The 57,671-nt window shown below is 62.2% G+C and carries 44 protein-coding genes, 1 pseudogene and 1 riboswitch (1 of these 46 running past the window's edge); of the genes and pseudogenes, 12 read left to right on the top strand and 33 right to left on the bottom strand.

Features of this window, described 5'->3' with window-relative positions; all coding sequences use genetic code 11:
• Window positions 1-278: 278 nt before the first annotated feature.
• The 8 genes from BFQ00_RS22695 to BFQ00_RS22730 form a co-directional block, all read right to left on the bottom strand.
• Window positions 279-989 carry a PqiC family protein gene (locus BFQ00_RS22695; protein WP_065894482.1) on the bottom strand — a complete coding sequence of 237 codons (711 nt, stop codon included), beginning with the start codon at window positions 987-989 and terminating at the stop codon, window positions 279-281.
• A gap of 173 nt (window positions 990-1,162) precedes the next feature.
• Entirely contained in the window at window positions 1,163-3,427 is a 2,265-nt protein-coding gene (gene parC / locus BFQ00_RS22700; RefSeq protein WP_065886541.1) for a DNA topoisomerase IV subunit A, read from the bottom strand.
• A gap of 70 nt (window positions 3,428-3,497) precedes the next feature.
• Window positions 3,498-4,493, bottom strand: a complete 996-nt coding sequence (locus BFQ00_RS22705) for an esterase-like activity of phytase family protein (RefSeq protein ID WP_065934817.1) — start codon at window positions 4,491-4,493, stop codon at window positions 3,498-3,500.
• Window positions 4,493-6,397: a DNA topoisomerase IV subunit B gene (gene parE, locus BFQ00_RS22710; RefSeq protein ID WP_065934818.1), complete on the bottom strand. Its 1,905-nt coding sequence runs from the start codon at window positions 6,395-6,397 to the stop codon at window positions 4,493-4,495. Before parE ends, BFQ00_RS22705 begins: the two co-directional genes overlap by 1 nt.
• A gap of 45 nt (window positions 6,398-6,442) precedes the next feature.
• Window positions 6,443-7,051 (bottom strand): YqiA/YcfP family alpha/beta fold hydrolase, encoded by a 609-nt coding sequence (locus tag BFQ00_RS22715; protein ID WP_065934819.1) that lies wholly within the window; start codon window positions 7,049-7,051, stop codon window positions 6,443-6,445.
• Between the two features lie 180 nt (window positions 7,052-7,231).
• Window positions 7,232-8,044, bottom strand: coding sequence for a 3',5'-cyclic-AMP phosphodiesterase (cpdA, locus tag BFQ00_RS22720; protein WP_065934820.1), 813 nt, complete (start codon window positions 8,042-8,044; stop codon window positions 7,232-7,234).
• Between the two features lie 97 nt (window positions 8,045-8,141).
• Window positions 8,142-8,591, bottom strand: coding sequence for a DUF1249 domain-containing protein (locus tag BFQ00_RS22725; protein WP_065886546.1), 450 nt, complete (start codon window positions 8,589-8,591; stop codon window positions 8,142-8,144).
• Window positions 8,582-9,199 carry an NUDIX domain-containing protein gene (locus tag BFQ00_RS22730; RefSeq protein ID WP_065886547.1) on the bottom strand — a complete coding sequence of 206 codons (618 nt, stop codon included), beginning with the start codon at window positions 9,197-9,199 and terminating at the stop codon, window positions 8,582-8,584. Before BFQ00_RS22730 ends, BFQ00_RS22725 begins: the two co-directional genes overlap by 10 nt.
• A 194-nt stretch (window positions 9,200-9,393) precedes the next feature.
• Here BFQ00_RS22730 and BFQ00_RS22735 point away from each other — a divergent pair, with 194 nt between their 5' ends.
• Window positions 9,394-10,140: an RsiV family protein gene (locus BFQ00_RS22735; RefSeq protein ID WP_065934821.1), complete on the top strand. Its 747-nt coding sequence runs from the start codon at window positions 9,394-9,396 to the stop codon at window positions 10,138-10,140.
• On the opposite strand, the gene cytX is transcribed toward BFQ00_RS22735, so the two are convergent.
• Window positions 10,109-11,398 carry a putative hydroxymethylpyrimidine transporter CytX gene (gene cytX, locus BFQ00_RS22740; RefSeq protein ID WP_065934822.1) on the bottom strand — a complete coding sequence of 430 codons (1,290 nt, stop codon included), beginning with the start codon at window positions 11,396-11,398 and terminating at the stop codon, window positions 10,109-10,111. The genes BFQ00_RS22735 and cytX overlap by 32 nt on opposite strands.
• Before the next feature lie 128 nt (window positions 11,399-11,526).
• The gene (thiC, locus tag BFQ00_RS22745) at window positions 11,527-13,431 is read right to left on the bottom strand and encodes a phosphomethylpyrimidine synthase ThiC (protein ID WP_065886550.1); all 1,905 of its coding nucleotides are present in this window, start codon (window positions 13,429-13,431) and stop codon (window positions 11,527-11,529) included.
• 147 nt (window positions 13,432-13,578) lie between these two features.
• Window positions 13,579-13,684, bottom strand: a riboswitch (TPP riboswitch).
• A gap of 195 nt (window positions 13,685-13,879) precedes the next feature.
• On the opposite strand from thiC, the gene BFQ00_RS22750 reads away from it, so the two are divergent.
• Complete coding sequence (locus BFQ00_RS22750; RefSeq protein WP_065934823.1) at window positions 13,880-15,319, top strand: TolC family outer membrane protein; 1,440 nt, start codon at window positions 13,880-13,882, stop codon at window positions 15,317-15,319.
• Between the two features lie 122 nt (window positions 15,320-15,441).
• Here BFQ00_RS22750 and waaA read toward each other — a convergent pair whose 3' ends face one another.
• Entirely contained in the window at window positions 15,442-16,719 is a 1,278-nt protein-coding gene (waaA, locus tag BFQ00_RS22755) for a lipid IV(A) 3-deoxy-D-manno-octulosonic acid transferase (RefSeq protein WP_065934824.1), read from the bottom strand.
• Window positions 16,720-16,742: 23 nt separating this feature from the next.
• Complete coding sequence (locus tag BFQ00_RS22760; RefSeq protein ID WP_065886553.1) at window positions 16,743-17,633, bottom strand: LysR family transcriptional regulator; 891 nt, start codon at window positions 17,631-17,633, stop codon at window positions 16,743-16,745.
• Window positions 17,634-17,736: 103 nt separating this feature from the next.
• Here BFQ00_RS22760 and BFQ00_RS22765 point away from each other — a divergent pair, with 103 nt between their 5' ends.
• The 4 genes from BFQ00_RS22765 to BFQ00_RS22780 are packed head-to-tail and all read left to right on the top strand — an operon-like array spanning window position 17,737 to window position 21,122.
• The gene (locus BFQ00_RS22765) at window positions 17,737-18,072 is read left to right on the top strand and encodes a DMT family transporter (RefSeq protein WP_057724331.1); all 336 of its coding nucleotides are present in this window, start codon (window positions 17,737-17,739) and stop codon (window positions 18,070-18,072) included.
• A 55-nt stretch (window positions 18,073-18,127) separates the two neighbouring features.
• Window positions 18,128-19,303, top strand: a complete 1,176-nt coding sequence (locus BFQ00_RS22770) for an NAD(P)/FAD-dependent oxidoreductase (protein WP_065934825.1) — start codon at window positions 18,128-18,130, stop codon at window positions 19,301-19,303.
• On the top strand, window positions 19,300-20,112 hold the full coding sequence (locus BFQ00_RS22775; protein WP_065934826.1) for an aldo/keto reductase: 813 nt from the start codon (window positions 19,300-19,302) through the stop codon (window positions 20,110-20,112). The genes BFQ00_RS22770 and BFQ00_RS22775 overlap by 4 nt, the downstream gene beginning before the upstream one ends.
• Window positions 20,113-20,153: 41 nt before the next feature.
• Window positions 20,154-21,122, top strand: a complete 969-nt coding sequence (locus BFQ00_RS22780; RefSeq protein ID WP_065886556.1) for a metal ABC transporter ATPase — start codon at window positions 20,154-20,156, stop codon at window positions 21,120-21,122.
• 31 nt (window positions 21,123-21,153) lie between these two features.
• Here the strand turns inward: BFQ00_RS22780 and BFQ00_RS22785 are convergent, their stop codons facing one another.
• From BFQ00_RS22785 to msbA, 3 genes are all read right to left on the bottom strand, one after another.
• A complete protein-coding gene (locus BFQ00_RS22785; RefSeq protein WP_065934827.1) occupies window positions 21,154-22,089 on the bottom strand; it encodes an NAD-dependent epimerase/dehydratase family protein in 936 nt (311 codons plus the stop codon).
• On the bottom strand, window positions 22,082-23,506 hold the full coding sequence (hldE, locus tag BFQ00_RS22790; protein ID WP_065886558.1) for a bifunctional D-glycero-beta-D-manno-heptose-7-phosphate kinase/D-glycero-beta-D-manno-heptose 1-phosphate adenylyltransferase HldE: 1,425 nt from the start codon (window positions 23,504-23,506) through the stop codon (window positions 22,082-22,084). The genes BFQ00_RS22785 and hldE overlap by 8 nt, the downstream gene beginning before the upstream one ends.
• 728 nt (window positions 23,507-24,234) lie before the next feature.
• Complete coding sequence (gene msbA, locus BFQ00_RS22795) at window positions 24,235-26,040, bottom strand: lipid A export permease/ATP-binding protein MsbA (RefSeq protein WP_065886559.1); 1,806 nt, start codon at window positions 26,038-26,040, stop codon at window positions 24,235-24,237.
• A gap of 158 nt (window positions 26,041-26,198) precedes the next feature.
• Here msbA and BFQ00_RS22800 point away from each other — a divergent pair, with 158 nt between their 5' ends.
• On the top strand, window positions 26,199-28,055 hold the full coding sequence (locus BFQ00_RS22800) for a bifunctional O-antigen ligase/aminoglycoside phosphotransferase family protein (protein ID WP_065934828.1): 1,857 nt from the start codon (window positions 26,199-26,201) through the stop codon (window positions 28,053-28,055).
• 54 nt (window positions 28,056-28,109) lie between these two features.
• Here the strand turns inward: BFQ00_RS22800 and BFQ00_RS22805 are convergent, their stop codons facing one another.
• From BFQ00_RS22805 to BFQ00_RS22830, 6 genes are all read right to left on the bottom strand, one after another.
• Window positions 28,110-28,991, bottom strand: a complete 882-nt coding sequence (locus BFQ00_RS22805; protein ID WP_065934829.1) for a glycosyltransferase — start codon at window positions 28,989-28,991, stop codon at window positions 28,110-28,112.
• On the bottom strand, window positions 28,988-30,136 hold the full coding sequence (locus tag BFQ00_RS22810; RefSeq protein ID WP_065896712.1) for a glycosyltransferase family 4 protein: 1,149 nt from the start codon (window positions 30,134-30,136) through the stop codon (window positions 28,988-28,990). Before BFQ00_RS22810 ends, BFQ00_RS22805 begins: the two co-directional genes overlap by 4 nt.
• Before the next feature lie 54 nt (window positions 30,137-30,190).
• A complete protein-coding gene (locus BFQ00_RS22815; RefSeq protein WP_065934830.1) occupies window positions 30,191-31,591 on the bottom strand; it encodes a PIG-L deacetylase family protein in 1,401 nt (466 codons plus the stop codon).
• Window positions 31,588-32,484, bottom strand: coding sequence for an antimicrobial resistance protein Mig-14 (locus BFQ00_RS22820; protein WP_065934831.1), 897 nt, complete (start codon window positions 32,482-32,484; stop codon window positions 31,588-31,590). Before BFQ00_RS22820 ends, BFQ00_RS22815 begins: the two co-directional genes overlap by 4 nt.
• Window positions 32,485-34,242 carry a carbamoyltransferase family protein gene (locus BFQ00_RS22825; protein ID WP_065886565.1) on the bottom strand — a complete coding sequence of 586 codons (1,758 nt, stop codon included), beginning with the start codon at window positions 34,240-34,242 and terminating at the stop codon, window positions 32,485-32,487. It abuts the gene before it with no gap.
• A 133-nt stretch (window positions 34,243-34,375) separates the two neighbouring features.
• Complete coding sequence (locus BFQ00_RS22830) at window positions 34,376-34,711, bottom strand: YceK/YidQ family lipoprotein (RefSeq protein ID WP_083208087.1); 336 nt, start codon at window positions 34,709-34,711, stop codon at window positions 34,376-34,378.
• A gap of 205 nt (window positions 34,712-34,916) precedes the next feature.
• Here BFQ00_RS22830 and BFQ00_RS22835 point away from each other — a divergent pair, with 205 nt between their 5' ends.
• Window positions 34,917-36,998: a TonB-dependent receptor family protein gene (locus tag BFQ00_RS22835; protein WP_065934832.1), complete on the top strand. Its 2,082-nt coding sequence runs from the start codon at window positions 34,917-34,919 to the stop codon at window positions 36,996-36,998.
• A gap of 170 nt (window positions 36,999-37,168) precedes the next feature.
• Here BFQ00_RS22835 and BFQ00_RS22840 read toward each other — a convergent pair whose 3' ends face one another.
• The 8 genes from BFQ00_RS22840 to glnE are packed head-to-tail and all read right to left on the bottom strand — an operon-like array spanning window position 37,169 to window position 47,121.
• Window positions 37,169-38,620: a lipopolysaccharide kinase InaA family protein gene (locus BFQ00_RS22840; RefSeq protein WP_065934833.1), complete on the bottom strand. Its 1,452-nt coding sequence runs from the start codon at window positions 38,618-38,620 to the stop codon at window positions 37,169-37,171.
• Window positions 38,620-39,372: a lipopolysaccharide kinase InaA family protein gene (locus BFQ00_RS22845; protein WP_065886569.1), complete on the bottom strand. Its 753-nt coding sequence runs from the start codon at window positions 39,370-39,372 to the stop codon at window positions 38,620-38,622. The genes BFQ00_RS22840 and BFQ00_RS22845 overlap by 1 nt, the downstream gene beginning before the upstream one ends.
• A complete protein-coding gene (locus BFQ00_RS22850) occupies window positions 39,369-40,103 on the bottom strand; it encodes a lipopolysaccharide kinase InaA family protein (RefSeq protein ID WP_065886570.1) in 735 nt (244 codons plus the stop codon). The genes BFQ00_RS22845 and BFQ00_RS22850 overlap by 4 nt, the downstream gene beginning before the upstream one ends.
• Window positions 40,103-40,909 (bottom strand): lipopolysaccharide core heptose(I) kinase RfaP, encoded by an 807-nt coding sequence (rfaP, locus tag BFQ00_RS22855; RefSeq protein WP_065886571.1) that lies wholly within the window; start codon window positions 40,907-40,909, stop codon window positions 40,103-40,105. Before rfaP ends, BFQ00_RS22850 begins: the two co-directional genes overlap by 1 nt.
• Entirely contained in the window at window positions 40,906-42,030 is a 1,125-nt protein-coding gene (locus BFQ00_RS22860) for a glycosyltransferase family 4 protein (RefSeq protein WP_065934834.1), read from the bottom strand. Before BFQ00_RS22860 ends, rfaP begins: the two co-directional genes overlap by 4 nt.
• Window positions 42,030-43,091, bottom strand: a complete 1,062-nt coding sequence (gene waaC, locus BFQ00_RS22865; RefSeq protein WP_065934835.1) for a lipopolysaccharide heptosyltransferase I — start codon at window positions 43,089-43,091, stop codon at window positions 42,030-42,032. The genes BFQ00_RS22860 and waaC overlap by 1 nt, the downstream gene beginning before the upstream one ends.
• Before the next feature lies 1 nt (window position 43,092).
• Window positions 43,093-44,127: a lipopolysaccharide heptosyltransferase II gene (waaF, locus tag BFQ00_RS22870; RefSeq protein ID WP_065934836.1), complete on the bottom strand. Its 1,035-nt coding sequence runs from the start codon at window positions 44,125-44,127 to the stop codon at window positions 43,093-43,095.
• Window positions 44,128-44,181: 54 nt separating this feature from the next.
• Window positions 44,182-47,121 carry a bifunctional [glutamate--ammonia ligase]-adenylyl-L-tyrosine phosphorylase/[glutamate--ammonia-ligase] adenylyltransferase gene (gene glnE / locus BFQ00_RS22875; RefSeq protein ID WP_065934837.1) on the bottom strand — a complete coding sequence of 980 codons (2,940 nt, stop codon included), beginning with the start codon at window positions 47,119-47,121 and terminating at the stop codon, window positions 44,182-44,184.
• Between the two features lie 383 nt (window positions 47,122-47,504).
• On the opposite strand from glnE, the gene aceE reads away from it, so the two are divergent.
• The 4 genes from aceE to msrA all read left to right on the top strand — a co-directional run bounded on the left by aceE (window position 47,505) and on the right by msrA (window position 55,538).
• Window positions 47,505-50,150 (top strand): pyruvate dehydrogenase (acetyl-transferring), homodimeric type, encoded by a 2,646-nt coding sequence (gene aceE, locus BFQ00_RS22880; RefSeq protein ID WP_065934838.1) that lies wholly within the window; start codon window positions 47,505-47,507, stop codon window positions 50,148-50,150.
• An 11-nt stretch (window positions 50,151-50,161) separates the two neighbouring features.
• Window positions 50,162-51,823: a dihydrolipoyllysine-residue acetyltransferase gene (aceF, locus tag BFQ00_RS22885; protein WP_065934839.1), complete on the top strand. Its 1,662-nt coding sequence runs from the start codon at window positions 50,162-50,164 to the stop codon at window positions 51,821-51,823.
• Between the two features lie 301 nt (window positions 51,824-52,124).
• Window positions 52,125-54,818 carry a putative bifunctional diguanylate cyclase/phosphodiesterase gene (locus tag BFQ00_RS22890; RefSeq protein ID WP_065934840.1) on the top strand — a complete coding sequence of 898 codons (2,694 nt, stop codon included), beginning with the start codon at window positions 52,125-52,127 and terminating at the stop codon, window positions 54,816-54,818.
• Window positions 54,819-54,890: 72 nt separating this feature from the next.
• The gene (gene msrA, locus BFQ00_RS22895; protein ID WP_065886579.1) at window positions 54,891-55,538 is read left to right on the top strand and encodes a peptide-methionine (S)-S-oxide reductase MsrA; all 648 of its coding nucleotides are present in this window, start codon (window positions 54,891-54,893) and stop codon (window positions 55,536-55,538) included.
• On the opposite strand, the pseudogene BFQ00_RS30525 reads toward msrA, so the two are convergent.
• The 4 genes and pseudogenes from BFQ00_RS30525 to BFQ00_RS22910 form a co-directional block, all read right to left on the bottom strand.
• Window positions 55,528-55,635: pseudogene (locus tag BFQ00_RS30525) on the bottom strand (outer membrane lipoprotein carrier protein LolA); the annotation flags it as partial. The gene msrA and the pseudogene BFQ00_RS30525 overlap by 11 nt on opposite strands.
• An 18-nt stretch (window positions 55,636-55,653) precedes the next feature.
• Window positions 55,654-56,490, bottom strand: coding sequence for a 23S rRNA (adenine(2030)-N(6))-methyltransferase RlmJ (locus BFQ00_RS22900; protein WP_065934841.1), 837 nt, complete (start codon window positions 56,488-56,490; stop codon window positions 55,654-55,656).
• An 80-nt stretch (window positions 56,491-56,570) separates the two neighbouring features.
• Complete coding sequence (locus BFQ00_RS22905; RefSeq protein WP_065934842.1) at window positions 56,571-57,296, bottom strand: DUF4123 domain-containing protein; 726 nt, start codon at window positions 57,294-57,296, stop codon at window positions 56,571-56,573.
• Window positions 57,296-57,671: the 3' end of a type VI secretion system Vgr family protein gene (locus tag BFQ00_RS22910; protein WP_065934843.1), read on the bottom strand. Its footprint extends 1,643 nt past the window's final position; 376 of the gene's 2,019 nt are visible here — the last part of the coding sequence; its start codon lies off the right edge, out of view — the gene reads right to left on this strand; the stop codon is at window positions 57,296-57,298. Before BFQ00_RS22910 ends, BFQ00_RS22905 begins: the two co-directional genes overlap by 1 nt.

Here is a 57,671-nt window from a genome sequence, read left to right on the forward strand (position 1 = left end):
CAAGCCTGCGTTCGGCCAGCGTGGTTTAACGGGGCGCCTGAGATCAAAAGCAGATCAAGATCAAGAGCGGCTCGCTTCGCATCGTGGTTACGGTGGGGGATACAGAGTTGTGTAGATACGTATGCCCCGATAGCGCTAGTCCAGTCAGAGATGCATTAACTGACCCACCGCCATCGGGGGCAAGCCCCCTCCCACAGTTAATTGGGGGGCAGCTTAAATTGCAGCCCAAACAAAAGGCCCGCTTACTCAGCGGGCCTTTTATTTGCCTGGCATTCAGATCAAAACCTGAACACTTCCAGATCCGTACGAATCGGTGTTGCCATCGGCATCTTCGGTTTTTCCGGCGTCGCGGGCTTGGCCTGTGCCGGTGCCTGCTTGCGCGGTGCCTCGGCAATCGGCGGCTGGTTGGCCAGCGGCTTGAGCGCCACCGACAACTGCTGCGCAAGGTGCTGCAACAATACGCCCTGGGCCTGGACCTGGGACGCGGTGGTACCGGCATGTTCTTCCTGCAGGTGCACGATACGGTTGTCCCGTACTTGCCCGCGACGGTCGATCAAGCGCCACTGTGCATCGAGGATCGCCGGTTGCGACTTGCCGGAGTCAAGCCGCGTGATAGTCAGCAACACCTGCACATCCGGGGAAAACCCGGATGGGCCAGGCGCCAGGACCACGCGCTGGCTGTCCAACTGACCGGCCACCTGACGCAACATCAATTGATTGATATCGGAAGAAAGGCTACCCGCCCAACGACCATCCGTGGAACCTTGCAGGCTTCCGTCGTTCTGACGTTGGAGCAGGGTCTCGCGTTGCAGGTAATCAGCAACGATGACCGGACCCAGCAGGACCGCCATGCCGGCGGTTTGTGCTGGCTGAGCCGGACTTCCGCTGTCCAGCTGGTACAGCGACACCGGCTGGTGGGTGCTGCAACCCGCCAGCCCTAACAGGCCAGCGAGCATCAAAAATAGAGGAAGGCGTGGAGCAGTCATCATCCCATCCAGGTGGCTGCCACAAGGCGAACCACAATGTAATACTAAAAATAACCTAAACACGCTCGGCCACGCCGGCGCTGGAAAGGCCATATCATCCGTGAATATGCGCCATGACTCCAGCGCCAAAGCGTCGATCTACGCGTTAAATCGTAGATCGAGGCCTCTAGTACGCCTTAAGCAGGCGTTTCTACCAACAAAGCATCCACTCGCTGGAAGCCTCGAGGCAGTTTGTTGCCGCGTCGACCGCGCTCGCCCTTGTAGTGCTCAAGGTCGTCAGGGCGCAGCGACAGCGTGCGCTTGCCGGCCTGAAGCACCAGCGTAGCGCCTTCGGGGATCACGGCGATGTCGGTCACGTACTCTTCGCGACTGGCCACACGCTCTCCCGGGATACCAATGATCTTGTTGCCCTTGCCCTTGCCCAGCTGCGGCAGGTCGCTGATCTTGAAGACCAGCAGACGCCCTTCGGTGGTCACCGAGGCCAGCCAGTTGTGCTCACGATCCTCCACCGGTCGCGGCAGGATCACCTTGGCATTGTTCGGCAGGCTCAGCAGCGCCTTGCCCGCCTTGTTCTTGGCCTGCAGGTCTTCACCCTTGACCACGAATCCGTAACCGGCGTCGGAGGCGATGACATACAACGAATCATCGTCCGGCAGCAGCACGCACTCGAAATTCGCCCCCGGTGGCGGTGTAAGGCGCCCGGTCAGCGGCTCGCCCTGCCCCCGTGCGGAAGGCAGCGTGTGGGCCGGCACCGAATAACTGCGCCCGGTCGAGTCGATAAACACCGCAAACTGGTTGGAACGCCCGGCGGCAGCGGTCTTGAAGCCATCACCGGCCTTGTACGAAAGCCCGGTGGCGTCAATATCATGCCCTTTGGCGGAGCGAACCCAACCCTTTTCCGACAGAACGACGGTAATTTTCTCATTAGGCAGCAGCTCGGTTTCTGTCAGAGCTTTCGCTTCCGCACGCTCGACAATCGGCGACCGGCGGTCATCGCCGTAGGTTTCGGCGTCCTTGATCAGCTCGCTGCGCACCAGCTTCTTGAGCTTGGCTTCACTGCCCAGCAGCGCTTGCAGCTTGGCTTGTTCCTTGAGCAATGCGTCCTGCTCGTCGCGCAGCTTCATTTCTTCCAGTCGCGCCAACTGGCGCAAGCGGGTGTCGAGGATGTAGTCAGCCTGGATCTCGCTCAATTCGAAACGCGCGATCAGCTCGGCTTTCGGGTGCTCGGCGGTACGGATGATATGGATCACTTCATCCAGGTTGAGGTAGGCGATCAACAAGCCGTCCAACAGGTGCAGGCGGCGCTCGACCTTATCCAGGCGAAATTGCAGGCGCCGGCGCACGGTCTGTACGCGAAACTCCAGCCATTCCACCAGCAGGTTGCGCAGGTTCTTGAGCTGCGGCTTGCCGTCCAGGCCGATGATGTTGACGTTGACCCGATAGCTGGACTCCAGGTCGGTGCTGGCAAACAGATGCTGCATCAGCACTGCATGATCCACCCGGCTGTTGGTCGGGATGATCACGATGCGGCAAGGGTTCTCGTGGTCGGACTCGTCGCGCAAGTCGGCAACCTGCGGCAGTTTCGACGGCTTGGCCTGCATCAGCGCGGCGATCTGCTCCAGCACCTTGGCGCCGGACACCTGATGCGGCAACGCGGTCACGATAATGTCGCCGTCTTCGACGTGATACACCGCGCGCATGCGCACCGATCCCTTGCCGGTTTCGTACATTTTCAGCAGGTCGGCGCGCGGGGTGATGATTTCCGCTTCGGTCGGGTAATCCGGGCCCTGGATATGCTCGCAGAGCTGCTCGACCGTGGCTTTTGGCTCATCCAGCAGGCGAACGCAGGCGGCGGCGACTTCGCGCAGGTTGTGCGGCGGCACATCGGTGGCCATGCCGACCGCGATGCCGGTGGTGCCATTGAGCAGGATATTCGGCAAACGTGCCGGCAACACCAGGGGTTCGTCGAGGGTGCCGTCAAAGTTGGGCCCCCAGTTCGCGGTGCCCTGGCCCAGCTCGCTGAGCAATACTTCCGAATAACGCGACAGACGCGCCTCGGTGTAACGCATGGCGGCGAAGGACTTGGGATCATCCGGCGCCCCCCAGTTACCCTGGCCGTCGACCAGGGTGTAGCGGTAGCTGAACGGCTGGGCCATCAGCACCATGGCTTCGTAGCAGGCCGAATCGCCGTGAGGGTGGAACTTGCCGAGCACGTCACCGACGGTACGCGCCGACTTCTTGTGCTTGGAATCGGCGTCCAGGCCCAACTCACTCATGGCGTAGATAATGCGCCGTTGTACCGGCTTCAAGCCGTCGCCGATATGCGGCAGGGCACGGTCCATGATCACGTACATGGAGTAGTTGAGGTAGGCATTTTCGGTGAAGTCAGCCAGCGATCGGCGTTCTACGCCATCTAAGCTGTCTGCGAGGATGTCACTCATGCGGGCCTCATCATTGGGTAAGGCGCAGCGGAACTGCCGCTGCGCTGATTCAATTCAAAAAAGTCGCGGCTCATGGCTGGGCACTCCAGCCGCCGGCCGGGGCGGCAAACCGATAGACCACCGGGCGCTTTTCACCGTCGGCACGCGCGCCAAAATTATTGTCGATACCGATCCAGGCGCCATCGGCGTCCACCACCAGGGCTTCGGCCAGGCCATAGGGTTGGGGGTAACGCCGTTCGGGCGTCAGGGTTTCGTCGGCAAACGACCAGCACAGCTCAACCCTGGCCGTCACCGTATCGCGTCGGCAAATCTGGAATGCATTGCGCTCCAGGGTGAACAGCTTGTCGTTGAACAGCGCCAGGTCGGCAAAATCCTTGGACACGGCCTTGGCGTTGGTGAACTGCGCCGGCTGCACTTCCAGCCCGGCCTCGCTCAACAATACGCAAGCCCCCTCGCAATCCCACACGCTCTGCCCGCGCTTGATCGAGATCAGTCCACGGCGCTCACGCTCGGCGGCCAGCCAGATCTGATTGCCTTGCGGGCTCACCGTCAGGCCTTCGAACAACGCATTGAAGTGCAGCAACATGCCGCTGGCCCGCGCCTCGCGCACCATGCCCGGGGCGATCTTCAACCATTCGGGGGCGCCGGCTGCCGGTACCTGCAACACCGCCGCATGGGCTTCGCTGACGATGTAGCGGTTGCCTGCCGCATCACAGCTGATGCCTTCGAAATCCAGGTCTCCACCGCGAATGAACGAAGCCGCCTTGGTGCGCGAGCGCAACCCCCACGGCAGGCCGGATTCGGGCACGGGGGGTACGTCGATCGTCAATGCCTCGGCGTTCCAGGTCGGCTCGCGGGTGTCCAGACGATAAATCCGGTCATCATCGCGGTCCGATACCGTCCACAGTTCCTTGCCGCACAGCGCCAGGCCCGACAGGTTGCCGCCGCGCATGCCGTCTACCGGATGTTCCGACACCAGCTTGAGCTCAGCCACGGGCGCGGCCACCCCATCGGTGGCTGCCAACCCGCACACCATCAGGATCGCCAGGGCGACGCCTGTGCGCATCAGCCCATTACCTCGGCCAGGTTGCCTTTGGATTCGAGCCAGGCCTTGCGATCCGGCGCACGCTTTTTCGCCAGCAGCATGTCCATCATTTCCGAAGTGCCGGCGAAGTCTTCCAGGGTTAACTGCACCAGACGCCGGGTGTTCGGGTCCATGGTGGTTTCGCGCAGTTGCGGCGGGTTCATTTCACCCAGGCCCTTGAATCGCGTGACCTGTGGCTTGCCGCGCTTCTTCTCGGCCACCAGGCGATCGAGAATGCCATCGCGCTCGGCTTCGTCCAGGGCGTAGAAAATCTCCTTGCCCAGGTCGATGCGGTACAGCGGCGGCATGGCGACATAGACGTGACCGGCATCCACCAACGGGCGGAAGTGCTGCACGAACAACGCGCACAGCAAGGTGGCAATGTGCAGGCCGTCGGAGTCGGCATCGGCGAGGATGCAGATCTTGCCGTAGCGCAGCTGGCTCATGTCCGCTGCGCCAGGGTCGACCCCAATGGCCACGGCGATGTTGTGCACTTCCTGGCTGGCCAGCACTTCGCTGCCATCGACTTCCCAGGTGTTGAGGATCTTGCCGCGCAACGGCAGGATCGCCTGGAATTCCTTGTCCCGCGCTTGCTTGGCGGAACCGCCGGCGGAATCACCTTCCACCAGGAACAGCTCGGAGCGCATCGGGTCCTGCCCGGCGCAATCGGCCAGCTTGCCGGGCAATGCCGGCCCCTGGGTGATGCGCTTGCGCTCGACTTTCTTGCTGGCCTTGAGGCGACGACCGGCGTTGTTGATCGCCAGCTCCGCCAGGGCCAGGCCCAGTTCCGGGTGCTCGTTGAGCCACAGGCTGAAGGCATCCTTGACCACACCGGAGACAAACGCCGCCGCCTCGCGGGAGGACAGGCGCTCCTTGGTCTGGCCGGAGAACTGCGGCTCCTGCATTTTCATCGACAGCACGAACGCAATGCGCTCCCACACGTCTTCCGGCGCCAGCTTCACGCCGCGCGGCAGCAGGCTGCGGTATTCGCAGAATTCGCGCATGGCGTCCAGCAAGCCCTGGCGCAAGCCGTTGACGTGGGTGCCGCCCTGGGCGGTGGGAATCAGGTTGACGTAGCTTTCCTGCACGCTGTCGCCGCCTTCGGGCAACCACAACAGCGCCCAGTCGACGGCTTCCTTGTTACCGGCCAGGCTGCCGCAGAACGGCGCGTTGGGCAGGCGTTCGAAGTCGCTGACCGAATCTTCCAGGTAGGAGCGCAGGCCGTCTTCGTAGTGCCACTCGACCTTTTCGCCGGTGCCTTTGTCTTCAAAGCTCACCAACAGGCCCGGGCACAGCACGGCCTTGGCCTTGAGCACATGCTTGAGACGGCTGATGGAGAATTTCGGCGAATCGAAGTATTTCGGGTCCGGCGCGAAGTACACGCTGGTCCCGGTGTTGCGCTTGCCGACGGTGCCGACCACTTCCAGCTCGGTGGCTTTGTAGCCATCGGCGAAGGTCATCTGGTATTCGTTGCCGTCACGCTTGACCTTGACCCTGACCTGCGTGGACAAGGCGTTGACCACGGAAATCCCCACACCGTGCAAGCCGCCGGAGAACTGGTAGTTCTTGTTGGAGAACTTGCCACCGGCATGCAGTTTGGTGAGGATCAGTTCGACGCCCGATACACCCTCTTCCGGGTGAATGTCCACCGGCATGCCGCGACCGTCGTCGGACACTTCCAGGGAGTGGTCGGCGTGGAGAATGACCTGCACCGACTTGGCGTGCCCGGCCAAGGCTTCGTCGACACTGTTGTCGATGACTTCCTGGGCAAGGTGGTTCGGCCGACTGGTGTCGGTGTACATGCCGGGGCGTTTGCGCACCGGGTCGAGGCCCGAGAGGACTTCGATGGCGTCGGCGTTATAAGAGCTAGCGCTGGGAGTGGCCATGGGGTCTCGTCGTGAGTCGTTCGATTAAAAAGTGACCTGCGATTTTTACAGTGACGAAAAATCGAAGGATTGATACTGATCAGCGCCAATGCCGGCAAAGCTCAACAATGCCGGCAATTGCTGGGCGAACCCTTGGTAACCGTGGTCGCCACCGGCCTGGATGCGCAAGGCACAGGCGCGGTAATACTGCTGGGCCAGGCGATAATCCAGGGTTTCGTCCCCGGTCTGCAACCACACCTGATAACGCGCGGCGCCCTGAGGAGCCGGTACTTCCAGCTCGGCCAACGCCGTGACGTGGTCGAGGGTCAACTCCCAGCTTTCGTCGGTGTAGAGGTTCTTCTGGGTTCCCAGGTAGCCGTCAAACATCCGATGGGGGCTGACCGCCGGGTTGACCAGCAGCGCCTTGAGGCCATGGCGTTCGGCAAGATGGGTTGCATAGTAGCCGCCCAATGAACTGCCGACCAGCAGCGGCCTGCCCAGTTCTGCGATGGCCTCCTCCAATTGAGGAATCGCCTGACGCGGATGGTGATGCAGCGCCGGAACACGCAGCTGCCCGGACAGGCCAAGCTTGCCCATTACGGTGATCAACTGGCTGGCCTTGTTGGAGGCCGGCGCACTGTTGAAACCGTGAATATAGAGGATCGAAGCGGACATGCCGGGCTCTCCGTGACTCAGCCAAAGAGGCGCAGTTTACAGGGATAAGGGGCCTGTGTGAGAACCCATGTGGGAGGGGGCTTGCCCCCGATGGCTGAGTGTCAGTCAGCACATGTGGCAGCTGACACACCGCAATCGGGGGCAAGCCCCCTCCCACCTTTTGATCAGCGTTTACAGCTATTAATAGCCGTTGCTGCCGTAGTCGACGGTGAAAGCGAAATCCCTGACCCGCTCCACCCCGGTCTCCAACCGCCCGTCGGCATGCAAACGCAGCCAGCGATAGCCTGGAGCCTGGTCGCTGACCTGGAAGTCCTCACTCCCGGGCGCGAACTGGATGCAGGTGGACGGCGACGCCAGCAGGCGCACGCCGTTGCGCTCGCCGTCGATTTCCTGGTGCACATGGCCCCACAAAACCGCTTTCACTTGGGGGAAGCGGTCAAGCACGGCAAACAGCGCATCCGGATTGCGCAGGCCGATAGGCTCCATCCAGGCGCAGCCGATCGACACCGGATGATGATGCAGGCACACCAGGTGATGCCGGTTCGGCGCTTCGCTCAAGGCCTGGACGAGCAGTTGCAGTTGCTGGTCCTGCAGGTAGCCGGGCACGGAACCGGGCACGGCGGAGTCCAGCAGGGTCACGCGCCAGTTGCCGACGTCAACCACCGGCTCCAGCAGGTCGCTGTGCACGGCAGCGTGGGCCATGATCTGCGGCTCATCGTGGTTGCCGGGCAGCCAGCGCGCGGGAGCGCCCATCGGCGCGGTCATGTCGCGAAATTGCTGGTATGACGCCAATGTGCCGTCCTGGGACAGATCCCCCGTGGCCAGCACCAGATCGATGTGCGACTGCTGTTCGCGCACCAGGTCGATCACCCGCCGCAGGCTGTCGCGGGTATTCATGCCCAGCAGCTTGACGTCTGCATCGGCAAACAAATGGCTGTCGGACAGTTGCACCAACAGCACAGCGTCAGGGTTCATGGCGGATACGCTCGGCAAGGCGCTCTCCCTAGCGGTCACAGGAATAGACAGGTGGGGCAATTATGCTGGGGCAGGACACAAAGAGGAAACCCAGGGAAACAAACGCAGTTCACATCTACCGCACGACTTCGAACTCATGGCCCAGGGCCAGGCAGTGGCTCAGCCATTCGCCGAGGAACACATTGAGCTGGGCTTTCTCATCGGGCTGGTGCATGAACACATTCGGGTAAGGATAGATGCTGCGAAAGCGTCGCGCATGTTCGGCACTGATCACTTCGGCCATGCGTGCATCGTGGTACACCTGCACTTCCAGCTGCGGCACCGGCAGCCAGGGCAGGCTGTGTTCCTGGCGCACGCGCAGGGTGGTGGTGTACGGGCAATTGACGATGACTTCCAGGGTCAGCACGCCCAGCATCTGGTCGCCGTGGGTTACGGCAATGCGCCGCGCCTGGGGCGTGTGGCGCATGTCGGGGAGCAGGCGCATCAGCCGCGCGTAGTTGGCCTCGCACGCGGCTTGCAGCCCGATCAGGTCAACCCGGTAACGTTCCCGTGCCTTTACTGCCATAGCCCCCTCACTTCCGCGCGATTAAGCGCAAGCCATTGCAGGGCGATGATGCTGGCTGCATTGGAAATCCTGCCGTCGCGCACAGCCTGGAAGGCATCTTCGAATGCCCAGGTGGTCACGCGGATATCTTCGGCCTCTTCTTCCAATCCATGGATACCACCGGCCTGTGAGCTGTCGCAACGGCCCAGGTACAGGTGGACGAACTCGGTACTGCCGCCAGGCGACGGGAAATACTTGGTGATCGGCCACAGCGCGGAGAACGTCAGCCCAGCTTCCTCCTCGGCTTCGCGGTGTGCAACCTCCTCGGGTTGCTCGTCCTTGTCGATCAGACCGGCGACCATTTCCACCAGCCACGGGTTGTCGGCACGCCCCATGGCGCCGACGCGGAACTGCTCGATCAGTACCACTTCATCGCGCTGCGGATCGTAGGGCAGTACGCACACCGCATCATGGCGTACAAACACTTCACGATTGATCACGCGGCTCATGCCGCCGTCGAACTTCTCGTGGCGCAGTTGCACTCGATCGAGCTGATAGAAGCCCTTGTAGGCAGAGTCGCGCTGAACAATCTCGATATTCTTCGGCGTCGACTTCGTAAAGTCCGTCATATTCTTCCTCGTCATAAGCCGTGCAGTGGGCGCCATCCTAACGCGCCCAAGTGGCTCGGCGCAGCCCCTTTCCGGTTGCCGGGATAGACGGCGGGCGTCAAACTCACACTAATCAGTCTAGTGGCGAACTGGCGGCCCTGTTGGCAGTCCAAGCGCTACTCTTTTCGCTTTCCATCGATTTACGAAGGACACACATGTCGCTTTTAAAAATCGCCTCCATGGCTTGTATTGCCTTGACCCTGGGTGCCTGCCAGAGCCTGTTCCAGTCCGGCCAGCTCAAACCGCTGGACGTCACCACCGACAAGTCGGAGCAGATCAAGCCCGGCTGCGGCAGCCCTGATTGTCCGCTGGTGAACATCGACACCGTGCATTTCCCCGCCGACCCGCAACTGGACAAACTGGTCGAGCAGCGCCTGCTGCAGATGACCCGCACCACGCCCGGCGCCAGCATCCCTGCGACCCTGAATGCCTACCGGGACACATTCCTGCGCGAATCCCCCGACCGCCACAGCATGTACTTGCAGGCCAAGGTACGTGAGCAGCATGACGGACTGGTGATCGTTGAAGTGTCCAGCTACCTGGACACCGGCGTGGCCCACGGTGAACCTGGCCGCGGTTTCATCAACTATTCACGGGTGCTGCACAAGGAATTGGGCCTGGCCGACATGCTGTTGCCCGGCCAGGAGCAGGCCTTCTGGAATACCGCAAAAGTTGCCCACAACAGCTGGTTGATCAACACCAAGATGGACCGCGACCCGGAGTTCGTGAAGAACTGGCCGTTCCAGAAAACCCCGAACGTGGCCTTGACCAGCGGCGGCGTGGTGCTCAAGTACAACGTCACCACCATCGCCCCCTACGCCCAGGGGCTGATCGAAATCACCATCCCCTATGCGCGCCTGACCGGTGTGATCAAGCCTGAGCTGATGCCTGCGCGCCACTGACCGCCCGCCCCAGGATGAACTGCAGCAACCCTGCCAGCAGCAATGCCGGCAGGGTTGCGCCGATATCCGGATACAGGTGCGCCAGCAGGTGGTAGGTGCCGATGCCGCCCAGCCACGCCAGCAGCGCCGGCCAATGCAGCTGGGTCACCGCGCCCTGGCGCCGACGGCGCAGGATGAAGTGATCCACCAATACCACGCCGAACAGTGGCGCAAACACTGAGCCGATCAGCAACAGGAAGTTCTGGTATTGCGCCAGGGGCGCCAGGCAGGCAATCACGGTGCAAATCACACCGATGGCCAACGCCAGGTGCTCGACTTTCAAACGCAGCAGCACCCCGCTCGACACCGCCGCCGAATGAATGTCGGCAAAGGCGTTTTCCGACTCGTCCAGCAGGATCAGCAACAGCGGAATCCCCAGGCCGGCGCCGGCCAGGGCCAATAGCAGCGCATTGACTTCACCGCTGGGCGCAAAGGCCAGGGTGTAGGCCACCCCCAGGCTCATCAGCCAGAAATTACCGATAAAGAACCCCAGCGCGGTGCCGCCGAACACGCTTTTCGCGCGTTTGCCAAAGCGTGAGTAGTCGGCGATCAGCGGCAGCCACGACAGCGGCATGGCGATGGCAATGTCAAAGCCCACCGCAAACGGCATCGAGCCGTCACCGGCCTGGGCCCACAGCGCGACGAGATCGGCCTTGGCAAACAGGTTCCAGGTCAGCCACAGACAGGCCGCGAGCAGCAGCCAGATGCCCCATTTGCGCAGGATTTGCCGCACGAAGGTCAACGGGCCACTCACCGCCAGCATGGTGGCAAGGCCGCCAAACAACACGGTCCACAACAAGGGGCTCGCCAACAGGCTGCCCTCGCTGAACGCACGCGCACCCAACAAGCTGGCGGCATCGCGCATGACGATGATTTCGAACGAACCCCAGCCAATCAATTGCAGCAGGTTCAACAGCGCCGGCAGGCTCGCACCGCGGCTACCGAGGCTGAGCTTGAGCGCGGCCATGGCGGACAGCCCGGTGTCGCTGCCGATCACGCCGACGGCGGCCAGCAACAGCACGCCGACCAGGGTGCCGAGCAAGATGGCCAGCAATGAACCCGACAGCCCCAGGCCCGGCGCCAGCAAGGCGCCGGTTTGCAGGACCATCAGGCCGATGCCGAGGGAGAACCACAGGGAGAACAGGTCGCGGGCGCCGAAGACGCGCTTGTCCTGGGGGACTGCAATGTCCGGCGAATAGGTGCTCGGTTGAATGCTCAAGGGTGGAATCTCTGAGGGGCATTTGTTGTTTGAAATACGGCTATCGGGGGCAAGCCCCCTCCCACACATTCAAGTGTGGGAGGGGGCTTGCCCCCGATGAGGCCGGTACAGGCGCCTGCAATCCCGGATCAGACTTTCTTGTAGAGCTGACTGCCTTCCTGCCTGAACCGCTCCGCCTGCTCGGCCAAGCCCTTGGCCACGTCCACATCCACCGCTTCAATGCGCTGGTTGGCCGCGTACTCACGCACTTCGTGGGTGACTTTCATCGAGCAGAACTTCGGCCCGCACATCGAACAGAAATGCGCGACCTTGGCGGACTCTTTCGGCAGGGTCTCGTCGTGAAACGCCCGGGCGGTGTCCGGGTCCAGGCCCAGGTTGAACTGGTCTTCCCAGCGGAATTCGAAGCGCGCCTTGCTCAGCGCGTTGTCGCGAATCTGCGCGCCCGGATGGCCTTTGGCGAGGTCGGCGGCGTGGGCGGCGATCTTGTAAGTGATGATCCCGGTCTTCACGTCATCCTTGTTCGGCAACCCCAGGTGTTCCTTGGGCGTGACGTAGCAGAGCATGGCGCAACCGAACCAGCCGATCATCGCCGCGCCGATGCCGGAGGTGATGTGGTCATAGCCCGGCGCGATGTCGGTAGTCAGCGGGCCGAGGGTGTAGAACGGCGCCTCGTCGCAGCATTCGAGCTGCTTGTCCATGTTCTCCTTGATCAACTGCATCGGCACGTGGCCGGGGCCTTCGATCATGGTTTGCACGTCGTGCTTCCAGGCGATCTTGGTCAGCTCGCCAAGGGTTTCCAGCTCACCGAATTGCGCGGCGTCGTTGGCGTCGGCCACCGAGCCCGGACGCAAGCCGTCACCCAGCGAAAAGCTGACGTCATAGGCTTTCATGATTTCGCAGATTTCTTCGAAATGCGTGTAGGCGAAGTTTTCCTTGTGGTGCGCCAGGCACCATTTGGCCATGATCGCGCCGCCACGGCTGACGATGCCGGTGACGCGGTTGGCGGTCAGCGGCACATAGCGCAGCAATACACCGGCATGGATTGTGAAGTAGTCGACGCCCTGTTCGGCTTGCTCGATCAGGGTGTCGCGAAACAGTTCCCAGGTCAGGTCTTCCGCCACACCGTCGACTTTCTCCAGTGCCTGGTAGATGGGTACGGTGCCGATCGGCACCGGCGAGTTGCGGATGATCCACTCGCGGGTTTCGTGGATGTGCTTGCCGGTGGACAGGTCCATGATGTTATCGGAGCCCCAGCGAATGCCCCAGGTCATCTTCGCCACTTCTTCTTCGATGGACGAGCCCAGCGCACTGTTACCGATATTGCCGTTGATCTTCACCAGGAAGTTACGGCCGATAATCATCGGTTCCAGTTCAGTGTGATTGATGTTGGCCGGGATGATGGCGCGGCCACGGGCGATTTCTTCACGGACAAATTCGGGCGTGATGATCTTTGGAATGCTGGCGCCAAAGCTGTGTCCCGCATGCTGCTGCTTGAGCAGGCCGGCGGCGCGGGCTTCCTCAAGCTTCATGTTTTCGCGGATGGCTACATATTCCATTTCGGGCGTGATGATGCCTTTGCGCGCGTAGTGCATCTGGCTGACGTTGGCGCCGGCCTTGGCCCGTCGTGGGTTCTGCAGGTGGGCAAAGCGCAGGTAGGCCAGGTCCGGGTTATCCAGGCGTTCCTGGCCGTAGCGTGAGCTCAGGCAAGCCAGTCGCTCGGTATCGCCGCGCTCTTCGATCCAGGGCGAGCGCACGTCGGCCAGGCCTTTGCGCACGTCGATGATCACGTTGGGATCGGTATACGGACCCGATGTGTCGTAGACCACCACCGGTGCATTGATTTCACCGCCGAACTCGGTGGGCGTCACATCCAGGCTGATTTCGCGCATGGGCACGCGAATATCGGGACGCGAGCCCTGTACATAGATCTTCTGTGAGCGGGTAAACGGCTGCACGGAACCGGAGTCGACCTTGGCCGATTCACTCAAGTGCACGGTGTTTTTTGATTTTTGGCTTTTTAATTCGGTGCTCATCAGGGCTCTCCAACTTATCCGGGCGGTGGATTGTTGTCGGAGCGAACCTGTGACGGACGGACGCACTGAAACCAGTGCTGTGCTTGCGCACGAGGGCTGTTCGATTGTCGAACAACTTCCCGGACGAAGCACAAGAGGACTCGCCGGGTGACGAGAAATCTTGTTCCCTACGCAGGCGTTAACCTGATCAGGTTCAACGGGATCCGGTATTTACCGATCTCAGCCTTCCAACAAGGCACCCCGACAAGAACCCGGCCAGTCTAGACCATGGCGTGGGCAAATTGCCAATGACACTGTCGTCAGGATGATAAATGGCGTAATTACAGGATTGTTGTGCCGAGGCCCGGCCACTACACTCCTGAGCTGCCTCAAGGCTTGACGCTCCCTCTTTGCCACCGTAGCCTTGGGCAATAAATTATCATCGTAATATTTACTCAGGGATCGCCTCATGCTGCGCAAACTTTCACTGGCAATTGCCGTGTCTTGTGCGACCAATGGAATGGTCTGGGCAGCTGAAGCGCCCTTGTCCGCCAACACCGACCTGGTCAGCGTCTACCAGGAAGCGGCGAGCAACAACGCCGACCTGGCCGCTGCCCGCGCTCAATATGGCGCGCAGAAAGAAGTGGTGCCCCAGGCGCGCGCAGGCTTGCTGCCGAACCTGTCGGCCGGTGCCGACAGTAACAACGTGCGCACCCAGATCGACCAGCCCGCCGCCACTGCCAGCCGCGACGCGCACTCCTGGCGCGCCACCCTGAGCCAGCCGCTGTTTCGCGCCGATCGCTGGTTCCAGCTGCAAGCCGCCGAAGCCGTCAGCGAGCAAGCCTCGCTGCAACTGTCGGCCAGTGAACAGAACCTGATTTTGCAAAGTGCCGAGAGCTACTTTGCAGTCCTGCGCGCGCAAGACAACCTGGCCTCGACCAAGGCCGAAGAAAATGCCTTCAAACGCCAGCTCGACCAGTCCAATGAGCGCTTCGATGTGGGCCTGTCGGACAAGACCGATGTGCTGCAATCCCAGGCCAGCTACGACACCGCTCGCGCCAACCGCATCGTGGCCCAGCGCCAGGTGGACGACGCCTTCGAGGCGCTGATCACCCTGACCAACCGCCAGTACAACTCGATCCAGGGCATCGTCCATACGCTGCCGGTGCTGCCGCCGGCGCCGAACGACGCCAAGGCCTGGGTCGAAACCGCCGGGCGCCAGAACCTCAACCTGCTGGCCAGCAATTACGCAGTGACTGCCGCCGAGGAAACCCTCAGGCAGCGCAAGGCCGGCCACTTGCCGACGCTCGATGCGGTTGCGCAATACGAAAAAGGCGACAACGATGCCCTGGGGTTCAGCAACCCGAATCAGTTGCCCATCCCGTACGGTGGCGATGTGTCGCAACGCACCATCGGCTTGCGGTTGAACATCCCGATCTACCGCGGCGGCCTCACCAGCTCGCAAGTGCGTGAATCCTATTCGCGTCTCGATCAGTCCGAGCAGCAACGCGAAGGCCTGCGCCGCCAGGTGGTGGAAAACACCCGCAACCTGCACCGCGCCGTGAACACCGATGTGGAACAGGTGCAGGCACGCCGCCAGTCGATCATCTCCAACCAGAGCGCGGTGGAAGCCACGGAAATCGGCTATCAGGTGGGCACGCGCAATATCGTCGACGTGCTGGACGCACAGCGCCAGCTCTACTCGTCGGTGCGCAACTACAACAACAGCCGCTACGACTACATCCTCGACAACCTGCGCTTGAAGCAGGCTGCGGGCACCTTGAACCCGGGGGACTTACAGGACTTGACGCGCTATTTGAAAGCCGACTACAACCCGGATAAAGACTTCCTGCCACCGGACCTGGCCAAGGCCGCCGCCGAGCAGCTCAAGGCCCGCCCGGGTTCCTGAAAACACCATAAACCAATGTGGGAGGGGGCTTGCCCCCGATGGCAGTGGGTCAGCCAACCTGTTGGGTGACTGACACACCGCTATCGGGGGCAAGCCCCCTCCCACATTTGAATTGTGTTGAATCAGTGAGTCATCAGCCTGTCCAGTCCGTCCAGCAAACGCTTCAGCGCTCCCTGATTGGCCTGCATCACTTTCAATCCCGCCTCTGCCATCCTGCGCGCATCCCGCGGCAGTTCGAACAATTGGCGCACCGCTTCGGCCAAACCTTCTGCGTCATCCACCTCGCGCAACGCCCCGGCCTCGCGCATCATCGCGCTGATTTCCAGGAAGTTGAACAGGTGCGGCCCCATGATCACCGGCTTGCCCAGCGCCGCCGGTTCCAGCGGGTTGTGCCCGCCGGTCGGTACCAGGCTGCCGCCGACAAAGGCGCTGTCGGCCAACGCGTAGAGAAACAGCAACTCGCCCATGGTGTCGCCCAGCAGCACTGAGGTATCAGCATTGATCGCTTCGCCAGTGGAGCGCCGCACCGTGGCAAAGCCTTGCTGCACGCACCGATCGAAGGTCGGGCCGAAGCGCTCCTGATGACGCGGCACCAGAATCAGCAGCGCATTGGGATAGCTGGCCAGCAACTGACGATGGGCGTCGAGCACGACTTCGTCTTCGCCTTCGTGGGTGCTGGCGGCGATCCACACCGGGCGTTCGCCGGCGCCCCATTGTTCGCGCAAGGCGGCGGCGCGTTCCGGCAGTTGGGGGTCGATGGTCAGGTCAAACTTGATCGAGCCGGTGACTTCAACGGTTTCAGGTCGCGCGCCCAGACTGCGGAAACGCTCGGCCTCGGTTTCGGTCTGCACGGCGAACCAGCTCATTTCGGCCAGCATCGGCGCGGTCAGTCTGGCGAACCGCGCATAGCCCCGGGCCGAGCGCGCCGACAATCGCGCGTTGGCCAGGGCCACCGGAATACCGCGTTGGGCGCAGGCGTGAATATGGTTAGGCCACAATTCGGTTTCCATGATCACCGCGAGCCTTGGCTGTACTCGGTCAAGAAAACGCCTGGCGGCGCAGGGCAAGTCGTACGGCAGATAACAATGCTGGACGCGCGGTTCATCGGCAAACAGCGCCTGGATTCGCTCGGAACCGGTGGGCGTCATGCAGGTGACGGTCATCGGCAACTGCGGGTAACGCGCCAGGAGGGCCCGGATCATCGGCGCGGCGGCAATGCTTTCGCCCACCGACACCGCATGCACCCAGATCCCACCCGGCTGCATCACAGGCAAGCCATAGGAAAATCGCTCGCCCACGCGCCTGGCATAGGCCGGCGCCTTGCGCGCGCGCAGCCACAGACGTAAAGCCACCAACGGCAGCGCCAGGTAAAACAGACAGGTGTAGAGAGTTCTATTCATGGCGGCGGAGTTTATCGGCTTTTTCAGTCGATCGCCTGCAAGCACTCGGCAAAACGTTCAGCCACAAAGCGTGCCGCAGGCCCGAGGTGCTCATCGCGACGCCACACCAACTCCACCACCAGCGCCGGCGGGGTCCATTCGCTGCGCAGTTCAACCATCTGCTGTTGATAGGTGGGGTATTGCACGATGTGCCGTGGCAGCCAGGCCCAACCCAGGCCGCTCATCACCCATTCGGCCAATACATAGAAGCTGTCGGCCCGCCATACCTGCGGGCTGGCGGCTTCACTGCCGGGGTAGACGCTGGTCTGGGTCGACATCAGCAACTGGCGATACTGCGCCAACCGTTGGCAGTCCACGTACTGCTCCCTGGCCATGGGATGATTGACACCGCACACCGTGACCATCTCCACACTGCCCACCACCCGCCGCTCAAGGGCTTCGGGAATCTGGTCGTGATAGAACAACAGACCCAGGTCGGCCTGACGTTCCACCAGCTTGCGCGCCACATCGCCTTGCGCTGCGCTGGACAATTGCACTTCCAGCAATGGATAGCGCACCGCCAGCGCCGCAAGGCTGTCGAGCACCGGTTGGAACAACATCGCCTCGTCCTGAGCCAGGCGCAGACATGCTTCCTCGCCACGGGTCAGCGACAGCGCCCGCCCCGTCAGGCGCTCGCACTGACGCAGCACTTCACGCGCTTCCTCCAGCAACACACTGCCGGCTTCGGTCAGGCGCGGCTGACGGCCACTGCTACGCTCGAACAGGCTGACGCCCAGGTCCGCCTCCAACATCGCGATCGCGGTGCTGACGGCCGACTGCGCCTTGCGCTGCCCACGCGCCACGGCGGAAAACGAGCGCTGTTCGGCAACGCTGACAAACAGGCGCATCTGTTCCAGATCCCACTGCACGCTCATGGCTTAACCTATCTTCAATTCGGATAGGTAATGACTTTACCCCATCTGTTGAACCTCTAGAATGCCGACCTTATCAAACCCGCTTCACCTTGAGGATTGCACCATGAACGCCGCCTACTGTTACCTGGCCATCGCCATCTGCTCGGAGGTGATCGCGACCGTTTCCATGAAAGCCATCAAGGGGTGGAGCACACCGATTCCGCTGTTGCTGGTGATCGTCGGTTACGGCATCGCGTTCTGGATGCTGACCCTGGTCGTGCGCACCGTGCCGGTCGGCGTGGCGTATGCCGTCTGGGCCGGCATGGGCATCGTGATGGTCAGCATTGCCGCGCTGTTCATCTACGGGCAGAAGCTGGATATCCCGGCCATGCTGGGGATGGGGCTGATCGTGCTGGGCGTGGTGGTGATTCAGTTGTTCTCGAAAACCGCGGGTCACTGACCGCCCCTCAACAGCCTGTATACTGCGCCCCTTGTCTTGAACATTGAGGTCGCCGATGCCATCCGTTATTTCCACCGACGTTCTGATTGTCGGCGCCGGGGTTGCCGGCCTCTGGCTCAATGCGCGCCTGCGCCGCCAGGGGTTTTCCACGGTGCTGGTGGAAAGCGCGACCCTGGGTGGCGGGCAAAGCGTAAAGTCCCAGGGAATCATTCACGGCGGTGCGAAATACGCCCTGCACGGCGCCCTCACCGGCGCCTCCGAAGCGATTGCCGACATGCCGCGTCGCTGGCGTGAAGCCCTGGCCGGCAATGGCGAGTTGGACCTGTCCGGCGTGCGCCTGCTCTCTGAAGCCCACTACCTGTGGTCCCCCGGCACCCTCGCCGGCAATCTCACCAGTTTTTTTGCCAGCAAGGCCGTGCGCGGCCGTGTCGATCAGGTCAAGGGCGACGAACTGCCGGTCGCGCTGCAGGATCGTCGCTTCAAGGGCAAGGTCTACCGCCTGGCAGAATTGGTGGTGGATGTGCCCAGCCTGATTGAACGCCTGGCGCACCTGGCCGGTGACGGTCTGCTCGCGGGCCAGCACATCGAACCGCTGCGCGAAGGCGACACGCTGGTGGGCTTGACGGTCGATGGCCGCGAAATCCGCGCCCAGCGCATCGTATTGAGTGCCGGCGCAGGCACCGCCGATCTGCTGGCGGCCCTGGGCTTGAGCCAGCCGGCGATGCAAACCCGCCCGTTGCATATGATCCTCGCCAAAGGCCCGGGCCTGAAGCCGTTGTATGCCCATTGCCTGGGCGGCGGCACCAAGCCGCGCCTGACCGTGACCACGCACCCGGCCGCAGACGGCAATTGGGTGTGGTACATCGGCGGCGATATCGCCGAGGCCGATGGCGTAGCCCGCACGCCGCAAGAGCAAATTGCCACCGCGCAGAAAGAACTCGCTCAGCTGTTGCCATGGATCGACATGAGCCAAACCCAGTGGGCCACCTTGCGCGTCGAACGCGCCGAGCCACTGCAATCAGGCCTGAGCCGTCCCGACAATGCCTTCCTGGCCGAACAGGGCCGCCTGTTGGTGGGCTGGCCGACCAAGCTGGCCCTGGCGCCGGACTTTGCCGACCGGGTCATCGACAGCCTGGAACGCGCCGGCATCCGCCCAAGCGCCGGCGCCCCCCTGCCCGACCTGCCCAAGCCTGCGATCGGCCAACCCGCCTGGGAGCACCTGTTGCCATGAGCCTGCCAACCCTGCACGAACTGTATCGCCCCCTCGGCAGCACCGGCCTGCTGGTGTCGCCCCTGGGCCTGGGCACCGTCAAGCTGGGTCGCGACCAAGGGGTCAAATACCCCAGCGGTTTCCAGATTCCAAATGACGACGAGGCGCGAATGTTGCTGCGCCAGGCGCGCCAGCTGGGCATCAACCTGATCGACACCGCGCCCGCGTACGGGCGCAGCGAAGAGCGACTGGGGCCACTGCTGCGTGACCAGCGCAAGGAGTGGGTGATCGTCAGCAAGGTCGGCGAAGAATTCGAAGACGGCGTGTCCCGCCACGATTTCAGCGCCGCCCATACGCGGATGTCGATCGAGCGCAGTCTGAAACGACTTGAAACGGATTTTATCGACCTGGTGCTGGTGCACTCCGATGGCAACGACCTGCACATTCTCAATGACTGCGAGGTTTACCACACCCTCGCGGAGCTGAAAAAAGAGGGCAAGATCCGCGGTTTCGGCTTCTCCGGCAAGACCGTTGAAGGCGGCGTGAAGGCGCTGGAGCAGGGTGATTGCGCCATGGTGACTTACAATCTGAACGAACAGGCCGAAAAAGCCGTCATTGATTACGCGGCGGCCCATGGCAAGGGCATCCTGGTGAAAAAAGCCCTGGCCAGCGGCCACGTATGCCTGGCGCCTGGAATGGATCCAATTCAGGCGAGTTTCACGTTGTTGTTTGCGCAAACGGGCGTCGCCAGTGCTATTGTCGGGACCATCAATCCGCTGCACCTGGCCCATAACGTGGCAACCGCTGCCCGGGTCATCCGTCAACTCTGATGCCGCCCACGCGGCCGACCCCGTCGCACAAAGGAGCCGACATGCCGCGTACGCTCATAAGAAAGAACCCCAGCAACTTCAAGACACTGCCGCTGCATGTGGAAGCCACCCCCGAAGGCCTGAGCTACCAGAGCGTCGGCATGCCGCTCAACTTCGCCCAGACCCTGCAACGGCGCAAGCCGGTCGAGGTGCCGGACGCCGAACGCTTTGCCCTGGAACTGGCTAATCTCGGCGTCTCGGTGCGCCTGACTCTGCACTGGCAAAACAAGGATTACTGGGTGCTGGTACGCCAGCGTCGCCAGGATCGCGGCGATGTGGTGCTCAAGCTGATCTCCGGCTACGTCCCCGCCCATGAACTGAACCTGCCGCTGCACACGGCCATTCAGGAAATTGCCGAGGAATGCCTGCTGGAAACCCCTGAGGGCTGGCTCGGCGGGCGCTTCAACGATACCTGGCTGCCGGCGCCCTACTCCGCCGCGCTGCATTACCGTGAAGCCCTGCCGTTTCGCCTGAGCCCGCTGTCCGGCGCCGCGCGTCCGGTGCGCTGCGCCACCACCCAGTTGATCGAGCGTCCACGGGCCTATGTGCACCTGCCGACGGCGTCACTGCAGCTGATTTACGACCTGCGCCTGGAAGTGCCCAAGGAAGCCAAGTCCCTGAGCCTGTTCCATGTGGATGAGCGCCTGGAAGGTGACCAACTGGTCGCGCGCCTGGATCGCAAGCGTCCGGACCTGTACCTGATGCCGCTCAAGGACGGCGAGCCCCTTGCCGAGCTGTACACCGTCAAGAAGGACCAACTGTATCCGGCGAGTACACGGGGTTTGTACCTGGCCGAAAGCTTCGCCCGGCAGGACGGCTGGCTGGTGCGTGATGAGCGGATTCGCTGGAAGGATTGGCTCAGGCAGCAAGGCCTGGCACAGCCGGAAAAAGAGTCAAAGCTCAAGCGCTTGACCGGCAAGGCGCAGCAGATGCTGCGCAAGATCGTGCCGAAGAAAAAAGCCAGGGGCTGACGCACACCCGATATCGCTATCGGCCTGCGGCTCAGCCTTTGAGCAAGCGCTCCAAGCCGACCTTCAACGGGGTAGGTTCAGGCAGGGTGAAGCTTGCCAGCAGGCGCCGATTGTCGGCCCGCGAATGGCGAATATCCCCCAGGCGCGCCGATCCGTAGGTAATGACCGGCAACGTGCCCACCACTTGCTCCAGTGCCTGCAGCACCTGCTTGAGCGTAGTGGCGTGGTTCCAACCGACGTTGATTGCCCCTGCGGGAATGGTCGGCAACTCGATGGCCTGCACCAGCACATCCACCAGGTCTTCCACATACATGAAGTCACGGGTTTGCTCGCCATCGCCAAACACGGCAATGGGCAGGCCCTGCTGCACACGCTCGCTGAAAATGCTGATCACACCGGAATACGGCGATGACGGGTCCTGGCGCGGACCGAAGATATTGAAGAAGCGGAAAACCACCGGCTCCAGGCCATGCTCACGACGGTAGAAGTCGAAGTAGTGCTCGCTGGCCAATTTGTCCGAGGCATAGGGTGTCAGCGGCGCCTTGGTCGTCTCTTCGTCGATGGAGGCACCCTCGCCGTTGTTGCCGTAGACCGCTGCGCTGGAAGCGTACACCACACGCTTCACGCCGGCCTTGCGCATGGCTTCGCAGATATTCAAGGTGCCGATGAAATTGCTCTGGTGCGTGCTGACCGGATCGTCCACAGAGGCCTGGACCGACGCCACAGCCGCCAGGTGAACCACCGCCGACGCGCCAACGACCACTTGAGCCAAAAGCTCGGCGTCTGCCACATCACCTTCCACCAGTTGCACGCGCGCGTCATCCAGGGGCAGGTTGCTGCGCTTGCCGGTAGACAGGTTATCCAGCACCCGCACCGAATAGCCCTTGGCGAGCAACGCGTCAACCAAATGCGAACCGATGAAGCCTGCGCCTCCGGTGATCAACACCCATTTATCAGCGTTATTCATTGTTACGTATTTTCTCGACGATGGCCGTGGTCGAACTGTTTTCCACCAACCCCAGCACTTTGACGGTGCCGCCGTAGGCGCTGACGATGTCCGCACCGACCACTTGGTCGACGGAATAGTCACCGCCCTTGACCAGCACATCAGGCTTGACCTGGGCCAACAGGTTTTCCGGGGTGCCTTCAGAGAAGCTGATCACCCAGTCCACCGCACCCAATCCAGCCAGGACCGCCATGCGCCGGTCGACGCTGTTGATCGGTCGGCCCGGGCCTTTCAAGCGGCTGACGGAAGCATCATCGTTGACCGCGACGATCAGGCGATCGCCCTGGGCGCTCGCCTGCTCAAGGTAGGTCACGTGACCGGCGTGCAGGATATCGAAGCAACCGTTGGTAAACACGATACTTTCGTTGTGGGCGCGTGCGTCGTCAATCGCCAGCAGCAATTGCTCGAGCCCCAGCACACCGCGCTCCGAACCTTCGGAACGCTGGATGGCGCGACGCAACTCGGGGGCGCTGATGGCGGCAGTACCCAGTTTGCCGACCACAATGCCCGCCGCCAGATTGGCCAGGGCCACGGCATGGGGCAGTTCCTCGCCGGCGGCGATGGACGCGGCCAGGGTGGAAATCACCGTATCACCGGCGCCGGTGACGTCGAACACTTCCCGCGCACGCGCCGGCAGGTGCATCGCCGGGTGGCCGGGACGCAGCAGCGTCATGCCATGTTCGCCACGGGTCACCAACAGGGCACCGAGTTCAAGATCGGCCATCAGCGCCGCGCCCTTGCTGACCAGTTCGTGCTCATCGGCGCAACCACCGACGACCGCTTCGAACTCACTGAGGTTGGGCGTGATCAGGCTGGCGCCCCGATAAATCGAGAAGTCCTTGCCCTTGGGATCGGCCAGCACCGGAATGTTGCGGGCCTTGGCGGCCTGGATCAGCACCTGGTGATTCTTCAGGGCGCCTTTGCCGTAGTCGGACAACACCAGCACCTTGATGCCTTCGAGCAACGCGTTGACCTGGTCACCGAGGGCCAAGGCGTCGGTGGCGAAGGGTTCTTCGAAATCGATACGCAGCAATTGCTGGTGACGGCTCATGACCCGCAGCTTGACGATGGTCGGCTGATGGGCGATGCGCTGGAACAACGCGCGCACGCCGGCACCGCGCAGGCTATTGGCCAGGCTGTCGGCCGCTTCGTCGTCACCGGTCACACCCACCAGGGAAGCCGGGGCGCCGAGCGCGGCAATATTGAGGGCAACGTTGGCAGCGCCACCCGGGCGGTCTTCGATTTGCTCGACCTTGACCACCGGTACCGGCGCCTCAGGGGAAATCCGTGAGGTACCACCATGCCAGTAACGGTCGAGCATGACATCGCCGACCACCAAGACAGGGGCTTGATTGAATCGCGGCATGGACAACTTCATGGAGCAACCCACATACAAAATGAACAGGGGCGCGATATTAGCACAGGGTTTGCGATGGCTTGCGCCCACCGCAGGGCAAATGTGGGAGGGGGCAAGTCCCCGATGGCATAGGTATCTACACAACTCTATGACGCCCAACGCTAACCACGATGCGCAGCGAGTCGCTCTTGATCTTAGGCGCCCCTTGAAACCACGCGGCCGAGCGCAAGCTTGAATCCGAGGATAACCCGCAGAACGCCGGGTTAGCCGCACCGGGCCAGGGATGACCCATTGCGGCGGCCCAGAGGCCGCCATCGGGGGCAAGCCCCGTCCCACATTTGGACCGGGGTCGACCAAAATACCGGTCGGCTCTAAGGCCGCCGTGCTTTTGATCTTGATCTTAGGCGCCCCGTTAGACCACGCTGGCCGAACGCAGGCTTGAATTCGTGGATAACCCGGCAGGACGCCGGGTTAGCCGCCCCGCGCCATGGATGGCGCGTGGCGGCGGCCCACGGATTCAAGCCGGAGTGAGGGCACACCGAGCCCAAGCGAGGTGCCGAGTGGTGGGGCAAGAGCCCTTTGGTTACTTTGGGGCTTTTTCCAAAGTGACCCGCCGTCAGGGCGGAACCAATAGCAGCCGTTACCGCAGAAACGGATATGTACCCGGTCCGACCCAACATCCTGGTCGGCCCAGAGGCCGCCATCGGGGGCAAGCCCCCTCCCACATTCGAGCCGTGGCGCCTGTTGGATCAGGTGATGTCGGCCGCCACCGGTGCATCCAGGCCCATGGCATGCAGGCGGGCGTAATAGCCGTTCTGCGCCAGCAGTTCGCCGTGGGTACCGCGTTCGACGATGCGCCCGTCGTCCATCACCAGGATCAGGTCGGCCTTCTCGATGGTGGACAAACGGTGTGCGATCACCAGTGTGGTGCGGCCCTGCATGACCTTGTCCAGCGCGGCCTGGATATGCCGCTCGGACTCGGTGTCTAGGGCCGAGGTGGCCTCGTCGAGAATCAACACCGGTGCGTTCTTGAGCAGCGCACGGGCAATCGCCAGGCGCTGACGCTGGCCACCGGAGAGCAGCACGCCGTTCTCGCCGACCTGGGTATCGAAGCCCTTGGGCAACTGGTCGATGAAGTCCTTGGCGTTGGCATCCGTCGCCGCCGCTTCAACGTCTTCGCGTGGCGCGCCGGCCAGGTCGCCATAGGCGATATTGTTGGTCACGGTGTCGCTGAACAGGGTCACATGCTGGGTGACCTGGGCAATGTGCTTGCGCAGGTTGAGCAGCTTGTAGTCTTCGATCTCGATGCCATCAAGCAGGATTTCACCGCTCTCATGGTGATAGAACCGCGGGATCAGGCTGGCCAGGGTCGACTTGCCACTGCCCGAGCGCCCCACCAGGGCGATCATCTGCCCGGGTTCGGCGGTAAAGCAGATGTCCTTGAGCACATGGCGTTCGGTGCCGGGGTAGGTGAAGTTCAGGTTGCGCACTTCCAGGCGACCGCTGACCTTGTCGCGTTCGAGGGTGCCGTGGTCGACCTCCACCTCTTCGTCCAGCTGTTCGAAAATGCTTTCGGCACCGGCCACACCCTTCTGAATGGTCGAACTGACTTCCGACAGTTGGCGGATCGGCTTGGGCAACAGACCGGCCAGGGTGATGTAGGCCACCATGTCACCGGCCGACGCATCGCCGCGCAGATACAGCACCAGGAACATCAGCACCGCCATCGCGGAGTAGATCACCAGTTGCAGCGCCGGGGTGTAGATCGCCCCGGTGCGGGTCATGCGCAGTTGCTTGTTGGTATTGCTCTGGCTGGCCTTGAGGAAACGCTTCTCTTCATAGACCTCGCCACCGAAGCTGCGCACCACGCGGTAACCCTGGATGGTTTCCGAGGCGACGTGGGTCACGTCACCCATGGCCACCTGGATCTTCTTGCTCTGCTTGCGGAATTTCTTGCTGGCCGTGCTGACCATCACGGCAATCAACGGCAGGATGGCAATCATGACCAGCGTCAGGCGCCAGTTCATGAACAGCAGCGAGGCAAACAGGAAGATCACCGTCATGCCTTCGCGGATCACCACCTTGATCGCATCGGTCGCCGCCCCCGTGACCATGGTCACGTTGAAGGTGATGCGAGAAATCAGGTGCCCGGAATTGTGGTTGTCAAAGTAACGGTTAGGCAGCGTCAGCAGGTTGTTGAACAACTGCACACGCAAATCGTGGACCAGGCCCAGGGAGACCTTGGCCAACAGGTAGTTGCCCAGGAATGAGCCCAGGCCCTGCCAGGCCGCGATCAGAATGATCAGCAGCGGCACCGCCTGCAGCAACTGCAGGTCGCGCAGGAACGGCACGGTCGGAAACAGCACGGCTTCGGGATTGGAAAGGCCGTCGACGAAGTATTTGAGGATGTAACCCAGCATCGGTTGGGTCGACGCGAAAATCAGAAATCCAAGGATACTCAGCGCGAACAAGCCCATATAAGGCTTAACGTAACTGAGCAGGCGGAAGTATATTTTCAAGCTCGAAGGGCTTGCGCTCGGACTGGAGTCGGTCATATCACGCGGCGTTTTGAAAAAGGAGGCTGACTTTAGCACAGCTTCTCTGTTGTACTTGCACCCGGCGTACGCCACGACCCGGCAGGATCACGCGGGCGACATTACATGGCCACCCCCTCGGGAGGGTCGGCTTTCTCTTTCCGGAATGGCTCTATCGTATGCACTCCAAGCGCCTTATCTATGGCTCGAATCGCGTTTTTGACTTCCTGGTCCTGTGGATTTTGCCTGTTGGCTTGCTGTTGCTCTTGAGTGCACTGTTCTTCGTCGGCAACCGCAATGTACTGCACCGGATCGTCTACCTCCTGTTCAGCGTGCCCACCCTGTTCCTGTTGTGCATGCGCCCCAGGGAACTCAAGGACCTGTTGCGCGAGCCGATCGCCCTGGCGTTCCTGGCTTTCTCCGCCTGGGCGCTGATCAGTCTGCTCTGGAGCCCCGAGCCCAGCGCCGACACCGACCTGTTCAAACGCCCGCTGAACACCTTTATGCTGTTTGGCGGCTGTGGGCTGCTGTTGCACTACCGCAACGAGTTGTTCAAGCCGATCTTCTTCGGTGCCGCAGTGATTGCGCTGGTGGTGTGCCTGGGCAACCTGGTGGCCTTCGCGAAGGCGTACGAACCTGGCATGCGCATGATCGGCGGCCTCGGCGCCCTCGATAATCCGTTGCTCAGCTCCCATCTGTTCGGTTTTTTCACGGTGTACTGGCTGTTTATCTGCCTGACGACCCAGCGCCTGAACGTGTTGTGGTTCAGCGTACCGGCACTGGCGATCATGGGTCTCACAGTGTTGGCGACGGGCTCTCGCACGCCTCTGGTGGCACTGATGATGGTGATCGTGTGGATGGCCCTGGTCAGTCGCAACCGCCGCTCGGCGCTGCTGCTCGGTGCAATGGTGCTGGCCAGCGCCGGGCTGCTGCTTTTGTACCCGGAACTGATCACGGACCGTGGCAATTCGTTGCGTGTCGAGCTGTGGAAAATGTCGTTGAAACTCATCGCCGACCACCCCTGGATCGGCCATAGCTACGACTCCGAGCTATACCTGACATTCGACAACGGCTACCAGCTGCGCGAGCCCCATAGCTTTGCCCTTGGCGTGCTCTATTACGTCGGCATCATCGGCTTCATCCCCTGGATCTTCATGCTCGGCTATGCCCTGTACAAGGGCATGCAACGACGCGCACAACCGCTGTTCATCCTGGCATCGTCCCTGCTGGTCTACGGCATCGGTGCGGGCCTGACCGAAGGCGGCGGCATCCTGTCGCGACCCAAGGAGCATTGGTTCCTGCTGTGGATCCCGTTGGCGATCATTACCGGCCTGAGCATCGCCCAGCGCCACCGCAGCCTGCTGCGCATGTCGGTGCAATCGATCAAGCGCCCGGCATTTGACCAGCTGTGCAGCAATGCCCAGGTGATTGAAGCCGATGGCCTGGGGCCAAAAGTCCTGCGCCTGGAAGACGGCAGCTTTCTCAAGCTGTTCCGCCCGCGCCGTTGGTACACCTCCGGCAGCTTCAACCCGTATTCCGAGCGTTTCGCCAGCAACAGCGAACAGTTGCGCAGCCTGGGCATTCCCACCCCGCACATCCTTGGCCTCTACCACTTGCCCGACGCCAGCGGTGCCGTGGCCTATACCCCGCTGCCCGGCCTGACCCTGCGCCAGGCCATGCAAAGCCTGGACAGCAGCCTGCGCGAATCGCTGGTCGAGCGTTTCGGCCGGTTCATGGCGCAATTGCACGAACGCGGTGTGTACTTCCGCTCGCTGCACCTGGGCAACGTGCTGCTGATGGACGACGGCGAGTTCGGCCTGATTGACGTCGCTGACCTGCGCATCTACCCCTCGCCCCTGCGCTACGCCTTGCGCCAGCGTAACCTGCGTCACATGCAGCGCTATCCGCAGGACCGCAACTGGCTGTTCGAAACGCATTTCGAACACCTGGTAAAAGGCTATGCGACGGTTGCCAGCCCGACGGCCACGGCGAAACTCCGCGAACAGGTACATAGCCTGGCCAGCCCGGCCAGCTGATAAAAAAGGCGACTATCACTGCCGTGATAGTCGCCTTTTTTACATCCCTCGTCTTCAGCTCCTCAGCGGCGTCAGATACAACCGCACCAAGCCACGCAAGGTCTTGCGCCCCCAGAATTTCAGCGGGATCTGCTTGAGAATCTCCCGTGCCAACGGCCGGTCACGGTCGGCGGTCTTGAGGAACATCGAGTTCAGGAAGTTGTAGCGCACCGCATCGTAGGCCGGGTGATCGCTGAACTTGGCGTAGGTCTTGAGGATGTTCTGGATCATGTAGCGGTGGTTTTTGTAGGTATTGCTGGCGTGCTGTCGGTACTGCGCCATGACTACGTCAAGCGCATCGATGGTGTAGCCCGCCGCGGTTATCTTCAATTGAATCAGCAGGTCTTCCAGGGGAATCAGCGGATCGAAACCACCGACCTCCTCCAGCGCTTCGCGGCGGATCAGCATGGTCGGCGCGGGTGGAAACGGCTTGCGGTCCATGAACATGTCGTCGAAGTCGAGACTGCGAAACGGCACATCACGGCGTTGTTTTTTCTCCGGATGCAGGTTGCCGTCACCGTCGATCAGCTCGATGTTGCCGGCGCAGATCCCCACCCCGGGCTTGCCCTCCATGTAGGCCACCTGGGTCGCGATACGGTCGGGCAGCATGATGTCGTCTGAGCCGAATGGCGCGATCAGGCTGCCTTTGGCGCGGGCAAGCGCGTTATTCAGTGTGGCGGTCAACCCCTGGTTCTGTTGCACCTGGAAATCAAACCCGTGCTCGGCCTGCAGCCGTCGGATGCACTCGACGCTGTCATCCTTGGAGCCGTCGTCGATCACCAGCAATTCGATATTCGGGTAAGTCTGGCCGAGCACACTCAGGATGCTCTGCTCGATGTACCGAGCGTGGTTGTAGGACGCGATAATCACCGAGACCAACGGTTGTTGCGCTGTCATGCTCTACCTGCTTCTTTCAAACCGGTTTCGATCAAATCCAGATACTTGCCCTGGAACTCAGCCAAGGCGTGGTTTGCCTCCAGGTAACGGAAGACCTGCTCACCCTTGGCGCGTAACTGTTCATCACTCATGGCCAGGTAAGTGTCGAGCGCCGCAGTCAGTTGCTCCACGTTGCCGGGCTCATGGGACAAGCCGCCCGCCCCTTCAACCAGCGGCAACATGGCCGGCCCGTTGGAGGCGATCACCGGCAGGCGCCCGCTCATGCCTTCCAGCAGCGCCAGGCCCAAACCTTCAAGCAGGGACGGCATGGTCCAGATATCGAAGGCGCGTACGTACTGCAGACCGTCCTCACGAAAGCCCAGCAAGTGCGCACGGCCAGTGAGGCCGAGACGCTCGATGTCCGCCCGCAGGTCAGCTTCGGCGCGGCCGGAGCCGATGATGCCCACCTGAGCCTCTGGATATTTGTCCTTGAGCCGTGCAAACGCCTGCAACAGGTGCGTGTGCCCCTTGATCGGCACCAGGCGCCCCAGGGCACCAATCATCCGTGCCTCCAGAGGCAAGCCAAGGGCCTGCCGCGCTTGCTCGCGCGGCAACTGCAAGGCCTCGGCCTGGGGGATGTCGATCGCGTTGGTGACAAAGGTGGTGTTCTCGTGGGTAAAGCCACAGTTCAAGCCCACCAGGTAATCCCTCACCGCCGCCGAAACCCCGACGAACCGCCAGGCCGGACTGACCATGCGACGCATCTGGCGCCGACGATAGGCCCGCTCGTATTCGCCGAAACCGTGGGAGATGCCGATGCACAAGGGAATCTTCAACCAGCGGTTGAGCGCCAGCATCATGTTCACCGACTTGAAGCGGTTACAGATGACCACGTCGAACTTCTGCTCACGGCAATACTTGTAGATTTCCCACATGGCCCGCAGACGAATGCCCTTCAGGGCTTTCTCGGGAAATTCGAAATATTTGGAATGGTCGGCCACGCTCAGCGGCTGGCCCGGCTGGGGGCGTCCACTGAGGAAGGCCGATGTGACCTCGAACCGTTCAACCGGCAACGACTTGACGATCTGCTCACCAAGGTCAGCAAAATCATGGAGTTTGACGTTGTAGTCCGGCTGTAGCTGCAAAACCTTGAAACGAGGCTTCATATTGCTCCATGAGGCAACCGGGCTACTGCGCGCAGCCCGACGTAAAAATCAACTTCAGTCCTGCTTGAGCACCCAAAGCAGTTCATGACGGCGCACGGCCTTGCGAAAAAACTCATTCTCGCCGTAAGGCGATGGACAACGACCCGCCAGCAATTGTTGCAGCAGACGGCGCACGCGACGCTTGAAGGGCGGCCGGGGTTGCAGGTCATGCATCATGCCCAGCGCCATGGCCTTGTCCTGCTGCTGGCTCACGCTCAATACACGGCAATAGGGTTCGAATACCTGGCCGGCCTCGAACTGCGGCGGCAACGCCACGCCGGCACCCGAATTGCCCATGGGCCAGCGGTCGTTATCATGCAGGTGGTTGGCGTACCCGAGCAATGTGCTGGGTTGCCACTCCAGCCCTTGCAACGCTTCGATAACGGCGTTGTAGGCGCAGATATGATCCGGGTGAGGGTCAAGGAGCGGTGTCGGCAACACGATCACCTCGGGCCGCGCCTTGAGCAGCACCGCACGTAGATCGGCAATCAGATTGACCCACGTCGGTGCACCGTCCAGATCGCCGGGCAGCGCCAGGCTGTTGAACCGGCGAAACAGCCGCGTATCGTCCAATTGCGCCTCGCGGGACGCCTGGGGCTGATCCGGCGCGGCCTGCATGGCCGGCAGTTGCAGGCAGAAGTAGCCCAATTGCACGCACTGTGCTTCAGGAACACCGGCCCAGCGCGGCACGCAAATGCTGTCCCAGGCCCGCAGGCGCCCTTTGAGTCGAGCGGCATCGGCCTGCGCCAGGCCCATCTGCTGATAGTGCTCGGCTTCGATTTCACCTGCGGTCAAGGTCACGATCCAGCTTTCATCCGCCTGGGCATAGAGGCCAAAGGCCGCCAGTTCGGCGTCGTCGGCGTGGGGGGCGATCACCATGACCCGCTGACGGGCGTGATCCGGCTGACGGAAAATCCACAGGCTGGGCTGGCCGACCACGCGGCACAAGCGGCCGCGCAACGTCAACTCGCCCGCCGCCAGCGTTGCGGCAGAACCGGTCAGATTCAGGTATCGCTTGCCCGCCACACCGCGCTCGAACGCCTGACAATCCCCCGCCAGCTCGACCGCCGGGTCAAGGAAACGCCCGAGCCAACCGCTCTTGAGCTGCACTTCAAGGATCAGCGTTTCGTCACCCGCCAGTTCCAGCGGCGTCTGCGGCACCCATCGCCCGTTATCCAGGCGCAGGCCAACCTGCTGGCCGCTCGGGGCGAAGTGGTACTGATAGTCGTCATTGGGCGAATAAAACAGATGATCGGCGAACCAGGCTTCGTGAGCCACCCACAGCAGCAGCGCAAGGATCAGCGGCAGCCACCAGGCCACCAGCACACCGGTCGCAACCAGTATCAGCAGGCAGATCAATAGCGCGACGCGCTTGTTGCGCCGATGGCGCTTGAGCAATTGCTGTTTGCGGCTCATACGCTGAACACCGGCACCGGGTTGCACCAGCGCTCTTTATATTCACGGTCGGCACGCCCGAACGAGAAGCGCAACGGCAAATCCTGCGCGCGCGCATGTTCCCAGGCACTTTGTGTATTGAGGAAACTCAGCACGCTCCCCGGGCTGAACGCACGGGTCTCAGGGTCGACGCCACCGTTGACGTACTCAACGCTTATCCATTCGGGCGCTTGAACGCGATACACCACCTGCACGGCAATCGGCGCGTCATTGAGAAACAGCACCGAACCGATCAGGAACGTCTTGAGCAGTTCCAGCACCTCGGCCAGTCGCTCGGCACCGGTGGCAGGAAAGCCCCAGCGCCGCTGGAACAGATCGCAATAAATCGCCGCCAGCTCCACGCCGGAAAACTCGCTGACCGGTCGCACCACGCCACCCGCTTCCTCGAGCAAACGCAATTCACGGCGCTGGTTGTAGCGAAACTTTTTCGACAGGTCTTCGGGAGTGCGCGCCATGGCCAATTGCTCGGCCTGGGGCTTGAGCGTACTCACGCGCCCCTGGTTCAGCGCCGACAGATAACGGCCACGGTGACGCAGCGGCACCTGCGCATCAGCGGCTATCGGCAGGATGATCTCGGCATTGCCCAGGTCAAACAGGCCCTTCTTGCCGGTGCGCTTGAGCACGTCCTTGGAAAGAGCAAGGTCGCGTCCCCAGGTGGCGATTGCCCCCTTGAGTTCACCCCCTTGCTTCCAGCCCAGGTAACGCACCGGAATCTGCGCCAACCCCGCCAGGCGTTCGATCACCTGAGGATGGGTCGCCACGCTGCCGCCGTAACGCTGCCAGGCCTGGGCGTAAACGTCGGCATCGACAGGCGTCCAGCCACGTTCACGCCAACCCTGGAAGCGGTTCAGCATTTAAACCACAGCGTCATAAGGGTCCACACCATCCTTGACCACGAGGATGTCTTCCATGATCAGGTACTGCAGGTCGGAGCCGAAGAACATGTTCAGCGCGTCGGTCGGCGAGCAGATCATCGCTTCGCCACGACGGTTGAGCGAGGTGTTCAGGGACACGCCGTTGCCGGTCAATACTTCCAGCTCTTTCATCATGTCGTAGTAGCGCGGGTTGTACTCGCGCTTGAGCACCTGGGCGCGGGAGGTGCCGTCTTCATGCACCACTTCCGGCACGCGGGTCTTCCATTCTTCCGACACTTCAAAGGTGAAGGTCATGAACGGCGCCGGGTGGTCGACCTTGATCATGTGCGGGGCCACGGTGTCGAGCATCGACGGGCAGAAAGGCCTCCAGCGCTCGCGGAACTTGATCTGGTGGTTGATACGGTCGGCCACGCCGGTGGCGCTCGGGCAACCGATGATCGAACGACCGCCCAGGGCACGCGGACCAAACTCCATGCGGCCCTGGAACCAGGCCACCGGGTTGCCGTCGACCATGATCTTGGCGATGCGCTTGGGCATGTTTTCGATCTTGCGCCAGTTCGGCTTGCTTTCATGTTTGGCGCAGGCAGCGATCACGTCTTCGTTGCTGTAGGACGGGCCGAGGTAGACGTGTTCCATCTTCTCCACCGGCACACCACGAGCGTGGGACACATAGGCGGCCGCACCCACGGCAGTGCCGGCATCGCCGGACGCCGGCTGCACGAACAGCTCCTTGACGTCATCGCGGGCAATGATCTTCTGGTTCAGCTTGACGTTCAGCGCGCAGCCGCCGGCAAAGGCCAGCTTGCCGGTGTCCTTGAGGATGTCGCCCAGGTAATGGTCGATCATCTGCAAGGCCAGTTTCTCGAACAGCGCCTGCATGCTGGCCGCGTAGTGGATGTACGGCTCGTCGGCGATATCGCCTTCGCGCTTGGGGCCCAGCCACTCGATCAGTTTTGGCGAGAAGTAGAACCCCTTGCCCTTCTCTTTATAACGGCGCAGGCCGATGACGTTGGCGTAGTCGGTGTTGATCACCAGCTCGCCGTTCTCGAAGGAGGCCAGGCGCGAGAAATCGTACTTGCTGGCATCGCCATAGGGCGCCATGCCCATGACCTTGAACTCACCGTCGAGCATCTCGAAACCGAGGAACTCGGTGATTGCGCCATACAGGCCGCCCAGGGAGTCCGGATCGTAGAATTCCTTGATCTTGTGGATCTTGCCGTTTTCGCCATAGCCGAAGAACGTGGTGGCGTACTCACCCTTGCCGTCGATGCCCAGGATCGCGGTTTTCTCCTGGAAGCCCGAGCAGTGGTAGGCGCTGGAAGCGTGGGCCAGGTGGTGTTCAACCGGTTCGATCTTGATTTTCTTCGGATCGAAGCCCAGTTGCTCCAGGCACCAGACAATCTTGTTGCGATAGCGCTTGTAACGGCGATTGCCCATCAGGATCGCGTCGAGCGCGCGGTCCGGGGCGTACCAGTAGCGTTTGGCGTAGTGCCAGCGCGCCTCGCCGAACAGGCTGATCGGCGCGAAAGGGATCGCCACCACATCAACGTCGGACGGTTTGATGCCGGCCTGTTCCAGGCAGAACTTCGCCGACTCGTAGGGCATGCGGTTCTTTGCATGTTTGTCGCGTACGAAGCGCTCTTCTTCGGCGGCCGCAATCAGCTTGCCGTCGATATACAGGGCCGCGGAAGGATCATGGCTAAGGGCGCCGGACAGGCCAAGAATCGTCAATGCCACTGGGGTCTAGCCTCTTTTAGTCTGCATGCAGGCGCAGCGCGCCTGAAAAAAGTGTGCCTCCCGCCCGGGCGGGAAACAGCTAAAGGGCGGGATTATAACTTAAAAGCAGCAGGAAGCTGTTAGCGGCAAGGGGCTAGCGCAGGTCGATGCTGCCGTCGGTGCTTTGTCGGTAGACGGTGTAGGGCAGCAAGAGCGTGTCCATGACGCCGGAGAGCGGCACATCAATGAAGGTCCAGGGCACGCTATTCAGCGCCAGGCTGCTCCCCGTACTCGGCGGCCCGTGCAGGACACACAGGTTATACGTCACCCCACTGTAGATACGCGGCACGGACTGGCAATAGGTTTTATCCGCCTTGAGCGCTCTCACGGTGGCGGCATCTTCACGCATCACCGTGGTGACGGTCCCGCAGCCAACCATCATCGACGCACTCCACGCCAGCACCAGCAACTTCATATTTGTTGTGAACATGCGCAGCTCTTTTCTTATGAATGAGGTCGAAAATCTAGCATCGCCCATCCAACGGTCCAGGCGCCTGGCGCCGTCGCTTTGCGTGGGAAACTTCCTGTTCAGTCCAACGGCAATCGGGTTCGGCAAAATCGAGGGGAATCGTTAAACTTGCGACATTTGCGCCTACGCCTCTCAACATGCGTTGCGCCACGGACTCGGCCTCTTCATGACCCTACCCGCTCCCTCTCCCCTCGCCCTGCTCCTGCTGGGCCTGTGCAGCACCGTCCATGCCGAAGAAACGCCGTTGCTGCTGGACCCCAGCGTGGTCACGGGCTCGCGCAGCGCCAGCCCGACCTTCGACCTGCCGTACTCGGTGGACGCCATCAGCCGCGAACAGATCAGCGACGGTCAACTTGGTATCAACGCCTCCGAAGCCCTGTCCCGCGTGCCTGGCCTGGTGGTGCAGAACCGCCAGAACTATGCGCAGGACCTGCAGATTTCTTCCCGTGGCTTCGGTGCCCGCTCGGCGTTCGGGGTGCGCGGCATCAAGCTGGTTGCCGACGGCATCCCCGCCAGCACCCCGGATGGCCAGGGCCAGGCGGCAACGTTCAACCTCGACACCGCCGAGCGCATCGAAGTCCTGCGCGGCCCGGCAGCGACCCTGTACGGCAGCAACGCCGGCGGGGTGATCCAGATGTTCTCCCGCGACGGCGAAGGCCCGCCACGCATCGGCGCCGAAACCCTGGTGGGCAGCGACGGGCTGAGCAAAAACCACCTCACCGCCGAAGGCGCAACCGAGGGTGCAGGCTTTGTGCTGGACGCTTCGCGCATGGACACCAATGGCTACCGCGACCACAGCAGCGCACGCCGTGACCAGACGTTCGCCAAGCTCAACTTCCAGCCCGATGACGACAGCAAGCTGGCGTTGATCTACAGCAGCCTGGAACAGAACGGTACCCAGGACCCGCTGGGGCAGACCTGGGCGGCGTACAAAGCCGACCCGCGCTCGGTGAGCACCAATGCGCTGACCTACAACACGCGTAAAAGCATCGACCATCAGCAACTGGGCATGAACTACGAGCGCTACATCGGCGATGCGACGCTGCAGGTGAATGCGTATACGGGGCGGCGCAGTGTGATTCAGTACCTGTCGATCCCCAGGGGCACCCCCGCCAACGAGCGCGGCGGTGGCGTCGTGCAGTTTGACCGCACGTTCTACGGTGGCAGCGCGCGCTGGATGCAGCCCATCCAGAGCGCGCCGGGGGAGTTGACGATCATCGCGGGCCTGGACTTCGACCAGAGCGAAGACAGCCGCCACGGCTACCAGAACTACAGCGGCGCCACCCTGGGCGTGAAAGGCCAGTTGCGCCGCGATGAAATCGACACCGCGCGCAGCCTCGACCCTTACCTCCAGGCCAATTGGGCCCTGGGCCGCTGGACCCTGCAGGCCGGCATTCGCCACAGCACCATGGAACTGGAGGTGGACGATCAATTCCTCGGCAACGGCGACGCCAGCGGCAGCAAGACCTACCAGAAGAACACGCCGTCGATGAGCGTGATGTACGCCTTCACGCCCGACCTGCACGGTTACGTCAGTGCCGGCAAAGGCTTCGAAACGCCCACCCAGGCCGAGCTGGCCTATGCGCCGGGTAACGTCGAGGGTTTCAACTTTGGCTTGAAGCCGTCGCAAAGCACGCAATATGAAATAGGGTTGAAGGCACAACTGAACAACACCCGCATCAACGCTGCGCTTTTTCAGATCACCACTGATGACGAACTGGTGGTGCAGCAATCCATCGGCGGTCGCACCAGCTATCAAAATGCCGGGCGCACGCTGCGCCGTGGATTCGAACTTGGGGTCGAGAGCCAACTCAGCGAGCAGTGGAGCGCCAACCTCGCCTACACCCGCCTGCAAGCCACCTACGACAGCGACTTTGCCAGCGGCGCGAACACCATCGACAAAGGCAACTACCTGCCCGGCGTGCCGCAAACCACGCTGTTCACCGAGCTGAACTGGAAACCACGGGACTGGGTCAGCACCGCCATCGAAGGCATGTACCGCAGCAAAGTCTATGTCGAAGACACCAACCGCCAACACGCCGCACCGGGCTACAGCGTATTCAACTGGCGCGCACGGTTTGAGCAGAAGATCGAGCACTGGACATTCCACCAGACCTTGCGCCTGGATAACCTGCTGGATCGCCAGTATGTGGGCTCGGTGATCGTGGGGGACGGCAATGGGCGCTACTACGAAGCGGCGCCGGGGCGGTCGTGGTATGCAGGCGCTGGGGCTGAATACCAATTCTAATGTGGGAGGGGGCTTGCGCCCGATAGCGGTGGGTCAGTTACACAGGCATTCACTGACACACCGCATCGGGGGCAAGCCCCCTCCCACATTGGACTGTATTTACATATCTGAAGGTGTGAACACCGTCAGTGTGGGAGGGGGCTTGCCCCCGATAGGGCCGAAGGCCCGCTTCACCCGGCGACGCTGACCTCTTTGGGCAACCGCTGATCAATCACCCGATACAACGCACTGTCCTGCGGCCAGTTGCGCATGAACCGCGCACGGTCTTTGGCATACGCCGCAGCAAAGCTGGCAACCGAGCTGTGTTGGCACATGGCGTCCAGGTCGATCATCGCCCAGCGCCCTTCGCTCCAGAACAGGTTATGCCCCTTGAAATCCCCATGGCTGATGCGCGCCTCGATCAACTCGGCGAACAGCCGGTCCAGCGCCAGCAGTTCATCTTCCGGCGCGTCGCCGCGTTCGACGTAGGGCGCAAAGCGCTCGATGATGTCCGGCCCCGGCAGGTATTCGGTGACCAGATAGGCACGGCTGCGCAACCAGAAAAAGCGCTTCTCCAGGACCGCCAGCGGCTTGGGCGTAGCAAAGCCGAGGAACGCCAGGCGATTGCCTTCGCGCCAGGAATGCCAGGCGCGGCTCGGGCGCCAGAAGCGTTTGAGCCAGTGGGTGAAGCCCTTGATGTTGTAGCGCTTGATCACCAGAGGCCGGCCGGCCACTTCGACCCTGGCCACGCTCGCGGCGCCGCCGGTCTTGTACAGATGGCCTTGGTCGAGCAGCGCATCGGCCTTTTCAAGCACGGGCAGCATGGCCGCCTCTTCCTCACGGCGAATCGCGCGCAGGCCAAAGGCGCCACGTACCACGCTGAACAGGGTGCACTCGCGGCCAACCTTGTTCAGGTAGTCGCGCAAGCGCCAGGCGCTGACTTTGCGCACCTGCTTTTCCAGAGCCTCCAGCGGCAAGGCATGTTCGCCGTTGGCCAGCAGGTAATACACCAGCAATTCTTCGGTAAACGGCGCGAGGTTTTTCGGCAACTGGGCAAAGAACACCCCGAGGTTTTCCAGCACGCGATTGCGCGACAGCGGCTTGCCCGCCTCTTCAGCACGAATCCCCGCGCCATCAATCAGATACAGCTTGCCGCCCTGGCGCAGCAGGTTGTCCAGGTGCAGGTCTTCCTGCCACAAGCCCTTGGCATGCATCTGCGCAATCGCGCCCAGCGCTTCGGCGAGCACGGCGGTTTGTTCGTCGGCCAATGGCGGCAAGCCTTCGACAGCAAGCCAGGCGTCGGCCAGGCTGTGGGCGCCTTCGAGAAACTCGAACAGCAGCCAGCCACCCTCGCCTTCCTGTAAACCGTCGGCCAGCAACAGCGGCGTGGTCAGGCCTTGTTCGGCCAACAACCGCACCCCGCTGCGCTCACGCTGGAAATGCCGCGCCGCCGAGTTGCCAACCAGCAGCTTGGCCAGCACCGGGCGACCGCGCCATATTGCGGCGCCGACGTAGCGCTGCCCCGGCAAAACCCGCAGCAGGCTGAGCAGTTGCAGTTGGCCCGGGCCTGCGGCATCGACCAGGTCGAGGGTCAGGGGCAGGCTGGGAGTACGGCCGGCGTTTTTCAGCTCGGATAAACGCATCAGCGGTTTTCCTTGTGGCTGCGGCGCGCGGTAAGACGCTGATACCAGGTGGCGACCAGCGCACTGTCTTCAGGCTGCTCAAGATACGCCGCCAGAAGCTGTCGCACCTGCGCATCCGACCATTGCGGCGCGCGGCGCAGCAGGGGTTCGAGGTCCTTGACCCGGTCACGCCAGCCGAACAACAAAGGGCGGGTTTTCTCGAGGTCGATCAACTGCGCGGCGTAACCGTCAGCGGTGGCCTGCAGGAAAATATGCTTGGGATAAAAACAGCCATGCACCTGCCCCACGCCGTGCAAACGACGCGCAAGCCTGCCGCAGGCCAGCAGGATGGCGCGCTGCTGGGCGTCGCTCGACTGCGGCCAGTGTTCCAGCAACGAGTCCAAATCGTTCCAACCGTCCAGGGCGCGGGTAAGCAACATCGCACGGCGCTCGCCCTTGACCTTGCGCTCGCCGAAGAACACCGCCTGCAAGGCAGGAATGCCCAGCTTGCGGTACAGGCTGATATTACGAAACTCACGGGCAAAACTTGGCTCGCCGAACGGCCGGTACAAGGTACGCGTCAGGTAGTTGCTCTGGCGCTTGAGGTAGTAACCCTGACCCTCAAGTTCCAGGCGATACACGCTGCTCCATCCGTCACCGCTGGTGTTGGGCTCATCCACCGCATCCAGTTGCTTGGCCCACAACGTATCGAAGCTGGCCAGGCCGTTGCGCTCAAGCAAAGCGCGGTCTTCGACCGCGAGGAAGTCACTCATTCACGCCCCTCGAAAAACTTCACCACATGGCGAATCCGTTGTTTGTCTGACGTCGTCAGGTGCGTGCGTTGGCGGTATTGCATGTAGAAACGCAGGCGCTGGGTGGCCGACAGATGATACTTGGCGACCTTGTCCAGGCAGGCCAGGTCTTTGGTAATGCGGTATTTGAGCCAGAAGCCGCGCCAGAAATCGCCGTTGGGACAGTCGATCATGTACAGCGTGCGCTGATCGTCCACCAGCAGGTTGCGCCACTTCAAGTCGTTATGGGTGAAGCGATGGTCGTGCATGGTCCGCGTGTACTCGGCGAGCTGACGGCTGATACCGTCGACCCAGCGAGGGTCTTTCAGACGCGGGTCATTACGTTCGGCCAGCACCGATAAATCCTCGGTCCTGGGCAATTCCCGGGTAATCATTGCACCCCGGTCATAGGCCAGGCCCTTGCGATCCAGGCCCCAGGCCACCACATCGGCGGTCGGAATACCCCATTTGGCGAAGCGCTTGAGGTTCTGCCATTCGGATTTCACCCGCGGTTTGCCCAGGTAGCGGCGCAGGCCTTTGCCGGCGCCAACGTACCGCTTGACGTAATAATTGATCCCGCCGCGCTCCACACGGATCACTTCCGACAGCGGGTCGCGGGTCAGGCGCTCGCCTTGCAGGGCGAACACGGCTTCCAGGCTGCCAAAGTCGTCCGCGAGCGCAGCGTAGGCGGGTTCCAGATTCCAACCCGCCATCAGAGCGCATCCCCGTAACGCTGCTTGCGCGCGTAGAGCTTGTCGGCCTTGCCTTGCAGCCACAGCAACAGAGCGCTTTCCTCGGCGAGTATCTGGCGCAGCGGCTGCTGGAAATAGCCCTTGAGAAAGCGCAGTTTGTCGCGGCGGGTCAGGCCGATGTCCAGCGCCGAGAAGTACAGCGCCGCCAGGTCCTTGTCACGCCAGCGATGGCTGATTTTGTCGCGCGTCTGGGCGCGGTGCAGGTCGATGATCGAGAGCTTGAAGTTATCGGCCGTCACCGGCGTATCGGTGTGCAGCAGGAAGTGGCAGATGTAGCAATCACGGTGGTTGACGCCGCCGCGATGCATCATGCCGGTCATGCGCGCCACTTCAGCGATCAAAGCGCGCTTGAGACGCGGCTGCGGCGGCTGCTTGAGCCAGTCGATGCTGAAGTCTTCCAGGCTGACAGTCGGCGCCAATTCTTCGGTAATGATGAAGGAGTGCTGATCGGCCGGGTTGCTGCCGCGCTCGCCATAGGCCACGGCGGTCATGGTCGGCACGCCCAGTGCCTGCAGGCGCTGGATCGCCAGCCATTCCTGACCGGCGCCCAGCACCGGCAGCTTGGCGGTGACCAGGTTCTTGACGATCTCGCCCCAGCCGATCCCACGGTGGATCTTCACAAAGTAGCCGCGGCCATCCACCTCGGTACGCAGCGTGCGACGCGCCTCCAGTTCACGGTAAACCTCGCCTTGCAGGCGCTCGACAGCGGCGAACGCATCCTGCCCGGCCCAGAGGGTTTTGAACGGTTCGGCAAGCATCAATTTCATCGTTTTGGCTCCGCCAGAATCACATCCGCAGCGTGCTGCGGCATGCTATAGAGGTCGGCCGTCTCGGCGAAGGCCAACCCATTGCGGCCCCAGGCCGCGCGCTGTGCAGAATCAGACAACATCCGCGCCAGGTACCCGTTGAGCTGCGTCTGTTCGAACGGCTCATCCAGGACCAGGCCACTGTCGGCTTCGGCGATGTAATGGGCATAGCCACATACCGCCGAGACCAGCACCGGCAACCCGGCCACCAGGGCTTCGAGCAAGACCGTGCCGGTGTTTTCGTTATACGCCGGGTGGATCAACAGGTCGGCGCCCAGCAGGAAACGCGGGATATCGCTGCGCCCCTTGAGGAACTGCACGTTATCGCCCAAACCCAATGTGGCGCTCTGCAATTGGAATACTTTGGGGTCGTCCTGGCCGATTACAAACAGACGGGTGCGTTTCTTCAATTGCGACGGTAACGCGGCCAGCGCCTTGAGGCTGCGGTCGACGCCCTTGGTCTTGAAGCCCGAACCGATCTGCACCAGCAGCAAGTCGTCCTCGCCCAGGCCGAATTCCTCGCGGAACCCTTCGCGAATCAGAGCTGCATCCGGCGGCGCACGGCGATCCTGGGCAATGCCCGGCGGCAGCAGGTGGAAGCGTTCCAGCGGTGTGGCGTAATGCTTGATGAACAGCGGCTGCTGCACCTCGGAAATCATCAGGATTTCGGTCTTGGCGTCCTTGGCAAACACGGCGCGCTCGTAGTCGGCAAAGTGCTTGTAACGACCAAAATAACGGTACAGCGAATGACGCAGGTTTTGCGCCTTGTCTTCAAAGCAGCCGTCGGCGGCGTAGTACACGTCAAGGTCGGGCATCTTGTTGAAGCCGATCAGTCGATCCACCGGGCGTTTGGCAAGGTCGGCCTTCATCCACGCGCTGAGCTTCTCGTTGCGCCGATGGTTGAAGAATGCCTTGACCGGCGCCACCAGCACTTCAAAGCCCGGCGGGATATCGCCCTCCCAGATCAAGGTGTACACGCGGATTTTATGCCCGCGTTGCTGACACTCCAGGGCGATGCGCATGAAGTCGCGCTGCAGGCCACCGAAGGGAAAATATTTGTACAGTACGAAAGCCAATTGCATCAGTGCAGCTCCTCAGCCAGTAACAACGTGCTCAGCCGGCTCGCTACACGCTCAGGATTGAGGCGCGTGAAGCACAGGGGCGACTCGCGCTTGATGTCGAACCGCCGCAGGTCATCGGCAGTGGGTTGATAAGTGCATTGCTTTTGCAGGCACGGCGCACACGGCCAGTCGCTGGCCAGGTGGATCTGGCCTTTGCCGTAGGCGCCGGTAAGGCCCGGGTTGGTAGGCCCGAACAGCGAAATGGTCGGCACATCCAGCGCAGCCGCCAGATGGCCCAGACCGGTATCCACCGCCACACAGGCACGGGCACCGGCCAACACACGGGCCACGCCCGCCAGGTTCAGTTTTGGCAGCACTTCGGCGTTGGCCAGGCCTTGAGCCAGTCGCTCGGCGCGGGCCTTTTCGACGGCGCTGCCCCACGGCAATTTCACGTCCACGCCCAGGCGACCCAGGCGTTCGGCCAGTTCGCGCCAGTAGGCCTCGGGCCAGTGCTTGGTGTCCCAGGTCGTGCCGTGCAGCAGCAGCACGAAGGGTTTCTTCGGCGGCAGGCCCAGCAGTTTCTCGACGCTCAGGCCATAGTCGCCCAGGCCCTTGGGCAGGTCGTAACCCAACGCCACGGCAAACAGTTGGCGCAGGCGCTCCACGGCATGTTGCCCTCGTGCCACGGCCAGGCGGCGGGAATAAAAGCGCGCCGCCAGGGGTTCGCGTGCCGAGCTTTTATCGAACCCGGCTACCGGCGCCCGCACGTAGCGGGTAAGCCAGGCACTTTTCAACAGGCCCTGGGCGTCGATCACCAGATCATACCGGGTCGACTGCAGCGCCTGTTTGAACCGCCGCCATTCGCCGCTCTTGAGGGTTTGCCAGAGGTTCTTGCGCCAGCGACGAATCGCCACCGGGATCACCTTGTCCACCGCCGGGTGCCAGGTCGGGATTTCAGCGAAGCCTTCTTCCACCACCCAGTCGAAACGGATGCCGGGGATCGCCCGCGCCGCGTCGGTCAGTGCCGGCAAGGCGTGGATCACGTCGCCCAGGGATGAGGTCTTGATTACCAGTACCCGCAACTCAGTGAACCTCGACCACGTCGCCCTGCAACCGCTGCAACGCGTCGGTCACCGGCTGCGGCAGCAATTGGCGCAGGCAATTGTAGTGGCCGAAACGGCAGGTGCGCTCAAAACAGGGGCTGCAATCCAGGCCCAGGCGCACCACTTCGACCTTGTCCGCCAGGGGCGGGGTGAAGCCGGGTGACGTCGAGCCGTACACCGCCACCAAGGGACGGTTCAGCGCGGCGGCAACGTGCATCAGGCCGGAATCGTTGGACACCACCGCGTCGGCGCACGACAGCAAGTCGATGGCCTCGGCCAGGGACGTTTCGCCGCTGAGGTTCACCGCCTCTTCGCGCAGGCCCGGAATCAGGCGCTGGCGAATATCCTCACCCACCGAATGATCGTTCTTCGAGCCAAACAGCCACACCTGCCAGCCTTCGCGAATCCTGGTCTCGGCGACCTTGGCGTAATGCTCCGACGGCCAGCGCTTGGACTCGCCGAACTCGGCGCCCGGGCACAGCGCCAATACCGGGCGATCCAGCGTCAGGCCGAACTTGGCCAGCGCCGCAGCGCGGGTCAGCGGGTCAATCTGCAAGCTGGGGCGCGGGTACGGCTTGGGCAGTTCAGCGCCCGGTTCGTAGGCCAGGGCCATGAAACGTTCGATCATCAGCGGGTAGCGGGCTTTATCCAGGGTGCGTACGTCATTGAGCAGCACGTAGCGAAACTCGCCGCGCCAGCCGGTACGCTTGGGGATGCCGGCAAAAAACGGCACCAGCGCCGACTTCAGCGAGTTGGGCAACAGGATGGCCTGGTCGTACTGGCCGGCCATGGCTTTGCCGATGCGACGGCGGGTCGCCAATTCCAGCGCGCCATGGCCGAGCGGAAAGCTCAAGGCCTTGCGCACTTGCGGCATGCGCTCAAGGATCGGCCGGCTCCACTCAGGGGCGAGCACGTCGATCTGGCAGTCCGGATAGCGCAGCCGCAGGCACTGGAACAGTGTCTGCGCCATCACCATGTCTCCGACCCAGCTGGGCCCAACGATCAGAATATTCATGTCATTTCCACAAACGATGCGGGGAGGCTTATGCCTCCCCGCCCTAATAGTGTTTCAGCTCAAGCCCAGCGTTTGCCAGATTCGCATCACCTGTCGCCGTTCGTCGGCGAACTGGTCGCCGGCCACCGTACCGGCCTCGTTCTGCAAGGCTTGGCGGTGCGCGGCTGAGCGGTAGGCCTTATACACTTCACGCAGCAAGTGAGCATCGGCGGCGGGCATCAGCCCGACCTGCTCCAGGCCCTCGAGGATGCGGATATTGTCGGTGTAGCGCAGCAACGATGGATGTTGCGCAGACCACGCCAAAGCGGCGTATTGCACCATAAATTCAATATCGACGATACCTCCGGCGTCCTGCTTGAGGTCGAACAGCGCCGTGGCTTCGAAGGCATTGGCGCCCCTGCCGGCCGCCGTGGCCTTGGTACCCAGGTTATCGCGCATCTTGGCGCGCATCTCGCTGACCTCCTGGCGCAGCTTGGCCAGATCCCGCTCACGCCCCAACACGTTGGCGCGCACCTGCTCGAATGCATGGCCCACATCCTGGCTGCCGACCAGGACGCGTGCGCGAATCAGCGCCTGATGCTCCCAGGTCCAGGCTTCATTTTGTTGATAGCGGTCGAATGCGCCCAGCGAACTGACCAGCAAGCCGGACGCACCTGAAGGTCGCAGACGCATATCCACTTCGTACAACTGGCCGGAGTTGGTCTGGGTGGTCAGCAGGTGAATGATGCGCTGGCCCAGGCGCGTGAAAAACTGCGCGCCGTCGATCGGCTTGGCGCCGTCGGTCTCGGCCTGCGGGTCGCCGTCATGGATAAACACCAGGTCCAGGTCCGAACCATGCCCCAGTTCGATACCGCCGACTTTTCCATAACCGACAATGATGAACCCGGGATCGCACAGGCTGCCGTCCAGCCGTTGCGGTGAGCCGTGGCGGGCAACAGTCTGGCGCCAGGCCAGGGCCAGCACTTGCTCGAGAATGGCCTCGGCGAGCCAGGTGAGGTAGTCGCTGACTTTCATCAACGGCAGGCTGCCGGCGATTTCCGACGCCGCCACGCGCAGACGGTGCGCCAGCTTGAAATGGCGCAGCGCTTCCATCTGCTGCTCGAGGTCGTCCTCGGGGATGCGTGTGAGGCGCTCGCGCAACTCGGCAGCCAGTTCCGGCGCCAGCGGCGGTTTGAACAAGCGTCCTTCGTTGAGCAATTCATCCAGCAACAGCGGAAAGCGCGTGATCTGCTCGGCGATCCACGGGCTCGCGGCGCACAGGGTCAGCAGACGGCGCAGGGCGTCGGGATTCTCGGTGAGCAGCACCAGGTAAGCGGAACGCCGGGCGACGGCTTCCACCAGGGGCAATACGCGCTCCAGCACCAGGTCCGGATTGGCGTGTTCGACAGCCTGGGCCAGCAAACGCGGGATAAACGCATCCAGGCGCTCGCGACCGAGGCGCTGCATGGCGCGCAGTTGCGGACTACCGCGCAGGCCGGCCAGGGCTTTGAGGGCCTTGGGCGCGTCAGTAAAGCCGCCTTCGCCCAATTGGCGGCAGGCCGCGTCGTCGTCCTGGGACTCTTCCCACAGCGGCAGCCACTCCCCGCCGACGACCAACTCGCTTTCTTCACCCTCTTCTTCATCAGGGTCGGCAATCACTTGGCGGAAATGCCAATCCACCCGCCCACGCCAATACATCAAGCGCTCGTGGAACGCGGCCCAATCGGCAAAGCCCAGCATGAAGGCAATACGCGCCTGGTCTTCGGGGCTGTCCGGGAGCATTTGGGTCTGGCGGTCGGCAATCGCCTGGATCGCGTGTTCGGTGTAACGCAGGAATTCGTAGCCATTGCGCAGCTCGGCAATCACCGCTGGCGGCAGGTAGCCCTGGCCTTCCAGGGTGCCGAGCACGTTCAACAGCGGGCGTTGCTGCAGGCTGAGGTCGCGACCACCGTGGATCAGTTGAAACGCCTGGGCGATAAATTCCACCTCGCGAATACCGCCCGAACCCAACTTGATATTGTCGGCCATGCCCTTGCGCCGCACTTCCTGCTGGATCAACTGCTTCATGGTGCGCAGCGCTTCGATGGCCGAGAAGTCCAGGTAACGGCGATAGACGAACGGGCGCAGCATGTCGAGCAGTTGCGCGCCGGCCACCTGGTCTCCGGCGACGACGCGGGCCTTGATCATGGCGTAGCGTTCCCAGTCGCGGCCCTGGTCCTGGTAGTACTGCTCCAGCGCGTTGAAGCTGAGTACCAGCGCACCCGACGAACCGTAGGGGCGCAGGCGCATGTCGACGCGAAAGACGAAACCGTCGACGGTCATCGGGTCGAGGGCCTTGATCAATTTTTGACCAAGACGGATGAAAAACTCCTGGTTATCCAGGGCGCGCTTGACCCCTACTGTCTCGCCGCCTTCGGGGTAGGCGAAGATCAGGTCGATATCCGACGACAGGTTCAGCTCCACGGCCCCGAGCTTGCCCATGCCGAGGATGACCATGTGCTGCGCCTCGCCGCTGCGCCGCCCGGTGGGCGTGCCGAACTGCACGCAATGGCGCTGGTACAGCCACTGGTAGGCCTGGTCGATACAGGCGTCGGCCATGTCGGAGAGGTCGCGACAGGTTTGCACCAGGTCTGCCTGGCGGGTCAGGTCGCGCCAAATGATGCGCACCTGCTGGCGCGTGCGCTGGCGGCGCAGCACACGGCCCATCTGCTCTTCTGTATCGGCCTGTTGCACGGCACCGGCAATCTGCCCGCACAGTTCACCCGGCGCAAAACCCCGGTCCAGCTCGCCCCAGGCCACCAGCTCGAGCAACATCAAAGGGTCACGAACACTCTGTTCAATCACGAAATCACTGGCGGCGCACACCCGCGCGAAGTCGGCCCAGCGTTGCGGCGTCCAGCCAGAAAGGCCATGATCGTCATCCAGCGCGGCCACGGCGTCACGAAATGACTGCTCGGCCCGGCTGGCGTAAGGCAACAGAATGGCCGGCAGTTCGGCCAGCGTAGGAAGGCTCATGGTCTATCCTTGATCGGCGGGTAAATGGCGTGTAGTTGTGAACGCAGGAGCCCTGCTCGATGAAGGACTGTCGAACAAAAGTTAGAAATAGCTGAAATTAAATTAATCTTGGCAGGCAACATCAAACTTTCACCTTTTCTTGTTCGCAATAGACCAACAATAACGATTATGCTCACCAGCCAGACCGAGCCATACGCTCGGTCTTGTGTAGTTTTACTACTCGTATATACATTCGAAAGGCTGAAATGGCCGACGATTTGTAGTAAAACTACAGGACGCCGAAGCAACCTTCGGCCATCCAAGAATTTATGTCGTCTGCCCACAAGGCCAGTCGCAAACTTCAGGCAACCGATTCTGGTAGCCTTTCCGCCCTGGAGCAAGCCATGCAAGACCTCGATCCCGTCGAAACCCAGGAATGGCTGGACGCCCTGGAATCGGTTCTCGACAAAGAAGGCGAAGACCGTGCTCATTACCTGATGACCCGTATGGGCGAACTCGCGACCCGCAGCGGCTCGCAGTTGCCTTACGCCATCACCACGCCATACCGCAACACCATCCCCGTTACCCACGAAGCACGCATGCCTGGCGACCTGTTCATGGAACGCCGCATTCGCTCGCTGGTACGCTGGAACGCCATGGCGATGGTAATGCGCACGAACTTGAAAGATTCGGACCTGGGCGGTCACATCTCCAGCTTCGCTTCCAGCGCAACCCTGTATGACATCGGCTTCAACTACTTCTTCCAGGCCCCGACCGACGAACACGGCGGCGACCTGATCTACTTCCAGGGTCACACCTCGCCAGGCGTCTACGCCCGTGCGTTCATGGAAGGTCGCATCAGCGAAGAACAAATGAACAACTTCCGCCAGGAAGTCGACGGTCAGGGCCTGTCGTCCTACCCGCACCCTTGGCTGATGCCTGATTTCTGGCAGTTCCCGACGGTATCCATGGGCCTGGGCCCGATCCAGGCGATCTACCAGGCACGCTTCATGAAGTACCTGGAAGCCCGTGGCTTCATCCCCGAAGGCAAGCAGAAAGTCTGGTGCTTCCTGGGCGACGGCGAGTGCGACGAGCCGGAATCCCTGGGCGCCATCTCCCTGGCCGGCCGCGAGAAGCTGGACAACCTGATCTTCGTCATCAACTGCAACCTGCAGCGCCTCGACGGCCCGGTTCGCGGCAACGGCAAGATCATCCAGGAACTCGAAGGCGTGTTCCGCGGCGCTCACTGGAACGTGACCAAAGTCATCTGGGGCCGTTTCTGGGACCCACTGCTGGCCAAGGACGTCGACGGTATCCTGCAACGTCGCATGGACGAAGTCATCGACGGCGAGTACCAGAACTACAAGGCCAAAGACGGCGCGTTCGTTCGCGAGCACTTCTTCAACACGCCTGAAATCAAGGCGATGGTTGCCGACCTGTCCGACGACGAGATCTGGAAACTCAACCGTGGCGGCCACGACCCGTACAAGGTCTACGCGGCGTACCACGAAGCGGTCAACCACAAGGAACAACCGACCGTCATCCTGGCCAAGACCATCAAGGGTTATGGCACCGGTGCCGGCGAAGCGAAGAACACCGCGCACAACACCAAGAAAGTCGACGTCGACAGCCTGAAGCTGTTCCGCGACCGCTTCGACATCCCGGTCAAGGACGAAGAGCTGGAGAACCTGCCGTTCTTCAAGCCGGAGCCGAACAGCGCCGAAGCTCGCTACCTCAGCGAGCGCCGTAGCGCCCTGGGCGGTTTCGTGCCGCAACGCCGCGCCAAGAGCATGAGCATCCCGACGCCGCCACTCGATACCCTCAAGGCTATCCTGGACGGCTCGGGCGACCGTGAAATCTCCACCACCATGGCCTTCGTGCGCATCCTTGCGCAACTGGTCAAGGACAAGGAAATCGGTTCGCGCATCGTACCGATCATCCCGGACGAAGCCCGTACCTTCGGTATGGAAGGCATGTTCCGTCAGTTGGGCATCTACTCCTCCGTCGGCCAGCTCTATGACCCGGTCGATAAAGACCAGGTGATGTTCTACAAGGAAGACAAGAAGGGCCAGATCCTCGAGGAAGGCATCAACGAAGCGGGCGCCATGAGCTCCTTCATCGCTGCCGGTACGTCGTACTCCAGCCACAACCAGCCGATGCTGCCGTTCTACATTTTCTACTCGATGTTCGGCTTCCAGCGCATTGGCGACCTGGCATGGGCAGCCGGCGACAGCCGTACCCGTGGCTTCCTGATCGGCGGTACCGCCGGCCGCACCACGCTGAATGGCGAAGGCCTGCAACACGAAGACGGTCACAGCCACATCCTGGCTGCCACCATCCCGAACTGCCGCACCTTTGATCCAACCTACGGCTACGAGCTGGCGGTGATCATCCAGGACGGCATGAAAAAGATGACCGAAGAGCAGCAGGACGTTTTCTACTACATTACCGTGATGAACGAGTCCTACCAGCAGCCAGCGATGCCGGCCGGCGTGGAAGAAGGCATCATCAAGGGCATGTACCTGCTCGAGGAAGACACCAAGGAAGCGGCGCACCACGTACAGCTGATGGGCTCCGGCACCATCCTGCGCGAAGTGCGTGAAGCGGCGAAGATCCTGCGTGACGAATTCAACGTCGGCGCCGACGTGTGGAGCGTGACCAGCTTCAACGAACTGCGTCGCGACGGCCTGGCCGTAGAGCGCAGCAACCGCCTGCACCCTGGCCAGAAGCCAGCCAAGAGCTATGTCGAAGAATGCCTGGCCGGCCGTAAGGGTCCAGTCATCGCCTCTACCGACTACATGAAACTGTTTGCGGAACAAATTCGCCAGTGGGTCCCGTCCAAGGAATTCAAAGTCCTGGGCACCGACGGTTTCGGTCGCAGTGACAGCCGCAAGAAGCTGCGTCACTTCTTCGAAGTCGACCGTCACTTCGTGGTGTTGGCAGCCCTGGAAGCCTTGGCTGACCGTGGTGAGATCGAACCCAAGGTGGTGGCTGACGCCATCGTCAAGTTCGGGATCAACCCGGAAAAACGCAACCCACTGGACTGCTGAGGAGATTTTTTGTGAGCGAACTCATTCGCGTACCTGACATCGGCAGCGGTGAAGGTGAAGTAATCGAGCTGTTTGTGAAGGTCGGCGACACCGTCGAAGCCGACCAGAGCATCCTGACCCTGGAGTCGGACAAGGCGAGCATGGAAATCCCTGCTCCCAAGGCCGGCGTGGTCAAGAGCCTGAAAGTGAAGCTGGGCGACCGCCTGAAAGAAGGCGACGAACTGCTGGAGCTGGAAATCGAAGGTGCTGCCGATGCAGCGCCTGCGGCTGCCGCTCCGGCCGCCGCTGCACCTGCACCTGCACCTGCACCTGCTGCTGAAAAGCCTGCCGCTGCCGCCGAGGCCCCAGCGGCCCCGGCTGCCGCACCTGCCGCCGCCAGCGTCCAGGACATTCACGTCCCGGACATCGGCTCGTCGGGCAAGGCCAAGATCATCGAGCTGCTGGTCAAGGTCGGCGACACCGTCGAAGCCGACCAGTCGCTGATCACCCTGGAGTCCGACAAGGCCTCCATGGAAATCCCATCGCCGGCTGCCGGCGTGGTGGAAAGCATTGCGGTCAAGCTGGAAGACGAAGTCGGCACCGGTGACTTCATCCTCAAGCTGAAAGTACAAGGCGCTGCGCCTGCGGCCGCTCCGGCAGCGGCCGCCGCTCCGGCTGCCAAGGCTGAAGCTGCTCCGGCTGCTGCCGCCCCTGCACCTGCTGCAAAAGCTGAGGCCGCTCCGGCCCCTGCTGCTGCCGCCCCCGCGCCAAGCGGTGCCAAGGTTCACGCCGGCCCGGCTGTACGCCAACTGGCCCGTGAATTCGGCGTCGAGCTGAGCGCCGTCTCGGCCAGCGGTCCTCACGGTCGCGTGCTGAAGGAAGACGTGCAGGCTTACGTCAAGGCCATGATGCAGAAGGCCAAGGAAGCGCCAGCTGCCGGTGGCGCTACCGGGGGCTCGGGCATTCCGCCGATCCGTACCGTGGATTTCAGCCGTTTCGGCGAAATCGAAGAAGTGCCGATGACCCGCCTGATGCAAATCGGCGCGGCCGGCCTGCACGCCAGCTGGCTGAACATCCCGCACGTGACTCAGTTCGACCAGGCCGATATCACCGACCTGGAAGCCTTCCGCGTTGCGCAGAAAGCCGTGGCCGAGAAGGCCGGCGTGAAGCTGACCGTGCTGCCCCTGCTGCTCAAGGCCTGTGCACACCTGCTCAAGGAACTGCCGGAATTCAACAGCTCGCTGGCGCCAAGCGGCAAAGCGATCATCCGCAAGAAGTACGTGAACATCGGCTTTGCGGTCGACACCCCTGACGGCCTGCTGGTACCGGTCATCAAGAACGTCGACCAGAAGAGCCTGCTGCAACTGGCTGGCGAAGCGGCTGCGTTGGCCGCCAAGGCCCGCGACAAGAAGCTCACCCCGGACGACATGCAGGGCGCATGCTTCACCATCTCCAGCCTCGGGCACATTGGCGGTACGGGCTTCACGCCAATCGTCAACGCGCCGGAAGTGGCGATCCTGGGTGTGTCCAAGGCGACTATCCAGCCGGTGTGGGACGGTAAAGCGTTCCAGCCCAAGCTGATGCTGCCACTGTCGCTGTCCTACGATCACCGCGTGATCAACGGCGCCGCAGCGGCACGCTTCACCCAGCGCCTGAGCCAGTTGCTCAACGACATCCGCACCATCCTGCTGTAAGCCGCAACGGCCTCCCCTGGCGGGAGGCCATTGCCGCCTCGATTTCCGAGCGCCACGCTCGTACCTCAACCCCGCCACTTGGCGGGGCTTTTTTTGGGTTTTTTGTACACACAGGACAGGCTTGTACACCTTCTGTCACCCTGATTGCAGAAATCCCCCGGGTGGCCGATAACACCCTTATAGCACTTAGCCTTCATCCTCTCTTGTCAGTGCGTGCCGCATGATGCAACCTTGCCGCAAGCAACAGTAAAAGAGGGCGTGAGCCCGGCGCCGTGCGCATTTTCCCAAGCGAGTTTCCCCCATGAAAAGCCAACCCGATGTTGCCCGAATGGCGACCGAGGTAGTGACGCAATTACCGGTGCCTTCGCGCCTCGGTATGCTGCGTTTCGAGCGGCTGAATGAGGCAAGCTGGGCGCTGCTCTACCTTGACCCCAATTGCGAGCGCCAATTCGGCTTGCCGGCGGTCGAACTGTGCGCCCTGCTGGGCACGCCGTACGCCAGCCTGATGGAGCCCCAGGCGCGCTATCAACTGCACGACGCGATCCAGCAGCAACTGAGCCACAGCGCCCACTACCTGGTGCGCTACACCCTGCACACCAGCGATGGCCCGCTGAGCCTGCTCGAAATGGGCGAGGCCTACAAACAGCACAACCGTCACCTGCTGCGCGGCTACCTGATGGTGGTGGATGGCCTGTTCAGCGAACTGCCCGTCACGGTGCCGACCGCCGACCTGGAAAACCAGAACAGCCGCCTGCAAATCGCCCTGGAACTCAACCAGCGTGCGCAGCAGGAGCAACTGCAGCACCTGGAGCGGGTACGCGCCCAGCAGGAGCTGATCCTGCTGCTGGCCCGCCAGCGCTACACCACGCCCAATTCGCTGCAAGAAGCCGCCGAACTGATCACCCGCAGCGCCTGCGACATCTATCAGATCGATCGCGCCAGCATCTGGAATCTGGACGGCCAGCACCTGGTGCCGATTTCGGCCTATCTGCGCGCCGATCAACGCCACTATCTGCCCGAAGCGATCGACGCCAGCTGCTTCCCCGACTACCTCGAAGCCCTGCACAGCAGCCGCGCCATCGATGCCACCCATGCCGTGCAAGACCCGCGCACCCGGGAAATGGCCGAAAGCCTGATCGCCAAGGATGTCCACGCCATGCTCGACGCGAGCATCCGCGTGGATGGCCAGGTCGTCGGCGTGCTGTGCCTGGAGCAAAGCGGCAGTTCGCGGGCATGGCAGTCCGATGAGATCGCCTTTGCCGGCGAACTGGCGGACCAGTTCGCCCAAGTCATCAACAACCATAACCGGCGCACCGCCACCAGCGCCCTGCACCTGTTCCAGCGCGCGGTGGAACAGAGCGCCAACGCCTTTCTGCTGGTCAATTGCGATGGTGTGGTGGAGTACGTCAACCCAAGCTTTACCGCCATTACCCAGTACAGCGCCGAAGAGGTGCATGGCCACCGCCTGGCGCAGTTGCCGGCCCTGGAGAACCTCAGCGAATTGCTGTTCGACGCGCCGTCGGTCCTGGCCAAAAGCAACAGCTGGCAAGGCGAATTCAAAAGCCGGCGCAAAAACCTGGAACCCTACTGGGGCCAGTTGTCGATTTCCAAGGTATATGGCGACAACCGTGAGTTGACCCATTACATCGGCATCTACGAAGACATTACCCAGACCAAGCTGGCGCAACAGCGCATCGAACGCCTGGCCTACACCGACAACCTGACCAACCTGGGCAATCGCCCGGCGTTCATCCGCAACCTCGATGAGCGCTTTGCCCGCGACAGCGACAGCCCGATCAGCCTGCTGCTGGTGGACATCGACAACTTCAAGCGGATCAACGACAGCCTCGGCCACCAGACCGGTGACAAGCTGCTGATCAGCCTGGCCCGTCGTCTGCGCAACAGTTTGAGCAGCGGCGGCAGCCTGGCGCGCTTTGCCAGTAACGAGTTTGCGGTGCTGCTTGACGATGCCGACATGGAGACCGGCCAGCAGGTGGCCAGCCAGTTACTGGCCACCCTCGACAAACCGATGTTCGTCGACAACCAGTTGATCAGCGTGACCGGCTCCGTGGGCCTCGCCTGCGCGCCGCTGCACGGGCGCGACCCGCAGACCCTGATGCGCAACGCCGGCCTGGCCCTGCACAAGGCCAAGGCCAACGGCAAACACCAGGTACAGGTGTTTACCGAAGCGCTGAATGCCGAGGCGAGCTACAAGCTGTTTGTGGAAAACAACCTGCGCCGCGCCCTGACCCAGAATGAGCTGGACGTGTTCTACCAGCCCAAGCTGTGCCTGCGCAGTGGTCGCCTGCTGGGCATGGAAGCGCTGTTGCGCTGGAACCACCCGGAAAAGGGCATGATCCGCCCCGACCAGTTCATCAGCGTGGCCGAAGAGACCGGCTTGATCATCCCCATCGGCAAATGGGTCGCCCGGCAGGCATGCCGCATGAGCCGTCGATTGACGGCCGCGGGCCTGGGTAATTTGCAGGTGGCGATCAACCTGTCGCCCAAGCAGTTTTCCGACCCGGACCTGGTGGCTTCGATTGCCACGATCCTCAAGGAAGAGCAATTGCCGGCCAATCTGCTGGAGCTGGAGCTGACCGAAGGCCTGCTGCTGGAAGCCACCGAAGACACGCGCCAGCAACTGGACCAACTGAAGAGTTTTGGCCTGACCCTGGCCATGGACGACTTCGGTACCGGTTACTCGTCGCTGAGCTACTTGAAAAAATTCCCCATCGACATCATTAAGATCGACCGCAGCTTTATCCACGAAATCCCGGATAACCAGGACGACATGGAGATCACCTCGGCGGTCATCGCCATGGCCCACAACCTCAAGCTCAAGGTGGTGGCCGAAGGCATCGAGACCGCCGAGCAACTGGCGTTCCTGCGCCGGCATCGTTGCGACGTGGGCCAGGGCTATCTGTTCGACCGGCCAATCCCCGGTGCAGAACTGCTGGAGAAGCTTAAACGCTATCCACGCGGGCCAATCGCCTGACAGCGCGGTAACTCTCGGGCACACTGGCTGTCTGAAAATTTACTGTTACTCAACCTGACGAGAGGACTGATCATGGTCTTGCGCTCGGAAATTCTGGTGAACAAAAACGTGCTGCCTACTCAAGAACAAGCCTTGCCCGGCCGTGAAACCCCGATGGCATTGCCCGAAACTCACTTCGTCAACGGCAACCCGTTGCTGGGCCCTTTTACCGACGACGTCGGTTTCGCGATCTTCGGTCTTGGTTGTTTCTGGGGCGCCGAGCGCAAATTCTGGGAGCGCGACGGGGTGGTCAGTACCGTGGTCGGCTACGCCGGCGGCTTCACGCCGAACCCGACCTACGAAGAAGTCTGCTCGGGCCTGACCGGCCACAGCGAAGTGGTGCTGGTGGTGTATGACCAGGCCAAAGTGAAATACGAAGACCTGCTGAAGATGTTCTGGGAACTGCACAACCCGACCCAGGGCATGCGCCAGGGCAACGACATCGGCAGCCAATACCGCTCGGTGATCTATGCCACCACGCCGGAGCAACTGGCAGCGGCCAAGGCCAGTGCCGAGGCGTATCAGCAAGAACTGACCAAGGCCGGCCTGGGTGAGATCACCACCGAAATCGACGAAGCGCCGACGGTGTACTTCGCCGAGGCGTATCACCAGCAATACCTGGCGAAGAACCCGCAGGGCTATTGCGGCATCGGCGGCACCGGCGTGACCTGCCCGATCTGACGCCGATCTCTGTAGGAGCGAGCTTGCTCGCGAAAAACCTGAGAGCGCCGCAGGGCGTCAGGTTTCCCGCGTTATCGTTAACGATTTTCGCGAGCAAGCTCGCTCCTACAATTGGTTATTCGGCGATAAGCCAATCCATCTGCCACCCGCCCTGGGTCTGGCCAAGTTGCTTGGACAGCCACGGCAGCAGTTCGCGCAATTCCTCTTCCAGACCCCAAGGCGGATTGGCAATCGCCAGGCCCGAGCCGGTCAGGGTGTTGGGCGTGTCCAGCGGGTGCACCAGCAATTCCACGCGCAGCAACTTCGGTGCGCCGGTGCCGGCCAGGTCCTGGTAAAAGCGGCGCAACATGCGCTGATCCTTCACCGGGTACCAGATCGCTGCGACGGTCTGGCGCATGCGGCTCACGGCTTCCTTGAGGGACGCCGCGCAGCGCTGCATTTCGTCGAGCTTTTCGAACGGTGGGTCGATCAGCATCAGCGCGCGTTTTTCCGGTACTGGCAACAAGGCGCGCGGCACATGCCAGCCTTCGCCCAGGTGCACTTTGACCCGGCGATCACCCTTCATGCTGTCCTTGAGCAGCACGCCGTCTTCCGGGTGTTTTTCGTTGAGCAACACACGGTCCTGAGGCCGCGTCAGGCGCCGCGCCAGCTCCGGCGAGCCCGGGTAGTAGCGCAACTGGCCATCCGGGTTCATCTCGTGCAGCACGCGCATGTAATCGGCGGTGAGCGGCGGCAGGTCGTTGGCGCCCCACAGGCGGGCGATGCCTTCCAGGTATTCACCGGTGCGGTTGGCCTGGTCACCCTGCAGGTCGTACAGACCAATGCCGGCGTGGGTATCGAGGTAGGCGAACGGCTGCTCCTTGCGCGACATCAGGGCGATGAGGCGGGTCAAGGTCAGGTGTTTGAAGACATCGGCGTGGTTGCCGGCGTGAAAGGCGTGACGATAATTCATGGTTGCTCCTGCGCAGGGGGCGAAGTTTACCTTCTACCGGCGCAAAGGTGCAGGGCCGCATGGCGGGTTGGCGTCTTTGTCTAACTCAGCTGCGACTGGAGGTAATCGACCAGCGCAGCATGACTGGCCACCCGCCTGCGCACGAACCAGCCCAGTTTGTGCTGCAAGGTGGCCAGCGTGAAGGCCGCACACAGATCAGGACGCTGCGCTTGCAGCCATTGCAGCAGGTTGTCGATCAGCACGCCCGGCGACTGTTCCTCCAGGTGCTTGAGCAACGACGCAGGCACTCGCCACCACGGGCACGCTTGAGCTGGCGTGGCCGGTCCAGTTGCCACCGTCAGCGGCCGGCCATTGATCAGGTAACGCCCAAACACCGGCAGGATCTCGCCTGCCTGATCACCCAAGTGCTGCCACATCGGCTCAAACCGGGCGCCGTCCCAGAAGCGGAAAAACACCGCCTGGTCATTGGGCAGGAACACCTTGCTCAAGCCTTGCAGGTGGGCGAGCACGCTTTCCAGTGGGCTGGAAGATACCGCCAGCCACCCCCAATCGTCGGCTGGCGCGGCGGCTACCCAATCGAGAAACGCGCTGCCCGGCTCGACGATGCCCACGTAAGGCATCACCGCCTCCCACTGGGCGTAGGCCGTGCCTGTCCAGATCGCTTGGGGCAGCGGCCCCGCCGCCGTGGCTTGCCAGGCAGCGAGCGGCCTGGCGTCGCTGGCATTGCCGAGTACGGCATAAATTCGCTCATCGGCAAGCAAAGGGCACTGCGCCAGCCAAGTGCGGGGGTCCATGGGTGTGCGCATCAGGAAACACTCCGTGCATGCCCGCTGATATCGCACTGCCCGGCCCGGCAACGCTCGCACTCCTCGCAAAACGGCGCACTGCGCTTGAGGGTGGCTACCTGCACAGGGCTCAGGGGGAGCGGGATAACCGCCTGCAGCGCTTCCTTCAAACCAGGCGTCAACGGCGCCGTCGTAGCGGCAGGCGCCCCGCCAGGCTGGATCGGCACACTGCTGAAAATGCCGCCCGCCGACAGCGTGATCGACTGCCCTCCCGCCTGAATCGTAACGCTGGCCCCCGCATCGATGACGATGCTCTGCCCTGCCCCCAATTGAAGGGTGCAACCGGCACGCATGTGCTGCGAACCGCCGATCACCAGGTGGTCATCCTGCTTGAGT

It is taken from the genome of Pseudomonas sp. 28 E 9, assembly GCF_900004785.1.
GTDB lineage: Bacteria > Pseudomonadota > Gammaproteobacteria > Pseudomonadales > Pseudomonadaceae > Aquipseudomonas > Aquipseudomonas orientalis_A.

What these genes read in the sequence shown, in the direction of transcription:
- BFQ00_RS22695 (WP_065894482.1), bottom strand. Translation starts at nt 989, where the DNA reads ATGATGACTGCTCCACGCCTTCCTCTATTTTTGATGCTCGCTGGCCTG.
- parC (WP_065886541.1), bottom strand. Translation starts at nt 3,427, where the DNA reads ATGAGTGACATCCTCGCAGACAGCTTAGATGGCGTAGAACGCCGATCG.
- BFQ00_RS22705 (WP_065934817.1), bottom strand. Translation starts at nt 4,493, where the DNA reads ATGCGCACAGGCGTCGCCCTGGCGATCCTGATGGTGTGCGGGTTGGCA.
- parE (WP_065934818.1), bottom strand. Translation starts at nt 6,397, where the DNA reads ATGGCCACTCCCAGCGCTAGCTCTTATAACGCCGACGCCATCGAAGTC.
- BFQ00_RS22715 (WP_065934819.1), bottom strand. Translation starts at nt 7,051, where the DNA reads ATGTCCGCTTCGATCCTCTATATTCACGGTTTCAACAGTGCGCCGGCC.
- BFQ00_RS22725 (WP_065886546.1), bottom strand. Translation starts at nt 8,591, where the DNA reads ATGGCAGTAAAGGCACGGGAACGTTACCGGGTTGACCTGATCGGGCTG.
- BFQ00_RS22730 (WP_065886547.1), bottom strand. Translation starts at nt 9,199, where the DNA reads ATGACGGACTTTACGAAGTCGACGCCGAAGAATATCGAGATTGTTCAG.
- BFQ00_RS22735 (WP_065934821.1), top strand. Translation starts at nt 9,394, where the DNA reads ATGTCGCTTTTAAAAATCGCCTCCATGGCTTGTATTGCCTTGACCCTG.
- thiC (WP_065886550.1), bottom strand. Translation starts at nt 13,431, where the DNA reads ATGAGCACCGAATTAAAAAGCCAAAAATCAAAAAACACCGTGCACTTG.
- BFQ00_RS22750 (WP_065934823.1), top strand. Translation starts at nt 13,880, where the DNA reads ATGCTGCGCAAACTTTCACTGGCAATTGCCGTGTCTTGTGCGACCAAT.
- waaA (WP_065934824.1), bottom strand. Translation starts at nt 16,719, where the DNA reads ATGAATAGAACTCTCTACACCTGTCTGTTTTACCTGGCGCTGCCGTTG.
- BFQ00_RS22760 (WP_065886553.1), bottom strand. Translation starts at nt 17,633, where the DNA reads ATGAGCGTGCAGTGGGATCTGGAACAGATGCGCCTGTTTGTCAGCGTT.
- BFQ00_RS22765 (WP_057724331.1), top strand. Translation starts at nt 17,737, where the DNA reads ATGAACGCCGCCTACTGTTACCTGGCCATCGCCATCTGCTCGGAGGTG.
- BFQ00_RS22770 (WP_065934825.1), top strand. Translation starts at nt 18,128, where the DNA reads ATGCCATCCGTTATTTCCACCGACGTTCTGATTGTCGGCGCCGGGGTT.
- BFQ00_RS22775 (WP_065934826.1), top strand. Translation starts at nt 19,300, where the DNA reads ATGAGCCTGCCAACCCTGCACGAACTGTATCGCCCCCTCGGCAGCACC.
- BFQ00_RS22780 (WP_065886556.1), top strand. Translation starts at nt 20,154, where the DNA reads ATGCCGCGTACGCTCATAAGAAAGAACCCCAGCAACTTCAAGACACTG.
- BFQ00_RS22785 (WP_065934827.1), bottom strand. Translation starts at nt 22,089, where the DNA reads ATGAATAACGCTGATAAATGGGTGTTGATCACCGGAGGCGCAGGCTTC.
- hldE (WP_065886558.1), bottom strand. Translation starts at nt 23,506, where the DNA reads ATGAAGTTGTCCATGCCGCGATTCAATCAAGCCCCTGTCTTGGTGGTC.
- msbA (WP_065886559.1), bottom strand. Translation starts at nt 26,040, where the DNA reads ATGACCGACTCCAGTCCGAGCGCAAGCCCTTCGAGCTTGAAAATATAC.
- BFQ00_RS22800 (WP_065934828.1), top strand. Translation starts at nt 26,199, where the DNA reads ATGCACTCCAAGCGCCTTATCTATGGCTCGAATCGCGTTTTTGACTTC.
- BFQ00_RS22805 (WP_065934829.1), bottom strand. Translation starts at nt 28,991, where the DNA reads ATGACAGCGCAACAACCGTTGGTCTCGGTGATTATCGCGTCCTACAAC.
- BFQ00_RS22810 (WP_065896712.1), bottom strand. Translation starts at nt 30,136, where the DNA reads ATGAAGCCTCGTTTCAAGGTTTTGCAGCTACAGCCGGACTACAACGTC.
- BFQ00_RS22815 (WP_065934830.1), bottom strand. Translation starts at nt 31,591, where the DNA reads ATGAGCCGCAAACAGCAATTGCTCAAGCGCCATCGGCGCAACAAGCGC.
- BFQ00_RS22820 (WP_065934831.1), bottom strand. Translation starts at nt 32,484, where the DNA reads ATGCTGAACCGCTTCCAGGGTTGGCGTGAACGTGGCTGGACGCCTGTC.
- BFQ00_RS22830 (WP_083208087.1), bottom strand. Translation starts at nt 34,711, where the DNA reads ATGTTCACAACAAATATGAAGTTGCTGGTGCTGGCGTGGAGTGCGTCG.
- BFQ00_RS22835 (WP_065934832.1), top strand. Translation starts at nt 34,917, where the DNA reads ATGACCCTACCCGCTCCCTCTCCCCTCGCCCTGCTCCTGCTGGGCCTG.
- BFQ00_RS22840 (WP_065934833.1), bottom strand. Translation starts at nt 38,620, where the DNA reads ATGCGTTTATCCGAGCTGAAAAACGCCGGCCGTACTCCCAGCCTGCCC.
- BFQ00_RS22845 (WP_065886569.1), bottom strand. Translation starts at nt 39,372, where the DNA reads ATGAGTGACTTCCTCGCGGTCGAAGACCGCGCTTTGCTTGAGCGCAAC.
- BFQ00_RS22850 (WP_065886570.1), bottom strand. Translation starts at nt 40,103, where the DNA reads ATGGCGGGTTGGAATCTGGAACCCGCCTACGCTGCGCTCGCGGACGAC.
- rfaP (WP_065886571.1), bottom strand. Translation starts at nt 40,909, where the DNA reads ATGAAATTGATGCTTGCCGAACCGTTCAAAACCCTCTGGGCCGGGCAG.
- BFQ00_RS22860 (WP_065934834.1), bottom strand. Translation starts at nt 42,030, where the DNA reads ATGCAATTGGCTTTCGTACTGTACAAATATTTTCCCTTCGGTGGCCTG.
- waaF (WP_065934836.1), bottom strand. Translation starts at nt 44,127, where the DNA reads ATGAATATTCTGATCGTTGGGCCCAGCTGGGTCGGAGACATGGTGATG.
- glnE (WP_065934837.1), bottom strand. Translation starts at nt 47,121, where the DNA reads ATGAGCCTTCCTACGCTGGCCGAACTGCCGGCCATTCTGTTGCCTTAC.
- aceE (WP_065934838.1), top strand. Translation starts at nt 47,505, where the DNA reads ATGCAAGACCTCGATCCCGTCGAAACCCAGGAATGGCTGGACGCCCTG.
- BFQ00_RS22890 (WP_065934840.1), top strand. Translation starts at nt 52,125, where the DNA reads ATGAAAAGCCAACCCGATGTTGCCCGAATGGCGACCGAGGTAGTGACG.
- msrA (WP_065886579.1), top strand. Translation starts at nt 54,891, where the DNA reads ATGGTCTTGCGCTCGGAAATTCTGGTGAACAAAAACGTGCTGCCTACT.
- BFQ00_RS22900 (WP_065934841.1), bottom strand. Translation starts at nt 56,490, where the DNA reads ATGAATTATCGTCACGCCTTTCACGCCGGCAACCACGCCGATGTCTTC.
- BFQ00_RS22905 (WP_065934842.1), bottom strand. Translation starts at nt 57,296, where the DNA reads ATGCGCACACCCATGGACCCCCGCACTTGGCTGGCGCAGTGCCCTTTG.